The 56,265-nt window shown below is 72.0% G+C and carries 55 protein-coding genes and 1 riboswitch; of the genes, 33 read left to right on the forward strand and 22 right to left on the reverse strand.

The features are described 5' to 3' along the window. Positions 1-110: 110 nt before the first annotated feature. Positions 111-1,358, forward strand: coding sequence for a methyltransferase domain-containing protein (locus HF577_RS10950; protein WP_169395679.1), 1,248 nt, complete (start codon positions 111-113; stop codon positions 1,356-1,358). A 20-nt stretch (positions 1,359-1,378) separates the two neighbouring features. On the opposite strand, the gene HF577_RS10955 is transcribed toward HF577_RS10950, so the two are convergent. Beyond that, positions 1,379-3,496: a RecQ family ATP-dependent DNA helicase gene (locus tag HF577_RS10955; RefSeq protein ID WP_312859070.1), complete on the reverse strand. Its 2,118-nt coding sequence runs from the start codon at positions 3,494-3,496 to the stop codon at positions 1,379-1,381. 68 nt (positions 3,497-3,564) lie between these two features. Next, a complete protein-coding gene (locus HF577_RS10960; protein ID WP_169395681.1) occupies positions 3,565-4,620 on the reverse strand; it encodes an NAD(P)-dependent alcohol dehydrogenase in 1,056 nt (351 codons plus the stop codon). A gap of 109 nt (positions 4,621-4,729) precedes the next feature. Here HF577_RS10960 and HF577_RS10965 point away from each other — a divergent pair, with 109 nt between their 5' ends. The 4 genes from HF577_RS10965 (at position 4,730) to HF577_RS10980 (ending at position 9,400) form a co-directional block, all read left to right on the forward strand. Beyond that, positions 4,730-5,299, forward strand: a complete 570-nt coding sequence (locus tag HF577_RS10965) for a TetR family transcriptional regulator (RefSeq protein ID WP_169395682.1) — start codon at positions 4,730-4,732, stop codon at positions 5,297-5,299. Between the two features lie 68 nt (positions 5,300-5,367). Next, complete coding sequence (locus HF577_RS10970) at positions 5,368-6,243, forward strand: AAA family ATPase (protein WP_211174091.1); 876 nt, start codon at positions 5,368-5,370, stop codon at positions 6,241-6,243. Positions 6,244-6,263: 20 nt separating this feature from the next. Beyond that, a complete protein-coding gene (locus HF577_RS10975) occupies positions 6,264-7,697 on the forward strand; it encodes a vWA domain-containing protein (RefSeq protein WP_312859071.1) in 1,434 nt (477 codons plus the stop codon). Positions 7,698-7,834: 137 nt separating this feature from the next. After that, a complete protein-coding gene (locus HF577_RS10980; protein WP_169395684.1) occupies positions 7,835-9,400 on the forward strand; it encodes a M28 family metallopeptidase in 1,566 nt (521 codons plus the stop codon). A gap of 84 nt (positions 9,401-9,484) precedes the next feature. On the opposite strand, the gene HF577_RS10985 is transcribed toward HF577_RS10980, so the two are convergent. Then, on the reverse strand, positions 9,485-10,282 hold the full coding sequence (locus HF577_RS10985) for a maleylpyruvate isomerase family mycothiol-dependent enzyme (RefSeq protein ID WP_169395685.1): 798 nt from the start codon (positions 10,280-10,282) through the stop codon (positions 9,485-9,487). Between the two features lie 187 nt (positions 10,283-10,469). Between HF577_RS10985 and HF577_RS10990 the strand changes: the two genes are divergently transcribed. The 8 genes from HF577_RS10990 to HF577_RS11025 all read left to right on the forward strand — a co-directional run bounded on the left by HF577_RS10990 (position 10,470) and on the right by HF577_RS11025 (position 17,630). Next, on the forward strand, positions 10,470-11,390 hold the full coding sequence (locus HF577_RS10990; protein ID WP_312859074.1) for an ABC transporter substrate-binding protein: 921 nt from the start codon (positions 10,470-10,472) through the stop codon (positions 11,388-11,390). Beyond that, entirely contained in the window at positions 11,377-12,318 is a 942-nt protein-coding gene (locus tag HF577_RS10995; RefSeq protein ID WP_169395686.1) for an amino acid ABC transporter permease, read from the forward strand. The genes HF577_RS10990 and HF577_RS10995 overlap by 14 nt, the downstream gene beginning before the upstream one ends. After that, positions 12,311-13,090 (forward strand): amino acid ABC transporter ATP-binding protein, encoded by a 780-nt coding sequence (locus HF577_RS11000; RefSeq protein WP_169395687.1) that lies wholly within the window; start codon positions 12,311-12,313, stop codon positions 13,088-13,090. Before HF577_RS10995 ends, HF577_RS11000 begins: the two co-directional genes overlap by 8 nt. After that, entirely contained in the window at positions 13,087-14,847 is a 1,761-nt protein-coding gene (locus tag HF577_RS11005; protein ID WP_169395688.1) for an aminotransferase class V-fold PLP-dependent enzyme, read from the forward strand. Before HF577_RS11000 ends, HF577_RS11005 begins: the two co-directional genes overlap by 4 nt. Before the next feature lie 56 nt (positions 14,848-14,903). Beyond that, the gene (locus HF577_RS11010; protein WP_169395689.1) at positions 14,904-15,530 is read left to right on the forward strand and encodes an alpha-ketoglutarate-dependent dioxygenase AlkB; all 627 of its coding nucleotides are present in this window, start codon (positions 14,904-14,906) and stop codon (positions 15,528-15,530) included. Positions 15,531-15,642: 112 nt separating this feature from the next. After that, complete coding sequence (locus HF577_RS11015) at positions 15,643-16,005, forward strand: SPW repeat protein (protein ID WP_169395690.1); 363 nt, start codon at positions 15,643-15,645, stop codon at positions 16,003-16,005. Between the two features lie 103 nt (positions 16,006-16,108). After that, positions 16,109-16,675: a TetR/AcrR family transcriptional regulator gene (locus HF577_RS11020; protein WP_169395691.1), complete on the forward strand. Its 567-nt coding sequence runs from the start codon at positions 16,109-16,111 to the stop codon at positions 16,673-16,675. Positions 16,676-16,772: 97 nt separating this feature from the next. Then, entirely contained in the window at positions 16,773-17,630 is an 858-nt protein-coding gene (locus HF577_RS11025) for a phytanoyl-CoA dioxygenase family protein (RefSeq protein WP_211174092.1), read from the forward strand. 7 nt (positions 17,631-17,637) lie between these two features. Here the strand turns inward: HF577_RS11025 and add are convergent, their stop codons facing one another. After that, positions 17,638-18,639 carry an adenosine deaminase gene (gene add / locus HF577_RS11030; RefSeq protein ID WP_211174093.1) on the reverse strand — a complete coding sequence of 334 codons (1,002 nt, stop codon included), beginning with the start codon at positions 18,637-18,639 and terminating at the stop codon, positions 17,638-17,640. A 106-nt stretch (positions 18,640-18,745) separates the two neighbouring features. On the opposite strand from add, the gene HF577_RS11035 reads away from it, so the two are divergent. The 3 genes from HF577_RS11035 to HF577_RS11045 all read left to right on the forward strand — a co-directional run bounded on the left by HF577_RS11035 (position 18,746) and on the right by HF577_RS11045 (position 21,264). Further along, positions 18,746-19,375 carry a TetR/AcrR family transcriptional regulator gene (locus HF577_RS11035; protein ID WP_169395692.1) on the forward strand — a complete coding sequence of 210 codons (630 nt, stop codon included), beginning with the start codon at positions 18,746-18,748 and terminating at the stop codon, positions 19,373-19,375. Positions 19,376-19,458: 83 nt separating this feature from the next. Next, a complete protein-coding gene (gene nadD, locus HF577_RS11040; RefSeq protein WP_169395693.1) occupies positions 19,459-20,052 on the forward strand; it encodes a nicotinate-nucleotide adenylyltransferase in 594 nt (197 codons plus the stop codon). Between the two features lie 78 nt (positions 20,053-20,130). Further along, positions 20,131-21,264, forward strand: a complete 1,134-nt coding sequence (locus HF577_RS11045) for a nucleoside/nucleotide kinase family protein (protein ID WP_169395694.1) — start codon at positions 20,131-20,133, stop codon at positions 21,262-21,264. 23 nt (positions 21,265-21,287) lie between these two features. On the opposite strand, the gene HF577_RS11050 is transcribed toward HF577_RS11045, so the two are convergent. Together HF577_RS11050 and HF577_RS11055 are read right to left on the reverse strand one after the other, a co-directional pair. After that, the gene (locus HF577_RS11050) at positions 21,288-22,256 is read right to left on the reverse strand and encodes a methyltransferase (protein WP_169395730.1); all 969 of its coding nucleotides are present in this window, start codon (positions 22,254-22,256) and stop codon (positions 21,288-21,290) included. Positions 22,257-22,328: 72 nt separating this feature from the next. Next, positions 22,329-22,958, reverse strand: a complete 630-nt coding sequence (locus HF577_RS11055; RefSeq protein ID WP_169395695.1) for a TetR/AcrR family transcriptional regulator — start codon at positions 22,956-22,958, stop codon at positions 22,329-22,331. A 78-nt stretch (positions 22,959-23,036) separates the two neighbouring features. On the opposite strand from HF577_RS11055, the gene HF577_RS11060 reads away from it, so the two are divergent. From HF577_RS11060 to HF577_RS11070, 3 genes are all read left to right on the forward strand, one after another. Continuing rightward, complete coding sequence (locus HF577_RS11060) at positions 23,037-23,444, forward strand: RidA family protein (RefSeq protein WP_169395696.1); 408 nt, start codon at positions 23,037-23,039, stop codon at positions 23,442-23,444. Positions 23,445-23,826: 382 nt separating this feature from the next. Beyond that, complete coding sequence (locus HF577_RS11065; RefSeq protein WP_211174094.1) at positions 23,827-24,552, forward strand: hypothetical protein; 726 nt, start codon at positions 23,827-23,829, stop codon at positions 24,550-24,552. A 50-nt stretch (positions 24,553-24,602) separates the two neighbouring features. Further along, the gene (locus tag HF577_RS11070; RefSeq protein WP_169395697.1) at positions 24,603-24,896 is read left to right on the forward strand and encodes a hypothetical protein; all 294 of its coding nucleotides are present in this window, start codon (positions 24,603-24,605) and stop codon (positions 24,894-24,896) included. Between the two features lie 47 nt (positions 24,897-24,943). Here HF577_RS11070 and HF577_RS11075 read toward each other — a convergent pair whose 3' ends face one another. The 8 genes from HF577_RS11075 to HF577_RS11110 all read right to left on the reverse strand — a co-directional run bounded on the left by HF577_RS11075 (position 24,944) and on the right by HF577_RS11110 (position 34,471). Then, on the reverse strand, positions 24,944-25,843 hold the full coding sequence (locus HF577_RS11075; RefSeq protein WP_169395698.1) for an NAD-dependent epimerase/dehydratase family protein: 900 nt from the start codon (positions 25,841-25,843) through the stop codon (positions 24,944-24,946). 2 nt (positions 25,844-25,845) lie between these two features. Then, positions 25,846-27,135 carry a mandelate racemase/muconate lactonizing enzyme family protein gene (locus HF577_RS11080; RefSeq protein WP_312859072.1) on the reverse strand — a complete coding sequence of 430 codons (1,290 nt, stop codon included), beginning with the start codon at positions 27,133-27,135 and terminating at the stop codon, positions 25,846-25,848. A 2-nt stretch (positions 27,136-27,137) separates the two neighbouring features. Beyond that, positions 27,138-27,971, reverse strand: a complete 834-nt coding sequence (locus HF577_RS11085) for an RraA family protein (RefSeq protein ID WP_169395699.1) — start codon at positions 27,969-27,971, stop codon at positions 27,138-27,140. Positions 27,972-28,009: 38 nt separating this feature from the next. After that, a complete protein-coding gene (locus HF577_RS11090) occupies positions 28,010-28,798 on the reverse strand; it encodes an IclR family transcriptional regulator (protein WP_169395700.1) in 789 nt (262 codons plus the stop codon). Further along, entirely contained in the window at positions 28,795-30,801 is a 2,007-nt protein-coding gene (locus HF577_RS11095; RefSeq protein WP_169395701.1) for an ABC transporter permease, read from the reverse strand. Before HF577_RS11095 ends, HF577_RS11090 begins: the two co-directional genes overlap by 4 nt. Further along, the gene (locus tag HF577_RS11100) at positions 30,798-32,219 is read right to left on the reverse strand and encodes an extracellular solute-binding protein (RefSeq protein ID WP_169395702.1); all 1,422 of its coding nucleotides are present in this window, start codon (positions 32,217-32,219) and stop codon (positions 30,798-30,800) included. The genes HF577_RS11095 and HF577_RS11100 overlap by 4 nt, the downstream gene beginning before the upstream one ends. A gap of 271 nt (positions 32,220-32,490) precedes the next feature. Next, entirely contained in the window at positions 32,491-33,651 is a 1,161-nt protein-coding gene (locus tag HF577_RS11105) for a Gfo/Idh/MocA family protein (protein ID WP_169395703.1), read from the reverse strand. Positions 33,652-33,727: 76 nt separating this feature from the next. Then, positions 33,728-34,471: a FadR/GntR family transcriptional regulator gene (locus tag HF577_RS11110; protein ID WP_211174095.1), complete on the reverse strand. Its 744-nt coding sequence runs from the start codon at positions 34,469-34,471 to the stop codon at positions 33,728-33,730. 163 nt (positions 34,472-34,634) lie between these two features. Here HF577_RS11110 and HF577_RS11115 point away from each other — a divergent pair, with 163 nt between their 5' ends. The 3 genes from HF577_RS11115 to HF577_RS11125 all read left to right on the forward strand — a co-directional run bounded on the left by HF577_RS11115 (position 34,635) and on the right by HF577_RS11125 (position 37,887). After that, entirely contained in the window at positions 34,635-35,792 is a 1,158-nt protein-coding gene (locus tag HF577_RS11115; RefSeq protein WP_169395704.1) for a mandelate racemase/muconate lactonizing enzyme family protein, read from the forward strand. Between the two features lie 16 nt (positions 35,793-35,808). Continuing rightward, complete coding sequence (locus tag HF577_RS11120; protein WP_169395705.1) at positions 35,809-36,528, forward strand: RraA family protein; 720 nt, start codon at positions 35,809-35,811, stop codon at positions 36,526-36,528. 279 nt (positions 36,529-36,807) lie between these two features. Continuing rightward, positions 36,808-37,887, forward strand: coding sequence for a hypothetical protein (locus HF577_RS11125; protein ID WP_169395678.1), 1,080 nt, complete (start codon positions 36,808-36,810; stop codon positions 37,885-37,887). 20 nt (positions 37,888-37,907) lie between these two features. On the opposite strand, the gene HF577_RS11130 is transcribed toward HF577_RS11125, so the two are convergent. Then, on the reverse strand, positions 37,908-38,627 hold the full coding sequence (locus HF577_RS11130) for a TetR/AcrR family transcriptional regulator (RefSeq protein WP_169395706.1): 720 nt from the start codon (positions 38,625-38,627) through the stop codon (positions 37,908-37,910). 109 nt (positions 38,628-38,736) lie between these two features. Between HF577_RS11130 and HF577_RS11135 the strand changes: the two genes are divergently transcribed. Beyond that, positions 38,737-39,903, forward strand: coding sequence for an FAD-dependent oxidoreductase (locus HF577_RS11135; RefSeq protein ID WP_169395707.1), 1,167 nt, complete (start codon positions 38,737-38,739; stop codon positions 39,901-39,903). A gap of 13 nt (positions 39,904-39,916) precedes the next feature. Here HF577_RS11135 and HF577_RS11140 read toward each other — a convergent pair whose 3' ends face one another. The 3 genes from HF577_RS11140 to HF577_RS11150 are packed head-to-tail and all read right to left on the reverse strand — an operon-like array spanning position 39,917 to position 40,955. Beyond that, positions 39,917-40,348 (reverse strand): ATP-binding protein, encoded by a 432-nt coding sequence (locus HF577_RS11140; RefSeq protein WP_169395708.1) that lies wholly within the window; start codon positions 40,346-40,348, stop codon positions 39,917-39,919. 15 nt (positions 40,349-40,363) lie between these two features. After that, a complete protein-coding gene (locus HF577_RS11145) occupies positions 40,364-40,741 on the reverse strand; it encodes an STAS domain-containing protein (protein WP_169395709.1) in 378 nt (125 codons plus the stop codon). A gap of 25 nt (positions 40,742-40,766) precedes the next feature. Next, positions 40,767-40,955, reverse strand: a complete 189-nt coding sequence (locus tag HF577_RS11150; RefSeq protein ID WP_169395710.1) for a hypothetical protein — start codon at positions 40,953-40,955, stop codon at positions 40,767-40,769. Between the two features lie 172 nt (positions 40,956-41,127). Here HF577_RS11150 and rsfS point away from each other — a divergent pair, with 172 nt between their 5' ends. The 6 genes from rsfS to HF577_RS11180 all read left to right on the forward strand — a co-directional run bounded on the left by rsfS (position 41,128) and on the right by HF577_RS11180 (position 47,629). Then, a complete protein-coding gene (rsfS, locus tag HF577_RS11155) occupies positions 41,128-41,538 on the forward strand; it encodes a ribosome silencing factor (protein ID WP_169395711.1) in 411 nt (136 codons plus the stop codon). Next, positions 41,535-42,155, forward strand: a complete 621-nt coding sequence (locus HF577_RS11160; RefSeq protein ID WP_169395712.1) for a histidine phosphatase family protein — start codon at positions 41,535-41,537, stop codon at positions 42,153-42,155. The genes rsfS and HF577_RS11160 overlap by 4 nt, the downstream gene beginning before the upstream one ends. 19 nt (positions 42,156-42,174) lie before the next feature. Further along, entirely contained in the window at positions 42,175-42,915 is a 741-nt protein-coding gene (octT, locus tag HF577_RS11165; RefSeq protein ID WP_169395713.1) for a diglucosylglycerate octanoyltransferase, read from the forward strand. Between the two features lie 29 nt (positions 42,916-42,944). Next, on the forward strand, positions 42,945-43,793 hold the full coding sequence (locus tag HF577_RS11170; RefSeq protein ID WP_169395714.1) for a DegV family protein: 849 nt from the start codon (positions 42,945-42,947) through the stop codon (positions 43,791-43,793). A 489-nt stretch (positions 43,794-44,282) separates the two neighbouring features. Next, a complete protein-coding gene (locus HF577_RS11175) occupies positions 44,283-45,206 on the forward strand; it encodes a ComEA family DNA-binding protein (protein ID WP_312859073.1) in 924 nt (307 codons plus the stop codon). Further along, entirely contained in the window at positions 45,206-47,629 is a 2,424-nt protein-coding gene (locus tag HF577_RS11180) for a ComEC/Rec2 family competence protein (RefSeq protein ID WP_169395715.1), read from the forward strand. Before HF577_RS11175 ends, HF577_RS11180 begins: the two co-directional genes overlap by 1 nt. A gap of 305 nt (positions 47,630-47,934) precedes the next feature. On the opposite strand, the gene HF577_RS11185 is transcribed toward HF577_RS11180, so the two are convergent. Next, the gene (locus HF577_RS11185) at positions 47,935-48,555 is read right to left on the reverse strand and encodes a CGNR zinc finger domain-containing protein (RefSeq protein ID WP_169395716.1); all 621 of its coding nucleotides are present in this window, start codon (positions 48,553-48,555) and stop codon (positions 47,935-47,937) included. Between the two features lie 70 nt (positions 48,556-48,625). Here HF577_RS11185 and HF577_RS11190 point away from each other — a divergent pair, with 70 nt between their 5' ends. Further along, positions 48,626-49,888 (forward strand): MFS transporter, encoded by a 1,263-nt coding sequence (locus HF577_RS11190; RefSeq protein WP_169395717.1) that lies wholly within the window; start codon positions 48,626-48,628, stop codon positions 49,886-49,888. A gap of 68 nt (positions 49,889-49,956) precedes the next feature. Then, complete coding sequence (locus HF577_RS11195) at positions 49,957-50,316, forward strand: ABC transporter ATP-binding protein (protein ID WP_407692200.1); 360 nt, start codon at positions 49,957-49,959, stop codon at positions 50,314-50,316. A 22-nt stretch (positions 50,317-50,338) separates the two neighbouring features. On the opposite strand, the gene thrC is transcribed toward HF577_RS11195, so the two are convergent. Next, positions 50,339-51,622 (reverse strand): threonine synthase, encoded by a 1,284-nt coding sequence (thrC, locus tag HF577_RS11200; protein ID WP_169395718.1) that lies wholly within the window; start codon positions 51,620-51,622, stop codon positions 50,339-50,341. A 9-nt stretch (positions 51,623-51,631) separates the two neighbouring features. Further along, a riboswitch (SAM riboswitch) is annotated at positions 51,632-51,746 on the reverse strand. Positions 51,747-51,886: 140 nt separating this feature from the next. Here thrC and holA point away from each other — a divergent pair. After that, entirely contained in the window at positions 51,887-52,855 is a 969-nt protein-coding gene (gene holA / locus HF577_RS11205) for a DNA polymerase III subunit delta (RefSeq protein WP_169395719.1), read from the forward strand. A gap of 95 nt (positions 52,856-52,950) precedes the next feature. Here the strand turns inward: holA and rpsT are convergent, their stop codons facing one another. Next, positions 52,951-53,211 carry a 30S ribosomal protein S20 gene (gene rpsT / locus HF577_RS11210; RefSeq protein ID WP_169395720.1) on the reverse strand — a complete coding sequence of 87 codons (261 nt, stop codon included), beginning with the start codon at positions 53,209-53,211 and terminating at the stop codon, positions 52,951-52,953. Between the two features lie 160 nt (positions 53,212-53,371). Here rpsT and HF577_RS11215 point away from each other — a divergent pair, with 160 nt between their 5' ends. Beyond that, complete coding sequence (locus HF577_RS11215) at positions 53,372-54,124, forward strand: alpha/beta fold hydrolase (RefSeq protein WP_169395721.1); 753 nt, start codon at positions 53,372-53,374, stop codon at positions 54,122-54,124. 40 nt (positions 54,125-54,164) lie between these two features. On the opposite strand, the gene HF577_RS39675 is transcribed toward HF577_RS11215, so the two are convergent. Then, positions 54,165-55,964, reverse strand: a complete 1,800-nt coding sequence (locus HF577_RS39675; protein ID WP_169395722.1) for a GGDEF domain-containing protein — start codon at positions 55,962-55,964, stop codon at positions 54,165-54,167. Positions 55,965-56,265: the final 301 nt, after the last annotated feature.

Consider the following 56,265-nt stretch of genomic DNA (forward strand, 5'->3'; position numbering starts at 1 on the left):
CCCGTTCTGACCCCGCGAGTCGCCCGTTCTCCGTGCGCGAGTCGCCCCCGCGCGTGTGACGGGCTCGTTCCAGGTTGTCGCCGCCCGGTGCCGAGACGAGACTCGGTGTGGTGGTTGCCGCCGACCGAGCCCGCGCCCGGATGGTCGACGCCCTGCGTGACGCCGGGCGCATCCGTTCGCCTGCGGTCGAGGACGCGTTCCGGGCCGTGCCCCGCCACCTCTTCCTGCCCGGGCTCTCGATCGACGACGCCTACGCCGACGAGGCGGTCGCGGTCCAGTTCGCCGAGGGTGTGGCCACCAGCTCGGCGTCGCAGCCGTCGATGATGGCGATCATGCTGGAGCAGCTCGACCTGCGGCCGGGGCACCGGGTGCTCGAGATCGGGGCGGGCACCGGCTACAACGCGGCGCTGATGGCGCGGATCGTCGGCCCGACCGGCGCGGTGACGGCCGTCGACATCGACGAGGACCTCATCGCCGGCGCCGCCGTCCACCTGGCCGATGCCGGGGTGACGGGCGTGGGGCTGGTGGTGGGGGACGGCGCACTCGGGCACCCACCGCTCGCTCCCTACGACCGGATCGTGCTGACCGTCGGCAGCAGCGACATCCGTCCCGAGTGGGTGGCGCAGCTCGCGCCGGGTGGGCGCCTGCTGCTGCCACTCGCGGTGCGCGGCAGCCAGCTCTCCACGGCTCTCGACCTCGGCCCCGACGGGGTGCTGCGCAGTGACTCGGTGCGCAGCTGTGCCTTCATCCGGCTCCGCGGCCTCGGGGCGAGCACCGACGTCGCGGCCCGGCTGGACGGCTTCCGGCTCATGCTCCAGGTGGCCGAGGACGGGCCCGGACCGGACGCGGCCGAGGTGGCCGCGGCCCTCGCCTGCCCGGGCGGCCTGCTCCCGGTGCCGGTGCGGCTGGGATCTGCGGACGTGTGGGACGGGTTCGGGCTCTGGCTGGCCCTCACCGAGGTCGGAACGTGCCGCCTGCTGGCGTCCGACGCGGAGACGGGCCTGCCCGACGACCTGCTACCGCTGGGGCCCGGCCGGGGCACGATCGCGCTGGCCACGGTGCGGGGCGAGCAGCCGCCGGGTCTCGCGATGGTGGTGGCCGGACCGGATCGCGCCGAGGGGAGCAGAGCCAGCTCGGTGGGGGTGCGGGTGTACGGGGCGGCCGGCCCCGTGCTCGGTGTCCGGCTGCTCACCGCGCTCGAACGGTGGCTGACGGCGGGCCGGCCGGGTGCGGCGGAGTGGCAGATGGCGGCCGTGCCGGCGGGGGTGCTGCGCGAGCCGCTGCCCCCGGGGGTGGCCGTGGTCCGCAAGGAGCACTGCTGCCTGCTCCTGGACATGCCCGGACTGCCGACGAAGTGACGAGCTGAGCTGAGAAGCGCTCAGCCGGCCAGCGCCAGCGCGAACGGCAGCACCGCGGTGGCCCCGGCCTGTCGCAGCAGCCGTGCGGCCACCGTGGCCGTCCACCCGCTGTCGATCAGGTCGTCGACGAGGAGGATGGGCCCGCCGGGGGGTGCGAACGTGGGCGGCTCGAACGCTCCCCACACCGCCGCGAGGCGCTGAGCGCTGTTGTCGTGCGCGGCGGGGCGCGGCCCCGCAGGGACCAGCGTGCCCAGCAACGGCAGGCGGCCGATCTCGGCGATCCGGCGGGCCAGATGGTCGAGCTGGTGGGGCCGGGTGCGGGAACCGATGCCGACCACGCCGACCGGGCGCTCCTCCCAGCCCCAGCCGGCCAGCACCCGGACGCACGCGTCGAGCACGTCGGCCGGGATCGGGGCATCGGGACCCGCCACCAGCTCGCGCAGCCGGGTGCCCCACCCGATGTCGGACAACCGCCCGATCACCCGCCCGACATCGGCGAGCTCCCCGGCGGCGATCCGGCCGGACACCGGCACGCCCAGCTCGGCCATGCCGCTGGGCCACTGCTTGCGGGGCGGTACCTCGACCCCGGGGCGGGTGATCCGCTCCTCGGCCGCGGTGGTGACCCCGGCGTCGACGTCGGTGCTCCACACCTGCCCCGCACAGTTGTCGCACCGCCCGCACGGCTGGGCGTCGGGATCGTCGAGCTGGCGGCGCAGGAACACCAGCCGGCACTCGGCCGTGTCGAGGTAGTCGAGCATCGCCTGCTGCTCGGCGTGGCGGGCCTCGGCGATGCGGCGGTGGCGTTCCTCGTCGTAGACCCAGTCCTGCCCGGTGGCGACCCACCCGCCCTTGACGCGGCGGGCAGCACCGTCGCTGTCGAGCACCTTGAGCAGCATCTCCAGCCGGGTGCGGGAGAGGTCGACGCGCGTCTCGATCGCGGCGGTGGAGAGCGGTTCGGGGCCGAGCACCCGCAGCGTCTGGCGGACCAGCGGCTCCGGCGGGAACGCGAGCGAGGCGAAGTAGGCCCAGATGTCGCGGTCCTCCCGGCCGGGCAGCAACACCACCTCGGCCCGCTCGACGGCGCGCCCGGCGCGTCCGATCTGCTGGTAGTAGGCCACCGGCGAGGCGGGAGCGCCCAGGTGCACCACGAACCCGAGGTCGGGCTTGTCGAACCCCATGCCGAGCGCGCTGGTGGCGACCAGCGCCTTGACCCGGTTGGCCAGGAGGTCGGACTCGGCCGCCAGCCGCTCCGCCGGATCGGTCTTGCCCGTGTAGGACGACACCGGGACGCCGCGCTCGCGCAGGAACTCCGCGATCTCCTCGGCGGCGGCGATCGTGAGCGTGTAGATGATGCCGGCGCCGGGGAGGGCGTCGAGTTGTGCGGCGAGCCAGCCCAGCCGCTGGGCGGGCGTGGGCAGCCGCACGACGGACAGGCGCAGGCTCTCGCGGTCGAGCGAGCCGCGCAGGACCAGGGGCTCCCCCGAGGCGAGACCCAGCTGCTCGGTGACGTCGACGACGACGCGGTCGTTGGCCGTGGCGGTGGTGGCCAGCACCGGGATGCCGTCGGGCAGATCGGCGATGAGTGCCCGCAGGCGGCGGTAGTCGGGGCGGAAGTCGTGGCCCCAGTCGGACACGCAGTGCGCCTCGTCGACCACCAGCATCCCGGCGCTCGCGGTGAGCCGGGGCAGGACGCGGTCGCGGAAGTCGGGGTTGTTGAGCCGCTCGGGGCTCACCAGCAGGACGTCCACCTCGCCGGCGTCGACCGCGTCGTAGGTGCGCTCCCAGTCGGCGGTGTTGGCCGAGTTGACCGTGACGGCGTGGATGCCGGCGCGCGCGGCGGCGTCGATCTGGTTGCGCATCAGCGCCAGCAGCGGCGAGACGATGACGGTGGGCCCGGCGCCGTCGGCCCGCAGCAACGCGGTGGCCACGAAGTACACGGCGGACTTGCCCCACCCGGTGCGCTGCACCACCAACGCGCGCCTGCGCTGCGCGACCAACGCCTCGATGGCTCTCCACTGGTCGTCGCGCAGCCGGGCCGACGGACCGGCCAGGGTGGCCAGCACGGCCTCGGCACGGGCCCGGAGGCCCTGCGTCGCTGCTGCGGGCTCTGCCGTCGCTGCCTGGGGGGTTGTCGTCACGTGCCCCATGGTGGACGACAGCACCGACAGCCGGGCGGGCGGCCGCCGACGCTCCCCCGACCGAGACCTCAGTCGCGCGACGGCACGGGCGCCCAACCGGTCATGTCGAGCACGAAGCGGTAGCGCACGTCGTTCGCGCGCAGCCGCTTCAGGGCGATCTCGACTTGTTCGGCCGGCAGCACCTCGACGTCCGCGGTGATGCGGTGCTCGGCCGCGAAGTCCAGCAGCTCCCGCGTGGAACGGACACCGCCGCTACCGGCCGAGGCCAGCGACTTGCGCCCCACCAGCAGGCTCATGGCGTCCACGTGCCAGCCCTCGGCGGGGATGCCCAGCACGCACAGGGTGCCGTCCATCGCCAGTGCCCGCAGGTAGGGAGCGGGGTCGTGGGCGGCGGAGGCCGTGTCGAGGATGACGTCGTAGCGTCCGGCCACGGCGGCCATCGCCGCCTCGTCGCGGGACAGCACGACCTCGTCGACGCCCAGGGCGCGAGCGGCCTCCTCCTTGCCCGGCGAGGTGGTGAACACCGTCACCCGCGCGCCCAGCGCCGTGGCGAGCTTCACGGCCAGGTGGCCGAGGCCGCCGAGCCCGACGATCCCCACGTCCTTCCCCGGTCCGACGTCCCACCGGCGCAGCGGCTCCCACACCGTCACCCCCGCGCACATCAGGGGTGCGGCGCCTGCCGGGTCGAGCTCCGGCGGTAGGTGGTGGACGAACTCGTCCCGCACGACGTACTCGTTCGCGTAGGCGCCCTGGGTCGTTGTCCCGTCGACACGGTCGACGCCGCCGTAGGTGGTGGTGGGGAACGCCTCGCAGTAGTTCTCCTGACCGGCGCGGCAGGCGCGGCAGGTTCCGCACGAGTCCACGATGTTGCCCACGGCGACCGGGTCGCCGACCGCGAAGCGGGTGACCTCCGATCCGACCGCGCCGACCCGGCCGACGAACTCGTGGCCGGGGACGAGCGGCCGCGGGCCGGCGGCGTCGACGGCGTGGAGATCGCTGTGGCACACCCCGCAGTACGTCACCTCGACCGCGACGTCGTCGGGCCGCAGGTCGCGACGGGTGAACCGCCACGGCTGCAACGGCGTTCCCGGCTCCAGCGACGCGAACCCCTGTACCTGGCGCATGTGTGCGCTCCCTACTGAGAAACAAACTGGTTGGTTTGTTCGACCGTACGGCCATCGGCTCGCGCAAGCAACTAACTGGTTTGTCTGTTGGCTCGCTAGGCTGGGACCCATGCGAGACGGACAGGCCACCAGGCGGCGGCTGCTCGACGCGGCCACGGCGGAGTTCGCCGCGCACGGGATCGCCGGCGCCCGGGTGGACCGGATCGCCGCGGAAGCGCAGGCGAACAAGGCGCAGATGTACGCCTACTTCGGCAGCAAGGAGGGGCTCTTCGACGCCGTGATCGAGGAGCACCTCGACCTGCTCGTGGCCACCGTCCCCAGCAGCGGCGACGACCTGCCCGGGTACGCGGTGGGCCTCTACGACTTCTACCTCGAGCGGCCGGAGCTGGTGCGCCTCGCCACCTGGGCCCGGCTGGAGCGCACGCCCGTCGGGGCGCTGTTCACCTCACTGGACGAGGCCGAGACCGACAAGGTCGGCGCGGTCGTCGAGGGGCAGCAGGCAGGCTCCGTCACCGCCTCGATCGACGCGGCCGAGATCCACCGGCTCGTCGTCGCCCTGTCCGCCACCTGGGGGCCCGCGAGCCTCACCTACACCGCCGACAGGACCGAGGAGGAGGCCGTCCACCGGCAGCGCCGACACATCCTGGCCGAGACCGTACGGCGGGCCTTCGCGCCCTGATCCCCGCCCGCTGTCCGGCGCCGACCGGCCCTGGGCGAAGCGACGAGCTGCAAGGCAGGATGAGGTCGATGAGTGCTCCCCAGTCACCCCTGTTCGGCTCGGTCGCGGACGTGGCCGAGCGGCTGGCGAGCGTCGGTTACCTCGCCTCCACGGCCGTCGCCACCACCGTGTTCCTGGCCGACCGGCTGGGCAAGCCGCTGCTCGTGGAGGGTCCGGCGGGCGTGGGGAAGACCGAGCTGGCCAAGTCCGTGGCCGCGGCCACCGGCGCCGGGCTCGTGCGGCTGCAGTGCTACGAGGGCATCGACGAGGCCCGCGCGCTCTACGAGTGGAACCACGCCAAGCAGCTGCTGCGGATCACCGCGGGCCAGGGCCGCGAGTCCTGGGACGACACCCGGGACGACGTCTTCTCCGAGGAGTTCCTGCTCCCACGCCCGCTGCTCACCGCGATCCGGCGCACCGAGCCGACCGTGCTGCTCGTCGACGAGATGGACAAGGCCGACGTCGAGGTGGAGGGCCTGCTGCTGGAGGTGCTCTCAGACTTCCAGGTCACGGTCCCCGAGATGGGCACGATCACCGCGTCCCGGCGGCCGTTCGCGCTGCTCACCTCGAACTCCACGCGTGAGCTCTCCGAGGCCCTGAAGCGCCGGTGCCTCTTCCTGTACCTCGACTTCCCCGACGCCGACCTGGAGCGGCGGATCGTGCTCAGCCGCGTCCCGGAGCTCACCGAGTCGCTGGTGGACGCCCTCGTGCGCACCGTGCGCGTGCTGCGCGGGCTGGAGCTGCGCAAGGCCCCCTCGGTGGCGGAGACGATCGACTGGGGACGCACCCTGCTGGCGCTGGGGCTCGACACCCTCGACGACGACACCGTCCGCGCCACGCTCGGCGTGGTGCTCAAACACCGGTCCGACGCCGCGGCGGCCGCCGCGGAGCTGCGGTTGAACTGATCGGCGGTAATCATGGGGTGGTGGACACCGCGGTGAGCATCGGCTCGGAGCACGGCCTGCCCGGGCACCTCGTCGAGTTCGTCACCGCGCTGCGCCGCCACGGTGTGTCCGTCGGGCCGGGGGAGACCGTCGACGCCGCACGCGTGCTCGGGGCGCTCGACCTGATCCACCGCGAGCACGTCCGGGAAGGGCTCGCCGCCGCGCTGCTGCGCCGCTCCGGCCAGCGACAGGTGTTCGACACGCTCTTCGAGCTGTACTTCCCGGCGGCGCTGGGGGCGGGCTCCGCGGAGGTCGAGGTACCTCGCGTGGACGACGCCGCCGACGGGCCGGTGGACGTCGACGCGCTGCGGGACATCCTCGCCGACCTGCTGCGAGACGGCGACACCGCGGCGCTCGCCGAGCTGGCGCGTGCCGTGGTCGACGCGCTCGGGCGCTCGGGGGCGGCCGGCACCGGAGTGCGGGGGGCGGGCGGCCAGCCGAGCTGGTCGGCCTACCAGGCGCTGCGGGTGCTCTCGCCCGAGACGCTGCTGGCGCGGATCCTGGACGAGCTGAGGGCGGGCGGCGCCGAGGAGGACGCGTTCTCCGACGAGGTACGGCGCCGCGAGATCCGCGACCGCATCGCCGCGTTCCGGAAGATGATCACCGACGAGGTGCGGCGGCGGACCGCCGAGCAGCGCGGCCGTGACCAGGTGGCGAGGACGGCCGTGCCGAAGCAGGCCGAGCAGGTGGAGTTCCTCTCCGCCCACGCCGAGCAGCTCGCCCAGCTCCGCCGCACCGTGCACCCGCTCGCCCGCAGGCTCGCGTCCCGGCTGGCCGTGCGGCGCAGGCACGCCAGGCGCGGCACGCTCGACATGCGGCGGACGCTGCGCCGCTCGATGTCCACCGGGGGCGTGCCGATGCGCCCGGCCTACCGCAAGCGCCGTCCGGGACGCCCGGAGCTGGTGGTGCTCTGCGACGTCTCCGGTTCGGTGGCCGGGTTCAGCCACTTCACGTTGCTTCTGGTGCAGGCCCTGCGCGAGCAGTTCAGCAAGGTGCGGGTGTTCGCGTTCGTCGAGCGTGCCGACGAGGTGACCCACCTGTTCGACCCCGGGGCGGAGCTGTCCGGGGTGATGCAGCGGGTGCTGCGGGAGGCCGACCTCGTCGCGTTCGACGGCCACAGCGACTACGGCGGCTCCTTCGGCACCTTCGCCGAGCACTGGGGCGATGCGGTGACGTCGAAGACCTCGCTGCTGGTGCTCGGGGACGCGCGCACCAACTACCGCGACCCCAACCTCACCGTGCTCGGGCGGCTGGTGGGCCGGGCACGGCATGCGCACTGGCTCAACCCGGAGCCGCGCCGCCAGTGGGGCACCGGCGACTCCGCCGCTCTGCGCTACGCCGGCGTGCTGCCGATGCACGAGTGCCGCACGGCGGCGCAGCTCGCCGATGTGGTGGAGGGCCTGCTCCCCGTCTGACCCGATCGGGAGCTCTTGGTAGCACACGGGTACCAAGCGAATCCAGCACTTGACTCTGCGTGACAAAGATCGCATTCTCCTCCATCGGAGTGACCCCCACAAAAGGGGTCACCGTGACAAAACGTGGAGCGCCCTCTATGACCGCAGCCACGCGGCCCCGTCGATCACGGGTCGTCGCCGCATCCACAGCCGGGCTCGTCGCCCTCGTCGGCTCCGTGCTCACCGCCGGGCCGGCGTCCGCGGCGCCGGCCGGATGCGACAACCGCACCAACGACTCCGTGGAGAAGCTCCTGGAATGCGTCACGGTGGAGGGAGTGCGTGCTCACCTGCAGGCGTTCCAGGACATCGCCGACGCCCACGACGGCACTCGTGCCTCCGGCACCGACGGCTACGACGCGTCGGTGCAGTACGTGGCCGACCAGGCCCGGGAGGCGGGGCTGACCGTCACCACCCAGGACTTCGAGTTCCCGTTCTTCCAGCTCAACAGCGCCGCGTTCGCGCAGACCGCGCCCGCGGAGGCCACCTACGCTGTCGGCACCGACTTCGCTCCGATGACGTTCTCCGGCAGCGGTGACGTGACCGGCACCGTGGTGCCGGTGGACCTGCTGCTGCCATCGGTCGGTGGCTCGACGAGCGGCTGCGAGGCGGCCGACTTCGCCGGGTTCCCCGCCGGGGGGATCGCCCTGCTCCAGCGCGGGACGTGCGACTTCGGGGTGAAGGCCACCAACGCCGCGGCGGCGGGGGCCGCGGGTGCGGTGATCATGAACGAGGGCAACGCCCCGGACCGCACCGAGCTCCTCGAGGGCACGCTCGGGGCGCCGCTCGCCATCCCGGTGGTGGGCACGACGTTCGCTCTCGGTGAGTCGCTGCAGAACGCCACCGTGAGCCTGCAGGTCGACGCGATCAGCGAGAACCGCACCACCACCAACGTGTTCGCCGAGACCGCCAAGGGCGGCGGGGACACCGTGCTGATGGTCGGGGCACACCTCGACTCGGTGCCGGAGGGCCCGGGGATCAACGACAACGGCAGTGGCAGCGCCTCGATCCTCGAGGTCGCCACGCTCATGGGGAAGGCCAAGCCGACGGCCACCGTGCGGTTCGCCTGGTGGGGAGCCGAGGAGCTCGGACTGCTCGGGTCGGAGCACTACGTGGCGTCGCTGCCGGAGCCCGAGCGGGCCCGGATCGCGGGCTACCTGAACTTCGACATGGTGGGCTCGCCCAACTTCGTGCGCTTCGTCTACGACGGCGACAACTCCGACGCCGTGGGCGCAGGCCCCGGGCCGGCCGGATCGGCGGCGATCGAGGACGTGTTCGAGAAGTTCTTCGCCGACCGCGGCCTCGCCAGTGAGGGCACCGACTTCGACGGGCGCTCGGACTACGGGCCGTTCATCGCCGCCGGGATCCCCGCAGGCGGGCTGTTCACCGGAGCGGAGGGCGTGAAGACCCCGGAGCAGGCGGCCACCTACGGCGGCACGGCCGGGGCCGCGTACGACCCCTGCTACCACCAGGCCTGCGACACCATCGCCAACATCAACGACACCGCGCTGGAGGAGCACGCCGACGCCATCGCGTACTCGACCTTCACGCTGGCGTCCGACCCGGCGCTGATCACGGGCGCCGCGCCCGCGGCGCCGAGCGGACCGACCGGCGCGACCGCGGGTGGCGGCGGCCTGGCTCACGACCACGGAGGCCTCAGCTCCTGACGATCCCGCTCTGACGATCTCCCGCTGATACGTCGCCGGCACGCACCTGCGTGCCGGCGACGCGGCGTCTCGGGGGCATCGGTGTCAGTCGGTGCCGGTGCGCAGCGCGAACCGCTCGGCGACCGCCAGGTCGCCGGTGACGTCCAGGGCGCCGGCCGGACGGCGGCGGTAGAGGTAGAGCAGCAGGTCGGAGGCGGTCGCCCGGACCACGACGTCCGCCCCCGGGCCGTCGGCCCCGCCGGCCTGGTCTGCGCCCCCGCCGGCCAGCCGCTGCCAGCGAGCTGCGCCCTCGTGGTCCTCCGTGGCCTGCCACCGGAACCCGGTGTCCACCGCGACCAGCTGGAGCGTGCCGCCGACAGCTGCCGCGTCCTTCGTCCGGAACGGCGTGCTGACCTCCAGGAACTCCTCCACGGCATCGGTGGCGGCCGTGGCGTCGAGCGGGCTCTCCCGGCCGGTGGCCTGTTCGGCGTCCCACCGGTGGACCGCGGCCTCCTGCACCTGATGGCGCACCACGAACCCCGCGTCGCGCCGCGCGGCCCAGGTGTAGACCGGCTCCCCGGGCTCGGCGCCGCGCAGCGACTCGACGAGCCCGGCGACGCCGGCTCGCAGCCCCGGGACCAGGCCGGCGTCATCCGGGCGCACCGGGTCGGGCACCGTGGCCGGGTCCTGCACGCGACCGGCGACGATCGCCCCCCAGAAGTGCTGCACCTCGAGCAGGTGCCAGACCAGGTCGGCCACCGACCAGGCCGGACAGCTCGGCACCGGGGAGGCGAGGTGCCCCTCGGCGGCGTCGGCGAGGGCGAGCGTGTCGGCCTCGATGCGGCGGAACGGATCGAACTCGGTGGCGAGCCCGTAGGCGGCGCGCTGGCCGGTGATCTTCACGAGCGGGGACCGTAACCGGTGGGTCCGACACTCTCGGGTGGTTTCAACACGCTGTTGACCGGTTCAACAGGCAGTTGTACCGTCTGCCCCCATCGCGCCCGCTCCCCAGCCCGTGGAGGTACCCGTGTCCGTCCTGCAGCAGAACTCGACGGGCCGAAAGCGGCCCGGCCGCTGGCGACTCGCCGCGATCGCCGGACTCGCGACCATCGCCGTCGCCGCGTGCGGGGGTGGCTCGGGCGACGGCGCGGCCGCACCCGCGGCCGCGCCCGCCGGGGGCGGCGCCGTCCCCGACACGTCCTCGCTGCTGGCGGGGGTGCAGAAGGACGCACAGCTCGCCGCCACACTGCCGCCCACGATCGCGCAGGCCGGCAAGCTGACGATCGGCTCGAACCTCCAGTCGGCGCCCAACAACTTCTACGCGGCCGACGGCACCACCCCCATCGGTTACGAGGTCGACCTGGCGAAGGCCGTCGCGGCGAAGCTGGGGGTCACCGTCGCCTACCAGGACATGGCGTTCGGCTCCCTCATCACGAGCCTCCAGTCCGGCCGGGTGGACATGACGATGGCCGCGATGAACGACACCGCCGAGCGGCAGAAGCAGATCGACTTCGTGGACTACTTCACCTCGGGCATCACGATCATGGTCAAGAAGGGGAACCCGGACGGCATCACGGGCCCGGACACCCTGTGCGGCAAGGCCGTCGCGGTGGTGCAGGGCACGAGCCACCAGGAGTTCGCCACCGAGCAGAGCGCGACGTGCGTCCAGGCGGGCAAGGGACCGATCACGGTCACCGCCACCGACAGCGACACGCAGAACCAGAACCAGCTCCGCACCGGCCGCGTCGCGGCCATCCTCAACGATCTCCCCAGCGCGGTCTACATCTCGCGCACCGCGGGCGACGGGGAGTTCTTCGAGGTCGTCCCGGGCGAGCCGATCAACGGCGGCCCGTACGGGATCGGCGTGAACAAGACCAACACCCAGCTCACCGAGGCGGTCCGCGGCGCGCTGCAGTCGCTGGTCGCCGACGGCACCTACGCCACGATCCTCGACGCCTGGGGCGTCCAGCAGGGAGCCATCGCGCAGGTGGGCGTCAATGGCGGAAGCTGACGTGCAGGACGGCCGCGCGCTCGCGGTCGGCGGCGAGCTGCCGATCGTCCGGCTCCGGCACTGGGGGCGCTGGGTCAGCGGCGTCGTCGTCCTCGGTCTGCTCGCCCTGCTCGGGGTCGCGCTGGCCCAGGCCCAGGTCCAGTACGGGTCGGTGCCGGAGTTCCTCTGGTACCGCGTGATCCTGGTCGGCCTGCTGAACACCGTGGTGCTCGCGGTGGTCGCCCAGGGCTCGGCGATCGTGATCGGGGTCGTGATCGCCCTGATGCGCCGGTCGGTCAACCCCGTGGCCCGCTGGTTCGCCGCGGCCTACATCTGGCTCTTCCGCGGGCTTCCGGTGCTGCTGCAGATCCTGATCTGGTACAACCTGGCACTGGTCTTCACCTACATCTCGATCCCGCTGCCGTTCGGCGGCTACCTGCTGCACGAGCAGACCAACGTGCTGGTCACCGCGTTCGTGGCGGCGCTGCTCGGGCTGGCGCTGAACGAGAGTGCCTACATGGCCGAGATCGTCCGCGCCGGGCTCAACAGCGTGGATCAGGGCCAGGCCGAGGCGGCGAAGTCGATCGGGATGGGCCCGCTGCTGACGCTGCGCCGGGTGGTGCTGCCCCAGGCCATGCGGGTGATCATCCCGCCCACCGGCAACGACTTCATCAACATGCTCAAGGGCACCTCGATCGCGTCCGTCATCGGGGTCACCGAGCTGATCCACGCGGCCAACAACATCTCGTCGAACAACCTGCTGGTGATGGAGACGCTGCTGGCCGCCGCGATCTGGTACATGGTCGTGGTCACGGTCGCCGGCGTCGGCCAGCACTACCTGGAGCGAGCGTTCGACGCGGCCGACCGCACCGGCTCGGCGGGCGGTCCGTGGTCCCGCGCCGCCCGGGCCCTGCGCACCGCACCGACGGTGAGGAGCCGCGATGTCTGACGCCGGGCTCGAACAGCCGCTGCTGCGTGCCGTGGGCGTGCGCAAGCGGTTCGGCGACACGGAGGTGCTGCGCGGCATCGACCTGACGGTGTCCAAGGGGAAGGTGGTCTGCCTGCTCGGGCCGTCCGGCGCGGGCAAGAGCACCTTCCTGCGGTGCATCAACCACCTCGAGACGATCGACGGCGGGCAGGTCTGGGTGGACGGCGAGCCGATCGGCTTCCGGCTGCGTCACGGCAAGCTCTACGAGCTGCCCGAACGCGAGGTGGCCAAGCAGCGCAGGCACATCGGCATGGTGTTCCAGCGGTTCAACCTGTTCGCCCACCGCACCGTTCTCGAGAACGTGGCGGAAGGCCCCGTCCGGGTTCTCGGGGTGGCCACTGGCGACGCCCGGCGGGAGGCGCTCGCCCTGCTCGACCGGGTGGGCCTCGCGCACCGGGCGGACGCCTACCCCGGTCAGCTCTCGGGTGGGCAGCAGCAACGGGTGGCCATCGCGAGGTCGCTGGCGATGAGGCCCAAGCTGATGCTCTTCGACGAGCCCACCTCGGCGCTCGACCCGGAGCTGGTCGGAGAGGTGCTGGAGGTGATGCGGGCATTGGCCGCCGAGGACATGACGATGATCGTCGTGACCCACGAGATGGGCTTCGCCCGAGAGGTCGCCGACGAGGTGGTGTTCATGGTCGACGGAGCCGTGGTCGAGACCGGACCACCGAGCCAGGTGCTGGCCGCGCCGCGGCACGAGCGCACCCGCCAGTTCCTGGCCCGGGTCCTGTGACGGGGACGCGGCCGCCTGCCCGGCTCTCGCCCCGCTACCTCGCCCAGTTCGACGAGCCGCCCGGCTACCTCGACTTCGCGCGGTTCGGGCCCCCGTCGCACGCGGTGCTCGACACCACGGCGCACCTGCTGGAGCTGTCGACGAAGGCCGGCCCCACCACGGTGGACGAGCTGATGCGGCAGGAGGTGCGCGCGAAGGCGGCCGCGGCCCGGATGTGCGGCAGCGACACCGACCACGTCGTGCTGGTGCCCAACACCAGCACGGGCCTCTTCCAGGCGGCGTTCCACGCGCCGGGCGGCGAGGTGCTCGTGCCGGTGGCGGAGTTCCCGTCCAACACCTACCCGTGGGCGCGCGCCGAGCAGGTGGGTCGCGCGCGGGTGCGCCCGCTGTCCCCACCGGGTGGCCATGTCACCGCCGACGCGGTCGCGGCCGCCCTGACCGACGAGATCACCGTGGTCTCCGTGAGCGCGGTCGACTTCCGCACCGGGTACCTCGCGGATCTCGCCGCGATCCGGGACGTGGCGGGCGACCGGCTGCTCGTGGTCGACGGCATCCAGGGGTTCGGTGTGGTGGACGCGCCGTGGGAGGTGGCCGACGTGCTCGTGGTCGGCGGGCAGAAATGGCTGCGCGCCGGGTGGGGCACGGGCTTCGCCGTGCTGTCGGACCGCGCGCTGGAGCGGATGGACCAGGTGCTGTCGGGCTGGACGGGGGCCCGAGACCCGGGACTGTTCGACGACGAGATCCACCCGCCCGCCCACACCGCCGCGGCCTGGTCGATCAGCAACCTCAGCCCGGTCACGTCGGGCGCCTTCGCCGCGGCGCTCGAACTGGTGGAGGACGTCGGCGTGGCGACGGTCGAGGCCCGGATCCGGGAGCGCGTGGGGGAGCTGGAGGAGGCCCTGCTGTCGGTGGGCGCCCGGATCGTCTCCTCCACCGGGCGCCGGGCCGGGATCCTGGCCTTCGAGCTGCCCGGGCACCCGGCCGAGCAGGTCGGCGCCGCGTTGGCCGCGGAGGGGATCGCCGCGACCGTCCGCCCCGAACACGTCCGGCTGTCACCGCACGCCTCCACCCCCGCCTCGGCTGCCGAGCACGTCCGCGTGGCGCTGGCCCGGCTCACGCGGCTGGCGCCCCCGGGCTCCCGATCCCCGGCCGGCCCACCCGCCGAGGCGTCCCACGCCCTGCTCGCCGCGCTGGTGCCCGCGGTCTCCGGCCTGGCCACGATGCTCGGCCCGGGCACCGAGGTGGTGCTGCACGACCTGTCGCGGCTGCCCGACTCGATCATCGCGGTGGCCGGCGACCTGACCGGCCGCACCCCGGGCGGCCCGATCACCGACCTGTTGCTCGGGCTGGTGCGCCGCGGCACCACGCACGACCTCACCGACTACGAGACGCACGGACCGGACGGGCGGCCGATCCGGTCGTCCACGATGTTCCTGCGCGACGAGAACGGGGTCGCGGTGGGCTGCCTGTGCATCAACAGCGAACGTCCGGCCACCACCGGCGCCACGCGTGCGGGGGAACGGCGCGAGACGTTCCCGCCGGACGTCGACAGCCTGCAGCGGTTACTGGTGGACCACGCCATCGACCGCACCGGGGTGCCGGTGGAGCTGATGAAGAAGACCCACAAGGCGGCCGTGGTGCAGGAGCTCGACGAGGCCGGCTACTTCCTGATCAAGGACGCGGTCGACAGCCTCGCCGCCGAGCTGGCCGTCACCCGGTACACGATCTACAACTACCTCAACGAGGTCCGCCGGTAGCGCTTCCCGCGTGATCGAGATCGAACTGATGTTCGATTCGAGGTACCGTCCCCTGCGTGCCGCCCTTCGACCTCGCCTGGCAGCCGTCGCTGCTCGACGCCGCCGCTGACGGCGTCGAGATCGACGCTGCTTTCTCCGGCGTCCGACGCCGTGAGCTGGGGGAGGGGGCGTGGGTCGACCACGGGCCCGGGTGGTGCCGTGGTGCCGACGGGCTCTTCGCCCGGCTCCTCGACACCACGCCGTGGGCGGGCCGGGAGGTGCGGATGTACGACCGGATCGTGCCGGAGCCCCGCCTCACCCATCGCTGGCGCCTCGACCACGGCCCCGTCCCGCCCGCGGAGCTCGGCGAGATGGCGCGGGTGCTGAGCGAGCGCTACGGCGTCGCGTTCACGCAGGTGGGCGTCAACCTCTACCGGGACGGCGCCGACAGCGTCGCCTGGCACGGCGATCGCGTCGCCCGTGACCTTCCGGAGGCGATCGTCGCTCTGGTCTCGCTCGGTGCGGTCCGCCCCTTCCGGCTGCGTCCCACCGGCGGCGGCGCGTCGATCGGGTACCTCCCCGGGCCGGGCGACCTTCTCGTGATGGGCGGCTCCTGCCAGCGCACGTGGCAGCACTCCGTACCCAAGACGCGCCTGGTCGGGCCCCGCATCAGCATCCAGTTCCGGCACGCCTACCAGCGCTGACGCGGTGTGGCGGAGGTCGCACCGGGCGCCTCTCCACGAACTTGACCGGGCGGCCAGTCAGGCGCATCATCAACTCATTGGATCTCATCTCCACGAGGGAAGGGTGATCGCGATGACCGCAAGGTCATGGCACCGGTGGCAGGACTGGGCAGCGCTGGTGATCGGCGTGCTGACGCTCCTGTCGCCGATCGTGGTGAGCACCGACGCCACCGCGTTGTGGACGCTCATCGTGTTCGGTGTGCTGATCGCCGCCACGGCGCTCTGGTCGCTGGCGCAGCCGGGTTCGGTGGCCAGCGAGTACGTGCACGCGGTGCTCGGCGTGCTGTTGTTCATCTCGCCGTGGGTGCTGGGCTACAGCGACCTGGGCGGGGCGTCCTGGACGTCCTGGGTCGCCGGCGTGCTGACGGTCGCCGTGGGGCTCGCCGCCCTGCCGGCCGCCAACGCGGAGCACCGAGGGCTGGCCGGACAGCACTGAGCCGGTAACAGGAAGATCTACAGCACGGCCGTGGCCCGGTTGGCCACGGCCGTGCTGCGCGTCAGGATGGGCGGCGCAACGATGGACGGGTGGTGAGTGCGACATGACCGAGCCGGGTGCGCGCGACCGGATCCTGGCCGCGGCGGAGGAACTCTTCGCCGGCCACGGTTTCGACGCCACGCCCACGTCACGGATCGCGGAGCGGGCGGGCGTGCCGAAGGGCCTGGTGCACTACTACTTCAAGCGGAAGCCGGACCTGCTGACGGCGCTGGTCGAGCGGCTGCCCGAGGAGCACCTCGACCCGGCGAACGTGGTGGTGCCCGGCGACGTCGCGGCGAGCCTGCACCGCCTGGTCGATGTCCTCGACCGCACCCTGGACTCGTCGGCGATGCTCTCGCACCTGCTCTGGCGGGAGGCCGACACTCATCCCGCCGTGCTCGACGTCCTGCGTGCGCGCTTCGCCCGCCTGGTGGAGCAGATCCGCGCCGTCGTCGCGGCGGCTCGACCGAGCGGTTGCGCCGCCGCCGATGTGGACAGCGCCGCGCACCTGCTGGCCTCGGCCGTCAGCTACCGGCACTCGGTGGCCCGCCACGCGGAGGACGGCCAGGACACGATGCACCGCGAGCTGCGTTTCCTGGCCGACGCGCTGGCCGCGGGGGCCGGCGCGTAGCACGCTCCTGGGCTCCACCGTCACCCGAACGTAACGCGGACCCGCGCCGTCATCGTCCACACTGTGTGAACCGACCGGTTCATACAGAGGAGTCGACGTGACCGTTCCGGACCTGACCGCCTTCACCGACCTCGGCGTGTTCACCCCCGCCGATGGCTCCGACGCGGCGAAGGCCTGCTACGACCGCTGGGGCTTCGTGGTGCTGCGCGGCCTGCTGGACGACAGCGCAATCGACGCGATGGAGGCGGAGTGCGTGGCCGCCCAGCAGGGCGTGCTCGCCGGTGAGCTCGACGCGCGGCACGGCTCCCGCAAGTACCTCGACGACGAGAGCAAGGCCGAGCACGTCGTCAACTACGTGGAGCGCGTCGAGGAGCTCGCCCCGACGATCGATGCAGCGCTCGCCACCCCGACCCTCGTGGAGCTCGTGACGCGGATCCTCGGCCCGGACCACTGGCCGGCGCGAGGTGGCGTGGTCTACCAGGACGCCCGGCCGGGCCGGGACTCCGGCTACACCCGCATCGGCTGGCACGCGGACTGGCAGGCCGTCCCGCACCTCGACATCTGGCCGGGCACGGCGTTCACGATCCACATCGACGCCACCAGCCCGGCCAACGGGTTCCTCCGGGTGGTGCCCGGCAGCCACCTCTGGGCCACGGCGTCGCCGTTCGAGAACATCAACAACGTGGCCGTGCCCGAGGGCACGCCCGCCGCCCGCGGCTACACCGACACACCACCGCCCGCGCCCATGCCGTTGGGCTTCGAGAAGATCCGCGGGGAGATCCCGGTCTACGCCGAGCGCGGCGACGTGATCCTGCACGACGCGTACCTCTGGCACTCCGCCGCTCGCGCCACCGACGACCACACCGTGCGCCGCCACGTCCGCGGTGGCTGGCACGGCGGAGACACCTCGCTGCGCGACGCGGACACCGGGTTCGTGAAGAACGCGGCTCGCTGATCCGGCGTCACACCGGGGTCGTCAGCCACTCCTCGACGCGCTCCACACCGTCGGACACGAGCTCCGCCGGAGCGCCCGAGCCCACCAGTGACGAGTGCGCGAGCTGTGCCAGCCGCTCGTCGGACAGCCCCATCGTGTCGCGCGCCAGCTCGTACTCCGCGAGCAGCCCGGGGCCGAACAGGAGCGGGTCGTCGCCGTTGAGGGTGCAGCGGACACCCGCATCGAGCAGCCGGAGGAGCGGGTGCTCGTCGAAGGACGGCACGACGGCGAGCATGACGTTGGAGGTCGGGCACACGTCGAGCACGATCCCGTCGGTGGCGAGCCGCTCCACCAGCGCCGGGTCCTCGACCGCTCGGACGCCGTGGCAGATGCGCCGCGCGCCGAGCGCGTCGAGCGCGCCGTAGACGCTGGCCGGCCCCGCCAGCTCACCCGCGTGCGGCGCGGAGATCAGCCCGGCGTCGCGGGCGATCCCGAACGCCTCCGCGAACGGCTCCGGCCCGAACAGCGCCTCGTCGGCCGCCAGCCCGAACGACACGACGCCCGCGCCCGCGTACCGGGCGGCCAGCTTCGCCAGCTCCACGGCCTGGGCAGGGTCGAAGTCCCGTAGCGCCGAGACGATCCAGCCGCACCCGATCCCGCGGGCCGCCGCGGCGCGTTGCCCCTCGTCGAGGACGATCTCGAGCACGTCCTCGGACGTGCCGAGCTGCCCGGTGTAGCGCAGCGGGTAGAAGTGCGGTTCCACCCAGAGCGCGCCGTCGTCCGCGGCGTCGTCGACGACCTCGCGCACCACGCGCCGCAGGTGGTCCTCCGTGGTGATCAACGCCGACGCCGCGCGGTACTGCAGACCGAACTCGGCGAACGAGGTGTAGCCCCGCACCGGCGGGACCGGCACACCGGCCGCGGCGGCCAGATCAGCGAGCGTCGACGGGCGCATCGCGCCCTCGAGGTGCAGGTGCAGGTGGGCCTTCGGCAGCCGGGCGAGGTCACGGGCCATCGGACGGTTCTGCAACTCGTTCTCCCTGGTCTGCTGGGCGGGTCGAGGCCGAGATCCGCACCGTACTTCTCGACCGCGAGGTGCGCCGCTACCGAACGGCCTCCGGGTAGCGTGACGCGCCATGGCGGACGGTGGCGCGGAACCCGAGCGGGACCGGCTGCTGCGGCTGGCCGCCGACCACGTGCTCGAGCAGGGCATCGCCGAGATGACGCTGCGTGGGCTGGGCGCGGCGATCGGCACGAACAACCGCATGCTGCTCTACTACTTCGGCTCGAAGGAGAAGCTGATCGAGCAGGCGCTGCTGGAGGCGGCGCGGCGGTTCCCGGCCTTCGCCGGGGCGATGACCGCACTCGACGAGCCCGGGACGCCACTGGCCGAGCGCTTGTTGAACTGCTGGAGAGGCATCGCCGCCCCGGAGAACCTCCCGTTCCACCGGCTGTTCTTCGAGGTCTTCGGGCAGGCCGCCCACAACCCGGGCCGCTTCGACGAGTTCCTCGCCAGGGTCGGCCACGACTGGACCAACCAGGTGGCCGGCGCGTTGCGCGCCGAGGGGGTGCCGGCCGCGCCCGCGGCCCGGTTGGCCCGCGAGATCGTCGCGTTGTGGCGCGGGCTGCAGTTCGACCTGATCTCCACCGGTGACCACGAGGCGGTGACGGCGGCCTACGCGGTCACCGTCGCCGCGTTCGCGCAGCGCTGCCGGGCCGCGAGCGGGGAACGGGTCCCGGCCGAGGTGCGTCAGCCGGCGAGCTGAGCCGGGTTCTGCGGGGTCGTCGACGTCCGGCGCGCCCCGCCGACACTGCTCGGTGTTTCGGATTGCGCATTACTCTGCACAGGGTGAAGCGCAAGATCGGGGTGATGGGCGGGACGTTCGACCCCATCCACCACGGCCACCTCGTGGCCGCAAGCGAGGTCGCCGACCGCTTCGGTCTCGACGAGGTCGTGTTCGTGCCCACGGGGCAGCCGTGGCAGAAGTCCGAGCGCGAGGTGAGCGCGGCCGAGGACCGCTACCTGATGACGGTGGTGGCCACGGCGTCCAACCCCCGCTTCACCGTCAGCCGGGTCGACATCGACCGCGGCGGGGCCACCTACACCACCGACACGCTCACCGACCTGCACCGGCAGCGTCCCGGGTCGGAGCTCTACTTCATCACCGGCGCCGACGCGCTGGCCCAGATCCTGTCCTGGCAGAAGCTCGACGAGCTGTTCGACCTGGCCCACTTCGTCGGGGTCACCCGGCCCGGCTACGAGCTGGACGACCACCACCTGCCGGACGGCTCCGTCACGCTCGTCGAGGTGCCCGCGATGGCCATCTCGTCCACCGACTGCCGCCGCCGGGTCGCCGACGGCCGTCCCGTCTGGTACCTGGTGCCGGACGGGGTCGTGCAGTACATCTCGAAGCGCGGGCTGTACCAGGAGCCATCGTCCTGACCTGATGTGCCGTTCCATCAGGACCGAGCTGTAGTACCGGCGGAATTCGCTTGATCTGCCGCCGTACCGTCGGCAGTGATGAGCACGCACCAGATGCAGGTCCTCTGGGTCAGCGGCGCCCCCGGGACGGGGAAATCAACAGTTGGTTGGGGTCTGTTCAAGGAGATTGCGGCCCGCGGCGCAGACGTCGCCTATCTGGATATGGATCAGCTCGGCTTGATCGGTCCTCCACCGGGAGGTGGCGACGCAAGTCATCGAATCAAGATCGAGAACCTGCTCGTGCAGCTCTCAGTTCTCCGATCGGCAGGAGCTCGGCGGATCATCGTGTCCGGAGTGATCGATCCGGACGTTGGAATCGAACCCTATTTGGCTGGTCATCCACTGGGGAATATCGCGGATTTCCGCCTCGTGCGGCTGGTGTGTGAGAGAGATGAACTGAGGCGTCGCTTTCTTGGCCGGGGGTCGCCGGCCGGGCTTCTGGAGCAGCTGATGATCCTCGCTGAGCAGTTGGACCGAACGGACTTCGGGGCTTCGTTCGATACGACGGGCCAGCGGCCTGATGAGACGGTCGACGAGCTCTTGAACCAATTCGATGTCGAGACGGACGAGGCCCCTGTCCAGGAGATGAAACAGTCCGACATGGAGCCCGCATCCGGTGGATCCGTTCTCGTCGTCACGGGTGCGACCGCGACGGGGAAGTCGACGGCCTGCTGGCAGGTTCTTCACGACCTCTGGAAGGAAGGCGTCTCGGCGGCTTTTGTCGACATCGGCCAACTACGGTTCAGTCACCCGAACCCTCCGGTCGAGGTCACTGCGGCGCGTACAGCTGCGCTGTGGAATTCCTACAAGCGGGCCGGGGCGCAGGTGCTCATCGCTGTGGATCGCGATGCTTCGGTTGCGGCCAAGCTGATCACCTCGGACCCCGTAGTGTTCGTTGAATTGGTGGCTGATTCGGCAGCTTTGGCTGACAGAGTCGCGCGTAGGGCCGCGGGGGAGTCGCCCCTTCTGGCGGGTGATGAAATCCGGGGTATCGACGGAGAGCGGCAGGCAGAGATTCTGCAGTCGGCCGTGGGTGAAGCAGAGCGGCTCAGATCTGCTGGACGGGTCGTCGGCACCATTGTCATCGAGACGAGCGACCAGTTGCCGGCTCAGACTGCGGATGCAATCCGCGACGTGGCGGCACTGCATATACCTGAGCTTTCTCGATCGTAGATCGGGAGAGTCGGGCTCGCCCATCACGGGGGCGCGACTGCGAACTCCAGTGCCGTCCGCCCTTCCGCCACCGGTCCTGAGGCGTGGAGCGTGAGCCCGCAGTCGGCGGCCAGCCCGGCCAGCTCGTCGACCGTCCGCTCCCGGCCGCCGAAGCACATCAGCATGAACAGGTCCATCGCGGTGTCGGCGCCCTGCCCTCGCACCGGCTCGATCACCACCACGGTGCCGTCGGGCGCGGCGGCCCGGCGACACCCGGCCAGGATCTGGCGGGCGTGGTCGTCGTCCCAGTCGTGCAGGATGTCGGACAGAAGGTAGGCGTCGGCGCCGGTCGGCAAGGGGTCGAAGAAGCTGCCGGACACCGCCCCGGCCCGGTCATCGAGCCCGGTTGCGGCGAATCTGCCGATGGCAGCGGTAGCCGTCGGGGGTAGGTCCAGGGCCCGTCCGCGAACGTCGGGATGGGCGTTCAGGATCGCCGCGAGCACGGTCCCGTCCCCGCCGCCGACGTCGAGGATCTCAGGGAACCGGCTCCAGTCGAAGCGTTGGGCGATCTGTGTCGCCTGTACCCGGAACCGCCAGTTCATCTGGGCGTCGAACGAGCGCCGTAGTTCCGGGTGGGCGTCGAGGTCCGTCCAGAACTCGCGCCCGTATCGGTGCGGGTAGGCCGGAGCGCCTGTGGTGATCGTCCCGAGCAGTTCGACGAAGGCGAGTTCGGCGCGTCCACCGGCGCTGTTGATGTCGAGCAGGGGTTTGATCCCCTCCGGGGCGTCCTCGCTCAACTGGGCACCGAGGGTCGTGGCCCGGTAGCGGCTGGACTCCGGATCGAGGGCGAAGACACCGATCGCGACGAGGTGATCGAGCAAGCGTCGGAGCGCCGGCGCCGCGGTTCCGGTCTCGGAGGCGAGTTGCTCCGCCGTCGCGCCGCTCCCCGCGCGCTCCGCCAGGCTCAGCGTCGCGGCCACCCGGATGGACATGGGGGTGGCCAGATCGGCCATTCCCCGAATCGACGGTGCCGGCGCTGGGAGGTCCACCCGCTGAACCTATCCACGCCTCTCGAAGCGTCGCCGCTACGTCGGCCCCGGCCGCTCCGGTGGCAGCGTCCAGCCGTTCTCCACCGAGACCCGGCACCGGTCGGGGTCGTCTCCTCTGCTGACGAACAGTGCGGTCAGCAGGGGGACGCCGTTGGCGAGCGTGCCGTGCGGCAGGGGGCCGTTGGCGACCAGGGAGACCAGCCCGTGGGCGATGGCCCAGCTCTGGGTGGCCAGTTCGAGTGGCTCGGTGTCGGCGCGGAAGCGGTCGGCTCGCCTGGATCGGTCGACGGCGCGAACCAGATGCTCGAGGGTCGCGTCCGCGGCCGTGAGGTCTTCGAGGTCGAAGTTCGCGTCGAACATCACCCGGTACAGGTCCGGGTGGTCCAGGGCGTTGCCGAGGTAGGCGGCGACCAGCGCGGTCAGGTCCTGCACCGGGTCCGCGGACGTGGGCACCGTCGCGAACCTGGCCGCCAGGCGGGTGAAGCCCTCCTGCCGCAGGGCCTTCCACATGCCGTCCATGCCGCCGAAGTAGGTGTAGACGGCCATCGTCGAGACACCTGTCCCGGCCACCAGTGATCGCAGGGTGATGGGCTCGCGGGTCCGGAGCATGCGGGCGGCCCGTTCGACGAGCAGGGTGCGGACCGCGGGGTCCTTCGTCCTGGCCATGACGTCAAATTACATAACATCGCGCTGCTATGGTTACGGGGTCCGTGAACGACGGACTCTCACGACAAGGAGTCATGCATGGCCGTCACCCTGGTGAACCCCGACGGGTTGCCGCAGGTCGAGGCGTACCGGCAGGTGTCGGTCGCCACCGGTACGAAGCTGGTGTTCATCGCCGGCCAGGTCGCCTGGGACGCCGACGGGCGCACGGTCGGCGTGGGCGATCTCGCCGCTCAGGTCGAGCAGTGCTACCTCAACGTCGCCACCGCACTGGCCGGGGTCGGTGGCTCCTTCGACGACGTCGTGAAGCTGACCGTCTACGTCGCCGACTGGACCCCCGACAAGATGACTCTCTTCGGAGAGGGAGTCGCCCGGGCGGCTGCGAAGCTGGGAGTGACCCCGGTCCCGCCGGGCTCGCTGATCGGCGTCGCGGCGCTGGACGTACCCGATCATCTGGTGGAGGTCGAGGCCACCGCGGTCCTCGACTGAGCGCGGCGCGGCGCGGGCGCGGAACGAGCCGAAACGGGGCCGGCCGACCGGCCCGGCAACGGCGCCTGGTGAGAACGTTCGCCTCTCGGGCGCGCCGTCGATAAGGTACGCCTCTGTTCGGGTGACAATGAGCCGACTCTCCGTTGTCACGTGGCTGTTCCGCGGCAATTCTCCCGGGCTCAATAAGCACGATCAGACGCGTAACCTGACTGTCCGTACTTTATTCGTACGATAGTGGTACGCGCTTTCGACGGTGGCGTACGCGATAGATTTGCCGCCGGTCGGCGGGCTCCCCCGAAGAGGCCCTTCCGCAGTTGGCCTCGGCCGACGCGCTGACTCCGAGCGTCGGCACTGTTGCCGACCCGCGATGAGGAGAACACCTGTGCTGAAGAAGGCTGGAATCGTGGCGGTCGCCGCCACGGCCGGCATATCTGCGCTGACCCCATTGGCATTCGCGCTCGACCGCGACGACCGCGGCGACGGAGATGACAACACCTCGTTCGTCATCGAGGACAACAGCGTCGAGCGGAACCAGGTCAACCGCTGTGACTTCGAGCAGAACTCAGCCGCTACGGGGCTTCCCGGCCCGATCCTCTCCCAGAGCCAGCAGGGCAACTGTGTCAACGTTGGTGACGGGAGCTCCCTCGGTCCGCCGCCGCCTCCTCCTCCAGGGCCCGGCCCTGACTCCGAGGTCGTCTACAGCTCGATCCCGGACAACCTGCCCGGCCACGTGATCTCCATCAGCTACAACGCCACCGGCACCAGCGAGCTCGGCGACGAGGTCGGGCTCGCCGGAGGGCCCGACCGGGAGCTGGAGTCCCTGGAGGTCGTGCTGGACAGCTCGGCCTGCCAGGTCGGCAACTTCTACAGCAACAACTGTGTGACCACGCCCGGGGCCACGTTCGCCCACCCGATCACCATGAATGTCTACGCCGTGGACGATTCCGGTCCCACTCCGACGCCGGGCGCTCTGCTGGCCACCCGCACGGAAGTCAGCAGTATTCCGTACCGCCCGTCGGCCGACCCGGTGAGTTGCACGGGCGCCAATGCGGCCAATGGTTCGACCCGTCCGACAATGCCTGCTACAGCGGCATCTCGTTCAGGCTGAGGTTCGAATTCCCGGCCGGCACGCCGTTGCCCGACCGGGTCATCTGGACGGTGGCGTTCAACACGACGAACGCCGGACCCAACCCGATCGGTCCGGCCCCCTGTGTCGCCACGGTGGAAGGCTGCACCTACGACTCGTTGAACCTCGGAGCCGACACCTTCGCCGGAGCACCGTACGTCGGGGTCGACATCGACCCCAACGGCGCATTCCTCGACTCGAACCAGCCGGGTTTCTACTGTGACGGCGGTGCGGGCGGCACGGGCTTCCTCCGGCTCGACACGGACACCACATCGTGTTGGGACACCAACAAGCCGCTCGGCAAGATCACCGCGCTCGTGGAGTAGCGCCGGTGCGGCGGTGGACGGGGACGCGATGGTCTCCGTCCACCGCCTTACCGGGCGTTCCGCTCCCTGTCCGACAGCGCAGGATGCTCGTCCTCGGCGTCCCAGCCGAGTTCGGCGAGTGCCCTTCCGGTGTCCCAGAAGCCCGTGTTCCGGGGCAGCGGCCGGCGCAGCGGCGCGTCCGGGTACCACCGCCGGGCCAGCTCCTCCGACGGGACGTCGGTGCTGGTCCGGGCGGCCACGATGTTGTAGACGGCCGGCCCCGGCGTGCTGCGGTGCAGGGCGAGCAGGCAGGCCGCTGCCGCGGAGTCGAAGGACGTCCACCCCCACAGCTCCCGTGGGTCCCGGTCGTCCTCGGCCGGCCGGTGGGCGGCGGCGAAGTCTTTGCGGAGGGCGTGCAGCCGTAGCGCGGAGAATGTGACGGTCGGCCGGCGCCTGGCGAACGCCGCCATCTGCTGCTCGCCGATCCACTTCGACAGGCTGTAGGAGTCCTCGCAGTACGTGGGGTGCTCCTCGTCGATCGGGAAGTAGTCGTAGCGAGGGGTCGCGCTGAATATCCCGCCGATCGCGTTGACACTCGACGCGAGGCAGACCGCGCCCAGCCCGTGCTCCTCGGCCGCCACCAGCACGTGGTGCGTGCCGCCGACGTTGGTGTGGTGCACCACGGGCTCCGGGTACCGGGGGTGGATGAGCGCGCCCAGGTGGGCCACGGCGTCGGTCCCGGCGAGCGCGGCCCGGACCTCGTCGAACTGGGTGAGGTCCGCGGCCCGGCACTCGACGCTTGCAGCGAAGCCACTTTGCGGCAACGTCGTTGCGTCAAAGTGGCTTTGCTGCAACTCGCCGAGCGCCGCCGGCAGGTCGACGGCAACCACGTCGTGGCCGGCGAGCAGTGCGCGCGCGACGACTTTGCGCCCGAGCTTTCCACCCGCCCCGGTGACGGCGATCCGCATGCTCAGCTCCAGAGCCGGTCGTGGCTCGACTCGCCGTCCCAGTGCGTCGACTCGGAGAAGAACACCGGGTCCCGGGGGTCGAGATGTGTCATGAACAGCTCCTCGTTGATGTCGCCGAACCCGAGGCCGGGGGTCTCGGGCACGATGATGTGGCCGTCCTGGATGAGCGGCCGGGGCAGGTCGGTGACGAGGTCGCTCCAGAACGGCACGTCGGCGGCATGGTGCTCCAGCGCCAGGAAGTTCTCCGTGGCCGCCGCCAGATGCACGCAGGCCATGGTCGCGATCGGCGACGCCGCGAGGTGCAGCGCCATCGCGACACCGCGCTCCTGCGCGTAGTCGCCCAGCCGCTTGGTCTCGCTGATGCCGCCGGACGTGGCGGGGTCGGGGTGGATCACCCGGACCGCGCCCGCGTCGAGCAGCGGCTTGAACCCCTCGGTGAGGTAGATGTCCTCACCCGTGCACGTCGGCACGGCGACGGCCTCGGTGAGCTGGCGCCACTGGTCGGTGAACTGCCACGGGATGAGGTCCTCGATCCACGCCAGCGTGAACGGCTCCAGCGCGCGCCCGATCCGGATGCACGAGTCGAGCGCGATGTGTCCGAAGTGGTCCGCGGCGAGCGCCACGTCGTAGCCGACGACCGAACGCACGGTCTCCACGTAGCTCGCCAGGTGGTCCACGCCCTTCGCGGTGACCTGGATGCCGGAGAACGGGTGCATCACCGTCTTCGTCTCGCGGGCGCCGGGCGGGGCGATCAGGGTGCCGGGGATGTCCCACAGCAGGTCCACGCCCACGTCCATCTTGAGCATCGTGAACCCGCGCTGCTTGCGTTCCAGCAGCCGCTGTCCCATCTCGTGCGGGTCGGGCACGGACGGCGTGTCGGCGTAGCACCGGACCGAGTCCCGGAACTGCCCGCCCACCAGCGCGTACGCCGGCACGCCGTAGGCCTTGCCCGCCAGGTCCATCAACGCCATCTCGACGCCGGACACGCCCCCGCCCTGCCGGGCGTGGAAGCCGAACTGCTTGATCTTGCGGAAGACCTTGTCGACGTTGCACGGGTTCTCGCCGACGAGGCGGCTCTTGAGCATCAGCGCGTAGGTGGCGCTCGCCTGGTCGCGCACCTCGCCGTACCCCACGAGGCCCTGGTTCGTGTCGATCCGGATGATCGACGACCGGAACGGCACCCCGTGCAGGTTGGCCACCCGCAGGTCGGTGATGCGCAGGGCGCTCGGCCGCGACGCGGTGCTGATGTGCTCCTCGGTGATCACGGACGGCTCGTTGCTGGTGGTGGTCACCGTCAGCGCTCCTCTCCGGCGCGGGCCGCGCGCCACTGCTGGAAGTCGGCCTCGATCTCCTCGCTCCACGTCGGGACGTCGATCTGGGCGCTCGTCCAGCGGCGCTCCGACAGGCGCTGCTTGCCGAACACGTCCCGGACGCGGGTGTCCTCGCTGGCCGCGGCCACGGCGGCGGCGAGGTGCGCGGGGATCACCGCAACGCCCGTCGGCGTCCCGAGCACGACGTCCCCGGGCAGCACCGTGGCGCCGCCGATGCGGATCGGGATGTTGATCCCGGCGAGGGTGACGCCGCGGATCGGTGTCGGGTCGACGGCCCGGTGGAAGATGTTGACCCCGCCCCCGAGCTGCTGCAGGCCCTGCAGGTCGCGGATGCCGCCGTCGATCACGGCGCCGACGCCGGTGCGGGTGGCCACGGCGGTGCCGAGGTTGTCGCCCACCACCGTGCCCTCGACGATCTTGCCGAAGATGTCGACGACCATGATGTCGCCGTTCTCGAGGGTCTCGATCACCCAGGAGTTCTGCCGGTCGGCCTCCAGGTGTCCCTCCCGTCTGCCGGCCTCCACCACCACCGCGTCGAGGTCGGGCCGGTGTGGCAGGAACTGTGCCGTGACGGCCCGCCCGACGATCACGGTGCCGGGGTGCGTCTCCTGCCACTCGCCGGCGAACTGCCGCACGTAGCCGGCCTGGAACAGGAACCCCCACGCCTCCTCGGTGGTGGCGAGGCGCAGGCTCGCCAGCACCTCGTCGGGGACGCGGGGCCGGCCGGAGCCGAAGCGCTCGCCCGTCCAGGCTGCGGTGAGCTCCTCGAGGTCGTCCTTGCCGGGTTGGATGCGCACGTCCGGTTCGCCTTCTCTCTCTCGTCGGGTAGTACGGGTCAGATCAGGCCGGCCACCTTCCGGGCGGTGGCCTGCAGCAGCGGGACGTAGCCGAGCAGCTCCTCGCGGTCCAGCATGAACGTCACCGACGAGACGCTGATGCCGCCGCGGGGCCGGCCGCTGCGGTCCAGCACCACGGCGCCGATGCACCGCACCGTGAGCTCGTTCTCCTCGTCGTCGAGGGCGAAACCGCGCTCGCGCACGTCGGCGAGCTCCGCGTGCAGCGCGCCCACCTCGGTGATCGTGGCGGGGGTGCGCGACGCCATCCCCGCCGTCGTGACGATGGCCTCCACCTCGCCGGGCGGCAGGTGCGCGAGGATCGCCTTGCCGATCGCCGTGCTGTGCAGTGGCAGCTGGTTGCCCACCCGCGAGCGCATCTCGTAGGGCTTGTCGTTGTCGACCTTGTGCAGGTAGACGGCGTGGTCACCGACCCGGACGGCCAGATGGACCGTGTTGCCGCCCGCGCCTCGCTGCAGCTCCTGCAGCGTCGGGCCGACCCCGGTCGACAGCATCCGGACGACCCGCGCCCCGAGGCCGCCGAGGCGGCTGCCGATCCCGTAGCGCCCGTCGCCGCAGTTCTGGGCGAACCCCTGCGCGCCGAGCGTGGCGAGCACCCGGTACGCGGTGGAGCGGGGGACGCCCGCCCGCTCCGCCACGTCCATCAGCCGGTGCGGCCCGTCCTCGACGGCCAGCGCCTCCAGGATCCGCATCGCCTTCTCCACCGACGTCCCCACGGGGCTGGAGCGTCCCCGCCGGGACGCCGCCGCCCCGTCCGAGCCTGGGGTCATCCCTTGACCGCCCCGGCAGTGAGGCCCTCCGTGAGGAACCGCTGCCCGAAGGCGTACATGAGGACGACCGGGATGCTGATCAGCAACGATGCCGCAGCGAGCTGACCCTGCGGCACGACGTCACCGAAGATCATCGACTGCATCCCGACGGGCAGCGTCTTGTAGCCGTCCTTCGTGATGAACACGAAGGCGAAGAGGAACTCGTTCCACGCGTTGGTCAGGGTGAAGAGCGCGACGGCCAGCAGGCCGGGCTTGGCCAGCGGCAGCACGATCCGGTAGAAGGCCTGGAACCGGGTGCACCCGTCGGTGAGCGCGGCCTCCTCCAGATCGGCCGGGATCGACTTGAAGTAGCCCACCAGCAGCCACGTCGCGAAGGGCAGCGTGAACGTCGGGTAGGTGATGACGAGCGACCACAGGGAGTCGTTCAGCCCGATCCCGCTCATCAGCTGGTACAGCGGGATGAACAGCAGCGCGCCCGGCATCACGTACGTCAGCAGGATCGTCACGGTGAAGCTCTCCGAGCCGCGGAACTTCAGCCGGGCGAGCGCGTAGCCCGACAGCGCGGCGCAGATCAGCGCGATCACCGTGGAGGCCACCGACACCAGGATCGTGTTGAGGTACCAGGTGCCGAACGGCTGGCTGGTGAACAGGTCCGTGAACTGCTCCATGCTCCACGGCGTCGGCCACAGGTCGCTGGTCCGCATCGTGATCTGGGTGTCGGACTTGAACGCCGTGACGACGATCCAGTAGAGCGGGCCGAGCACGAAGAGCAGCAGCCCGATGAGTGCGACGCCGGACCCGACGCCGTTGACCGTCCGTGCGGCCCTCTCCCTGCCGCGCGCGGCGAATGTGGAGATGGCGCGCCCGACGCCCGCGGCGAGCACCACGCAGACCCCGAGCACCAGTGCGGCCTTCCAGATGATCTGCGGCGACGCCCAGGCCAGTGCGGCCGTGGCGACGGCGACGGCCACCCAGGGCAGAGCCTTGCGCTGCGCGGGGGTGAGCCGGCTGCGGCCGAGGTCCCCGGCGCCGGGGGCGTCGCTGCGCCGCATCATCCGCACGAGGATGACGACGAGGATGCCGATGATCGGCACCATCACCAGCGTCACCGCGGCGCCCGCTCCGAACTGCAGCTGCTGGATCGCCTTTGAGTACGCCACCATCACGTATGGCGCGGTGGCGTCGCCCGGACCGCCCTGGGTCATGAGCCAGATCAGGTCGAAGTTGTTGAACGTCCAGATGGACGACAGCAGGACCGTGACGATCATGACGTAGCGCAGCCCGGGCAGCGTGACGTGCACGAACCGCTGCCACGGCGACGCGCCGTCCACCATCGCGGCCTCGTGCAGGCCGTGGTCGATCGCCTTGAGCCCGGCCAGGAACGTCACCGTGAAGAACGGGATGCCCTTCCAGACGTTCACCAGGATCACCGAGGGCATGGCGAGCGAGGCGTCGGAGAGCCAGCCTGCCGGCCACGCGTCGACGAGGTGCAGCGACGCCAGCACCGGGCCGATCCCGGAGTCGGTGAGCAGGGTGTTGACGCTGCCGAAGATCGGGTCGAACAGCGACCGCCAGCTGAAGGCCGTGACGACGGTGGGCACCACCCACGGCAGCAGCAGCACCCCCGCGACGATCGCCTTCCCCCGCCGCATGTGGTGCAGCATCAGCGCGGCGATCAGGCCGAGGACCACCTTGAAGATCTCGGCGTACGCCGTGAAGACGAACGAGTTCACCACGCCGGTGTGGAAGAGCTCGTCGCCGATCAGGGCCGTGTAGTTGTCGGCGCCGACGAAGACCGTCTCCGCCCCGTGCCGCTCGGTGGTGCTGGTGATCGCCGAGCTGACGATCGGGAACAGGATCAGCGCGGCGACCAGGATGACCGTGGGAGCCATGAACACCGCGGCGAGCCGCCAGTCCCGGCCGAGCAGGCGCTGAACGGAGGTGAGCGACGCCCGGGTGACGGCCGGCGCGACCGGAGCCGGCCGGGGACGCAGGATCGTCACTGCCGCAGGCCCTGCTGCTCGAAGATCTGCACCATCCGGTCGTGCGCGGTGGCCACCGCCTCAGCGGGCGGCGTGCCCTGGACGACCGACTGCATCATGTCGGTCAGCAGGTAGGCGGCCACGCTGGCCTGCTGCCCGGAGCTGGGCGTCTGCGGGAACGCGTAGCCGGTCGACGTGGTCAGCGGCAGCGGCTGCTGCGTGATCTTGCGCAGGGCGGAGAACGCGGGGTCGCCGCTGGTGTAGTACGGGTCGGAGTCCCACACCTTGTCCCACGCCGGGTTGACCAGGCCGGGGGCCTCCTTCGCCACGCCGAGCAGGGGAGTGCCGCTCGCGAGGTACTTCGCCACCTGCTTCGCGAGATCGGGGTTCTTCGCTCCCTTGAACACGACGAACGCCTGCGACTGGCCGAAGGTGATCGGACGGTCGCTCGCGGGCCCGATTCCGTCGATGAACGGGTGGGTATTGGCGTAGACCGGGTTCTGCTTCGTCTTCGAGTCGGCGTAGACGCTGTACTGGTTGCGGGTGAACCCGATGATTCCGGCGAGCCAGTTCTCGTTGTTGCTGGAGTCGGTCCAGCTCTCGATGCCGGGCGGGAGCATCGGCTTGTACTTCGGATTCGTGTAGATGTCGCCCATGAACGTGACCGCAGCCACGGTCTCCGGCGAGTTGAACTCCACCTTCAGCCCGTCGTTGGACGAGATCGCACCACCATAGGTATTGATGACGTTCTCGATGAACCCGTTGGCGTCACCGGAGCGGTTCACCGTCTGCCCCCACCCGAAACGTCGTTGCGCGGGATCGGAGATCTCGAGTGCGATGTCCCGCAGTTCTTCCCAGGTATAGGCGTCCTTCAGCTCGATACCCTTTCCCTGGAGCCAGTCCTTGCGGAAGAACGAGCCGACCCCGATGAAGTGGTAGGGGATCGCATACCACCGGCCGTCGAAGACGCAGTAGTTCTTGGTCTCGGCAGCGGGCTCGCCGAACTGGGCCCTCAGTTCCTCCACCACGTCGGTGACGTCGGTGAGGTCGCCGAGGTTGTGGAACTGTGCGATGAACCGCGAGTCGGTGAAGAACGCCAGGTCACGGGCGTTTCCGGCCTTCACCTCGGCGTCGGTCTTGGCCACCATGTCGCCGGAGTCGGCCTGGACGAGGGAGTTCTCGATCGTGGTGCCGGTGGCGCCGGCGAAGGCCTGGATCGAGCGGTCGAGCGCGGCGTTCGCCGACTCCGAGTAGAGCTTCTGCGAGAGCATCCCCATCGAACTGCCGCGCAGGCCGGACGCCGCATCGATGACGCCCTGCGGGACGTCCACCTGCACCTGCGGGGCGGCAGCCTGACTCCCGCACGCGCTGAGGCTGAGAATTCCGAGCGCGCTCGTCCCGAGAAACTTCCGCCTGGACCATTCCGACCGCTGAGTCATGACCACTCCTCCTGCGTCCTGTTCGAGAGGACGCGTGCCGACGGGGCGACAGTGCAACCGACGGGGGCCGGGAGGTTGTCCACCTCCCCGGTCGTGCGAGGAACGAGCCCGGTACGGCGGCTCGATGCGCCTTTTCGAGAATCCGAATTCGGGGCGCGGCGCAGCGATCACCGGCCCCCTTGCCGGAGAGAGCGCTGTGTTGTGCTACTCGGGTTTCGTGTAGCGGAACGCGGTATCACGTAATGCGACGCGGGTCACCCTAAAAGGGCAATCACGGTCTGTCAACGGGCGAGATCGCAGTTCTTGTCGAACGTTCCCCGGGGAGGCCGTCGAACAGCCCGGACCCGCCCCGTGGCCGCCACAGCGGGACGCCGCCCCCGCCGGGCGGGGCGTCGTCGAGCGCCATGACGGTGTCCTGCTCGGCCGAGTCCAGCGCGCGCAGGACGATCAGCATGTTCGCCACGCTCTGCCGGACCGTGCCCACCACCGGCTCACCGTGCCGGACGGCGTCGGAGAAGTTGCAGAGCTCGGCGTGGTAGCCGTTGTCGATCCCGCGGAACACGTCGGTCTGCGTCGATCCGTCCGCGCGGGTCAGCGTGACCTGCCGCTCCGACTCCGGGCCCGACAGCACGAGCACGCCCTCGGTCCCGTACAGCCGCAGGTCCTCGGTCTCCTTCGGGACGGCGATCTCGGAGTACGTGGCCGTGTAGTTGCCGATGGCGCCGCAGGCGAAGACCAGGTTGAGCGTCAGGTCCGACGGCGCCTCGATCGTGCTGTTGGCCCACTGGGCGGCCCCGTGGACCCGGACGGCATCGCCGCAGAGCATCCGGATCTGGGCGATGTCGTGGACGCCGGCATCGAGGTGGACGCCGCCGCGGTACTGCGGCCGGTGCCGCCACGGCGTGCCGGCGAAGACGCCCTCCCACGGCACCAGCCGCCTGGCGCGGCGCCACGCCATCAGGTGCAGCTTGCCGATCGCGCCGTCGTCCAGCAGGGCGCGCGCATGGCGGATGTCGTCGCGGTAGAAGTAGTTCTCCCCGATCAGGACCGTGCGCTGCGGATACCGCTCCTCCAGTGCGAGGAACGCCCGCGCCTGGTCCTCGTCGGTGCCGGCCGGCTTCTCGCACAGCACGTCCTTGCCGGCCGCGAGCGAGTCCTGCGCCACCTCGTACAGGGAGGGGATCGGCACCGAGATCAGCACCGCGTCCACGTCGTCGCGGGCCAGCAGCCGGTGGTGGTCGGTGGTGAAGCCGGCCATGTCGACGCCGCTGTAGGACGAGAAGCGCTCGCCCTGGGCGACGGAGTGGTCGGCGAACGCCGTGACGACGTACCGGTCCGCGAGCCGGCGCAGCGCCGGCCAGTGGAGCTTCTCGACGGCCAGCCCGGTGCCGATCAGCCCGAGCCGGATCGGCCCTTTCTCGCTCAGTCCCAACTCGCACCGTCCTTCCGTCCCGACGCCGGGACATCGAAGGGGGCTCGCCGCGGCTCTGCGGCCGAGCCGTCGTGCCCTACCGCTTCGCCCTCCGGGTCCTCGTCCTCTGCTGCTTCTCGGTGAGGATCCGGATGGTCTGCTGCAGGTGTGACCGCATCGCTTCGCGCGCGGCGGCGGGGTCCCTCGCCTCGAGCGCCGCGTAGATCCGGGCGTGGTCGTCGGTGGCGCGGTGCAGGCCGCCGGGCTCCGCGTTCGTCACCCGCCGGCTGGCGGTGCCCAGCCACCGTGCGGAGTACATGATCCGGTCGAGGATCCGGTTGTTCGCCGCCCGGCAGATCGCCATGTGGAACTCGTGGTCGACCTCGAGGTAGTCGTCCGGCTCCTCCTCGAGGCTCGCCATCCTGGCCAGCTCCGCCCGCAGCTCGGCCAGCGTCTCCTCGGTGATCGTGGCCGCGGCCATGGCCGCCAGCTCCGGTTCGAGGAGCAGCCGCATCTGGTGCAGCTCGTTCAGCAGGCCGACGACGTGCTCCTCCGGCAGCCACTCGGCCAGCAACGGGTTGAGGTAGTCCCATTCGGTCGCGGGCCGCACGACGACGCGCCTGCCCTGGGCGACGTCGAGGATGTCGAGCGACGCGAGGATCTTGATCGTCTCGCGGGCGACCGCGCGGGAGACGCCGAACTCCTGCGAGATGTCGAGCTCCGACGGGGTGCGCTCGTCCGCGAACTCCCCGTCGGCGATCCGGCGGGTCAGGTGGGCGGCCACCTGCACCGGGAGCGTGCGGACCTTGACAACGTCCGCCAGCTCTTGTCTCCTTGCCATGTCTGCAGCTTATCGGACAAGTCGCTGGATTCGTACCGCTACCAGGCCTGATATCCGAGTTCCGGGGAGGGGTTCCGCCCGGCCTCCCCGGGGCACCTGCCCGCCCACAGCACGCCGTGGGCACCACCGTGTCCGGCGGATGGCTGCTCCCGGGAGGGGAAGCATGAGGATCGTCAACGTCACGACAGCCGTGGTCGCCTATCACGGCCAGGCCACGCTGGTGCGGATCGACACCGACGAGGGCATCAGCGGGTTCGGCGAGGCGAATCCCGACGCCGGAGCGGGGGCTGTCGTCGGGATGATCGGCGACCTGGCGCACCTGCTGATCGGGGAGGACCCGCGCAACGTCGAGCGGTGCTGGGAGAAGCTCCGGCGGCGGAAGGTCTTCGCCGGCCCGCAGGGTGGCGTGTTCGTGATCGCCCTGAGTGGGATCGAGCTGGCGCTGTGGGACATCGCAGGCAAGGCCGCGGGGCAGCCCGTCTACCGGATGCTCGGCGGCAAGTTCCGCGACCGGATCCGCCTCTACGCCGACTGCGGCGACGGCGACGACCCGGCCGGCTCGGTGTCGGGCTGCGTCGACCGGGCCCAGCGGATGGTCGAGGAGGGCTTCTCCGCGATCAAGTTCGACATCGACGACCTGCAACATCGCGCGAAGTTCGACGAGTTCAACCACACGGTCAACGCCGCCGAGCTGCGCACGATGGTGGAGCGGGTGGCGGCGGTCCGGGAGGCGATCGGCCCCGACATCGACCTGGCCATCGACCTGCACGCCCGCTACGACGTGCCGAGCGCCTGCCGGATCGCCTGGGAGCTGGAGGCGTTCAACCTGATGTGGTTGGAGGAGCCGGTCCCCGCCGAGAACGTCGACGCGCTCGTCCGGGTGCGCGCCCAGACCCGCACGCCGATCTGCGCGGGCGAGAACCTCTACCTCCGGTGGGGCTTCCGTGAGCTGCTCGAACGCGGGGCGGTCGACGTGATCGAGCCCGACGTCCCGAAGTGCGGAGGCCTGGCCGAGGCCAAGAAGATCGCCAACCTCGCCGAGATGCACTACGTGCCGTTCGCGCCGCACCTCGTCTCCACGCCGCTCGGCACGATGGCCACGGCGCACCAGTGCGCCGCGATCCCGAACTTCTTCGTGCAGGAGTGGCATGCGCTCGAGGAGCGCGAGGTGTGGGACAGCTACGTCACGGCGCCCGACGGCAGCGGCTCGATCGTCAAGGACGGGTACATCACCCTCCCCGACACCCCCGGCATCGGCGTCGAGCTCGACATGGACGGCGTGCGTGCGCACGCCGTGCCCGGCTACGGGATCTTCGAGTAGGAGGGGAACGCAGAACATGACGAACGGACACGGAGCCGCACGTCCCGACCCGGCTTGGGTGGCGCAGACCGCGAAGCGGTTGGAGGCGCTGTACTCGGCGGTGGTCTACGACATCATGGACGAGATGGGCCTGCCCCATCAGTGCCTCGACCTGGCGATCACGCCGCTCGACCACGCGATGCAGGTGGCCGGCCCCGCCTACACCGTGGCGGCCGGCCCCGACATGCGGGAGCGCGCGGAGATGCCCCCCAACACGAAGCTGGCCGACTTCGGGGTCTTCACGCAGATGTACGACGGCTGCGTCGTCGTCGTTGCCGCGGCGGGGGAGCGTCAGAGCGGCATCTGGGGCGAGCTGATGAGCAACGCCAGCCGCGCCCGCGGAGCCACGGGCGTCGTCATCGACGGCGGCATCCGCGACGGGCGGCTGGTGCGTGAGATCGACGGGCTGTCGGTCTTCGTGCGGTACACGTCGCCGATCGAGTCGCTGCGCCGCTCCCGGATCCACGACATCGAGGTCCCGATCGCGATGACCGGCACGACCAGCAGCCAGGTCCGCGTCGACCCCGGCGACTGGATCTTCGGGGACGAGGACGGTGTGCTGGTGATCCCGAAGGACGCGCTGGACGAGGTGCTGGCGAAGTCCGAGGAGGCCAAGGACGTCGAGGACAAGGTCCGCGAGGAGGTCCAGGCGGGCGTCCCGGTGATCGACGTCTACAACAAGTACGGGCGGCTCTGACGCCGTCATCCTTCGGGTGATGTCCCCGCAACTCTCCGTGGAGAGTGATCGATCCCGCGTCCAATTTCACCGGGAATACTCCACCCCATCAGATGCGTAACCTGACCAACTGTATTTCCCTCATTCGATCGGCCCGGAGATTTTGTTGACCGGGGAATGCGCGCTAGATTGACCCCGGTCAGCAGGCTCCCCTCTCGAGACCCTCACTGTGGTCCGGCAGCTGACGCGTCGGCTCGGAGCGTCGGCATTTCACGCCGACCCACAATGAGGAGAACTGCTGTGCTGAAGAAGGCTGGAATCGTGGTGGCCACCGCCGCGGCCGGCGTACTCGCGCTCGCCCCCCTGGCGTTCGCGACCGGCACGGACGACCGTGGTGACGGCACGTCGATCTCCGTGGAGGACCGCAGCGTCGAGCGGAACCAGGTCAATCAGTGCTCCTTCGAGCAGGACGCGACCGCCACCGGGCTCCTCGGCCCGATCCTGTCGCTGCCGAGCCAGAGCCAGCAGGGGAACTGCGTCAACGTCGGTGACGGGAGCACCTACCGTCCCCCGCCGCCCCCCGGTCCTGGTCCCGGTCCCGGTCCTGGTGGCGAGTCGGAGATCGTGTACAGCTCGATTCCGGACGACCTGCCCGTGCAGGTGCCGTCTCTCGGTTTCCAGGCGACCGGCACCAGCGAGTTCGGCGACCACGTGGGGCTCGAGTCCGGGGCCGGCTCCGTACTGGAGTCCGTGGAGGTCGTGCTCGTCAGCTGGGCCTGCGAGAGCGGAAACTGGGTCAGCGACAACTGTGTGACCACGCCGGGGGCCACCTTCGACCACCCGATCACCGTCAACGTCTATGCGGTGGAAAACTCCGGGGCCGTCCCGGCACCTGGACCCTTGCTGGCGAGCCGGACGGAGGTGAGCAGCATTCCGTACCGCCCGTCGGCCGACCCGGTGAACTGCATCGGCGCCAACGCGGGCCAGTGGTTCGACCCGTCGGACAGCACCTGTCACGACGGGTTCGTGCACCGGGTCACGATCGACTTCACCGGCACCACCGTGCTGCCCGCGGAGGTCATCTGGACGGTGGCGTTCAACACCACGACCTTCGGTCCGAACCCGATCGGCCCGCAGCCGTGCTTCACGTCCCCGGACAACTGCGACTACAACTGGTTGAACGTGGGAGCGGAGACCTTCCCCGGAGCACCGTTCGCAGGCACCGACATCAATCCTGACGCCGCATTCCTCGACTCGGACTACGCGCCCACCTACTGCGACGGCGGTGCGGGCGGCACCGGATTCCTCCGGTACGACTCGGCTCCCGGGTGCTGGTCGGGCAACATTCCTCTCGGCGAGATCACGGCCCGGACGGGATAGAGCGATGTCCCGAGACGTCGTCAGGCCGGGCGGCCGATCGCGGCCGCCAGCCCGTCGAGCACCATCGTCAGGCGACGCTCGAACACCACGTCCGGATCGGGGTGGTCCTCGGCTTCGAGGATCAGCCGCTTCAGGTAGGGGAGCGCTCCCCCCTGCAGCAACTGCGTGATGAACGGTCCGACCTGGCGCTGGTAGCCCGCGAAGTCCAGGCCGGTGTGCCGCTGCGCTTCGACCTCGCCCAGTTCCTGCACGACGAAGCCCCGGGTGAACTGCAGGGCGGTGGCCAGCACGTCCATCATCGCGTCGATGTCGAGACCGAGGCCGTCCACGCAGGCCAGGCCGGTTTCGCGGAACCGCTGGGCGTTGGGCCCGAGGGTCGGCCGGTGCCCGAACCGGGCGATCCACGGGTGGGCGTGGTGCAGCCGGCGCATCTCGTGGGCCAGCCGGGCGATGTCGGCCCGCCAGCTCCCGGACGGGATCCCGGTCAGGTCCAGCTCGCCCAGCACCGCGTCGTACATCAGCTCGGTCAGGTCGTCCTTGCTGCCGACGTGCCGGTAGAGCGACATCGGGCTGTGGTCCATCCGCGCCGCGACCTTGCGCATCGAGACCGCGTCGACCCCCTCCTCGTCAGCCAGGGCGATCGCGACCGCGGTGATGGCCGTGTGGTCGAGGGTGCGCGCCGGCCCCCGCCCCTGGCTGGAGAGACGTGCCCAGATGACGGGCGGCGGTTCGTCGGTCACGGCAGTGCTCCTCGCGTGGGTTGCGGGCATCCTACGGGACGTTTACGGTGTACATGACTGGTCGCATACGCCGTATACGTCTCACTGCCGACACATTCGAGGTATCGACATGCCCTCCTCGTCCGCCCTGTCCATCGCCGTCGTGGGCGGCGGCCTCAGCGGGCTGGTGCTGGCCCGCATCCTGCAGCAGCACGACATCGCCAGCACCGTCTACGAACTCGACGCCACCGCCGACGCCCGGAGGCAGGGTGGCCTGCTCGACCTGCACGTCGAGTCCGGCCAATCGGCCCTGCGCGAAGCGGGACTGTACGAGCAGTTCCGCCGGCTGACCCGGCCGCAGGCGGAGGCGATGCGGGTGATGGACAAGGCGGGCACCGTCTTCATCGACCAGGTCCCCGGCGACGGGTCGGGCGAGGGCGGACGACCCGAGATCGACCGAACGGAACTGCGCGCCCTGCTGCTGGAGTCGCTCCACCCGGGACGGGTCGTCTGGGACCACAAGCTCAGCCGGGCCCGCCGCCTGGACGACGGACGGTTCGAGCTCGCCTTCGCCAACGGCGCGCGCCGGACCGCCGATCTGCTGGTCGGGGCCGACGGCGCCTGGTCGCGAGTCCGACCCCTCCTCTCGAGCGCCTCCCCGGAGTACGTCGGGATCAGCTCCGTCGAGTTCCACGTCACCGATGCCCCGACCACGGTGCCCGCCTCCGCCGCCCTGGCCGGCACGGGGAGCTTGTTCGCCCTGTCGGACAACAAGAACCTCGGCGGGCACGGAGGCCGCGACCTGCACCTGGGAGCCATGCTGCGGACCGCCGAGGACTGGATCGAGACACGCGGCGTCGACTGGTCGGACGTGGCCGCCGTCCGCACCGCCCTGCTGGCGGAGTTCGCCGACTGGACCCCGGCGTTGACCGACCTGATCCGCCACTGCGACGACGAGATCACGGCTCGCCGGATCTACGCCCTGCCCGCCGGCCACTCGTGGCCGCGCATCCCGGGTGTGACCCTGGTCGGCGACGCCGCCCACCTGATGTCGCCGTTCGCCGGCGAGGGCGCGAACGCCGCGATGCTCGACGCCCGTGAGCTCGCGCTGGCGCTGATCGAGCACGGTGACGACGTCGAGGGTGCGCTCCACCAGTACGAGACGGCGATGTTCCCGCGCGCCGCGGTCGCCGCCCGGAAGTCCGCCCGCGGGCTCGACCTGTGCTTCGCCGACGACTCCCCCCGGGGACTGGTCGAGTTCTTCGGCAGGAAGGGCGCCCCCCTCACCTCGCACTGACGGCGGGACGCGGTCAGGGCTCGTAGGTCAGCGGGGGCACCTTCGCGCTGGTCATCATCATCGTGATGCCGTCGTGCTCGCGGCTCACGCCCACGTCGTCCATGCACGAGTGGATCATCAGTAGACCCTGGCCGCGGAAGCCGGCGGGCTCCGGCCGCCACAGCTTGCCCCCGGCCACCGCGACGAGGACGCGCCGTCCGCCGTCCGGCTCGGCGTACTGCCGGGCGGCCACCCGCACCTCGGCGCCGATCTCCGACGGGTGGATCTGCTCGATGGCGTTGGTGACCGCCTCGTTGACGGCCATCACCACGTCGTCGATCTCCTGCTCCGGCCAGCGCAGCGTGGTCAGCCACCGCCGGAACCGCTGACGCACGACCGAGAGCGACACGGGATCCGCCATGAGGACCATGGAGATCACCGCGTCGAGATCTTCGGGGTACGCCATCGACGTCTCTACCGGTCAGGCCGTGAGGGCCTCGTCGAGGGAGCCGAACAACGCGAGCACCTCGTCCAGCCCCATCGTCCGGATGGGACGGATCACCGAGCGCGTCTCGTCGACGACCACCCGGAGCGGGGTGCGCATCGTGCGGCCCTCGTCGTGCAGGGCGACCAGCAGCCCCATGCCCGAGGAGGACAGGAAGTCGACGCCCGAGAGGTCGAGGACCACCGGTCGTCCCGCGGCCTGGTGCAGGGCCTCGCTCCCCGCCTCCATCAGACGGCTGCCCGTGCTCAGATCCACCTCGCCGTGCACGATGAGGACGAGACACCCGTCCCGGTCGTCCCGGTTCAGGGTCATCAGTTGCTCGGCCGGCGGCATTCCGCCCAGGAAGCCGTTCATGCTAGCGCAGCGTACAGATGGCCGGTCAGGTGTCGCTCCCGCGTGGTACCGCGACAGAGGGAGCACGCAGCTGAGCGTCACGTAGGACGCGCCGCGCCAACGCGACGACGTCCTTGAGGCCGCGGCGGTCGAGCAGGCGCGCCACATCCTGGGCGGCGGCCCGAGCGACCTCGTCCTCCGCGGTCGGTTCCTGTGTCGTCGATTCCTGCGTCATCGGCCCCCCGGCTGCCTTGTCGCACATGCGCCTGATCTTCGCCCTTACCCCGGATGCGCCCGACGGCAAACCTTCGGGCGGCGCCCTGTGGTGGCCGAGTCCAGCGGTCCCGGCAGGGGCTGGGACAATAGCCGTGACGAGGTGGGCCCAGGTCCACCGGGAGAGGGGAACGGTGACGGCGACCGACGAGGCGCTCGACATGGCCCGCGTGGCGGTGGCCGCAGCAGCAGACAAGAAGGCCCAGGACATCGTCGTGCTCGACGTGTCCGACCAGCTGGTGATCACCGACTGTTTCGTGATCGCCTCCGCGCCCAACGAGCGCCAGGTGCAGGCCATCGTCGACGAGGTCGAGGAGAAGCTGCGCCTGCACGGAGCGAAGCCCACCCGGCGTGAAGGCACGAGGGAAGGCCGCTGGGTGCTGCTGGACTTCGTCGACGTCGTGGTGCACGTCCAGCACACCGAGGAGCGCGGGTTCTACGGGCTGGACCGGCTCTGGAAGGACTGTCCGCGGATCGCGTTCCCGGAAGCCGAGGTCGTGCCCGACGGGGCGGGGTCCGTCGGCGGCGGGGACGCGGCCGGGTGAGCCTGCGGAGGCTGGTGCTGCTCCGCCACGGCCAGACCGACTACAACGTCGCAGGCCGGATGCAGGGCCACATCGACTCGATGCTCACCGATACCGGGCTCGCCCAGGCCGCGGCCGTCGCGCCCGAGATCGCGCGGGTCGCCCCCGACCGGCTCATCAGCTCGGATCTGCGGCGCGCGGTCGACACCGCCGACATCGTCGGTGCCGCCTGCGGCCTGCCCGTGAAGCTCGACCCCCGGCTGCGCGAGACACATCTGGGGGAGTGGCAGGGCCGCTCGGTGCCGGAGATCGACGAGGCCTGGCCCGGTGCGATAGCCGCGTGGCGCTCCGATCCCGCGTGGCGGCCCCCGGGCGGTGAGTCCCGCGTCGACGTGGTGCGGCGCGCCGGCCCCGTGATCGACGAGCTGGACGAGGAGTTCGCGTCGGTCCCGGAAGCCACCGTGCTGCTGGTCGCACACGGTGGCCTGATCGCGGGTCTGGTCAGCGGGCTCCTCGCGCTGCCGACGTCGTCCTGGCCGTCCATCGGCGGTATCGGCAACTGCCGGTGGGCCACGCTGGCCCGCCGTGCCGACCACCCGCGCTGGCGGCTGTCGGGCTACAACGTCGGCACGTCGTGATCCACACCGACGGCCCGGAGTGACGGCGGACGCCCCCGTCCTGCTGGTACTCGGCGACTCGCTCGCCTTCCACGGCCCGCACCGGGCCGAACCCGCCGACGACCCGAGGCTCTGGCCCAATGTCGCCGCCGCCGCGCTCGGCGGGCGCGCGGAGCTCGTCGCCGGGATCGGGTGGACGGCCCGGCACGCCTGGCACGCCCTCACCCACGATCCGCGGGTGTGGACGGTCATGCCCACCGTCGACGCGCTGGTGCTCGGGGTCGGCGGGATGGACAGCCTCCCGTCGCCACTGCCCACGGCGTTGCGCGAGCTGATCCCGGTGCTGCGCCCCACCGGGCTGCGCCGGGTGGTGCGGACCGGGTACCGGAAGGCGCAGCCCGCGCTCGCGCGCGCGTTCGCCGCGACGGTGCCGGGAGGTGGTCCGGTCGCGCTCCCGCCCCGGCTGACCGTGCAGTACCTGGAGCGCTGCCGCCAGGCCGTGCTCACCATCCGGCCCGGGATCCCCGTACTCGCGATGCTGCCTGCCGTGCACCGCGCCGCCGCCTACGGATCGGTGCACGCCGGGCGGGCCGCAGCCGAGCACGCCACCCGCCGCTGGGCCCACGAGTGCGGCGCCACGGTGCTCGACCTGCGGGCCCTCGTCGCCGACCACGTGCTCGGCGGCCACGGCAACCCCGACGGCATGCACTGGGGATGGCAGGCGCACGCGGAGGTCGGCGCGGCCTGCGCCGGCGTGCTGCGGCCCGTGTTGCCACGCTGACGGACATCCGTGCCATAAGGTGCGTCGTCGTGACCGTCGCCGTTGTCACCGACTCCACCGCCTACCTTCCCTCCGGGGTCGCGGAGGAGCGCGGGATCGGCGTGGTACCGCTGGAGGTCCGCCTGGGCTCCCGCGTCGGGCTCGAGGGACTGGACATCGACACCGCCGAGCTGTGCGCCGCGCTCGCCGACCGCCACCTCGACGTCCAGACCTCCCGGCCCACCCCGGCCGCCTTCGCGGCGTGCTACAGCGGCGCCCTCGCCGCCGGTGCCGACAGCGTCGTCTCCGTGCACCTGTCCCGGGAGCTCTCCGGCACGTGGGACGCGGCCCGGATGGCGGCCGAGCAGGTCGGCCCCCACCGCATCCGGATCGTCGACTCCCGGGCGGCCGCGATGGGCCTCGGGTACGCGGTGCTGGCCGCGGCCGACGCCTCCGACGCCGGGGCCGACGCCGCCGCTGTCGAGGAGGCCGCCACCGACGTGGCCGGCCGGTGCCGCGTCTTCTTCTCCGTCGACACCCTGGACCGCCTCCGCCACGGCGGCCGGATCGGGGCCGCCGCGGCGCTGGTCGGCACCGCACTCGCCGTCAAACCGTTGCTGCACGTCGTGCAGGGCCGCATCGTGCCGCTGGAGAAGGTGCGCACCACAGCACGTGCGGCGCAGCGGCTGGTGGAACTCGCGGTGCGGGCCGCGGGAGACGGGCCGGTCGACCTGGCCGTCCACCACCTCGGGGCAGCCGCCCGGGCGGAGGAGGTCGCCACCCTGCTGCGGGAACGCCTGCCCGCGGCGACCCGGCTGCTCGTGTCGGAGGTCGGAGCCGTGATCGGCGCACACGTCGGGCTCGGGCTGCTCGGCGTCGTGGTGGTGCCGAAGCGCTGACGCGCTTCCTCGCGGCGGGTGGTCGCGCGAGCCGTGCCTGGTGGCCCTGGGGAGGGCGGTGAGGTGCGTCTCGGGCCGGGTGGTCGCGGCGAGCCGTGCGTGTTGGCCCTGGCGAGGGCGGTCAGGTGCGGTTCGGGGCGATCATGGTGGCCTGGGCTGGCGCCGTCACGAGTGAGGTGGCTGGGGTGTCCGACGGGTGATCGCCGCGAGACGTGCGTGGTGCCCTGGTGGGGGCGATCAGATGCATCTGGTGGTGGGTGATCGCTGCGAGATGTGCGTGGTGGCCCTGGTGAGGGCGGTCCGGTGCGGTTCATGGCGATCATGGTCGTGGGGCTGGGCGCCGCCCCCCGGTGTCCAGTGTGGTCGGGAGGGGTGACGGTTCGGGGAGTGCAGGGGCGGTGGGGCGCGAGTTGTCCCCATCGCCCCTCGGCCGTCCACAGGTTCCGAAGTCGTCGGGGCGGGAGCCTGTACCGGACCTAGCGTCGAGGCGTGGCTCGCCCCGACCCCTCATCCGCGCCCGGACGGCTCACCGCCGTGCTCGGTGTCCCGCCGGGGATGCCTCCGCGCGGGCCCGGCCCCGACTCGACGCCGGCGGCGGGGTCGGTGCCGGTCGGCGACCAGCCGACGGGGCCGCTCCCGCGGGTCGTGCTCGGCGGGGGCGATGCTCCGCGGCCAGGGCGACTGTCGCGGCTGCTGCCTGCCGCCTGGCGTGACGCCCGGGTCGACCCCGGCCGCCCCGGGGCCACCGTGCTGGCGCTGGTCGCGGCCGCCGCCGCTGTCGTCGCCGCCATCGGGGTCTGGGTGGAGCGGCCGCGGGCCGAACCCGTCGGTGCACTGCCCGAGGTGGCAGTGGTCGCCGAGCCGGCTGCCACTGCGGCCGCGGAGACGGCCACCGTCCCCGTCCCGGCTCCCGCAGCGCCGACGACCGGATCCACCACGGTCCCGGCCGAGCCGCTCGTGGTCAGCGTCTCGGGAAGGGTGGTGCGTCCGGGGCTGGTGGAGGTACCGGCAGGGTCCCGGGTCGCCGACGTGCTGGCGGCCGCGGGTGGCCCCGTCCCCGGCACCGATCTCGCCGGGCTCAACCTCGCGCGCCGGGTTGTCGACGGCGAGCAGGTCGCGGTCGGCGTGCCACCGGCCCCCGATGCGTTGCCCGGCGCGGCGGGTGGAGCGGGTGGCCCGGCGACTCCTGGGTCCGGCCCGGCGGCGCCCGGCAGGCCACCGGGGAAGCTCGACCTCAACTCGGCCACCCCTGAGCAGCTCGACGCCCTGCCGGGAGTCGGGCCCGTCACCGCTCAGCGGATCCTGGAGTGGCGCACGCGGCACGGCCGGTTCGCCCGCGTCGAGCAGCTGCGCGAGATCGAGGGCATCGGTGAGCGCCGGTTCGGGCAGCTGCGTGAGCTGGTCACGGTCTGATGCGCGCCCACGATCCCGCCGAACCCCCGCGTCCCCCGGATCTGCGCCTGGTGCCCGCCGCGCTGGCGGCGTGGGCTGTCGTGCTGCTCGGCATCGGGCTCGGCCCCGTCGCCGGAGTGTGTGCCGCAGTGATCAGCACGGCCGGGATCATCGCGGCCGCATTGGTGCTCGCCAGGAGCGCGCGTCGCGCTGCAGGGACACCGGCGCGGGCGACGTCCAGCGCGCGGCACGGGCCCGCCGTCCTCGCCGCCGCGGGCTGCGCCGCCGCTGCCTCGGTGGTGGTCACCGCCAACACGCTGCTCCTCGTGCAACACCCGTTGCGCGAGCCCGCCGAGCGGGGGGCGGCCGCCACGGTGCGGGTGGTGCTGCGCGACGACCCCCGGCCCATCCGCGACGCGGCCTACGGCTCCCGTCCCGCTGCGGCGGGCCAGGTGCTGGTCCCGGCGGTGCTCACCGACGTGCAGGTCGGCGATGGGCGGTGGAGCGCGGGTGGCCGCGTGCTGCTGATCGCGCCCGCGGAGGGGTGGACCGGGCTGTTGCCCGGTCAGGAGGCCACCGCGGAGGGCCTGCTCGCCCCGGCCGGGCGCCGTGACCTCACCGTCGCAGTACTACGGGTTCGCGGGCCGCCGCAGGAGGTCACGGCCGCGTCCTGGTGGCAGGACGCGGCGGGCGGGCTGCGCGCGGGCCTGCGCGAGGCTGCCGGGGTGCTGCCGCCCGCGTCGGCCGGACTCCTGCCCGGGCTGGCGGTCGGTGACACCGGAGGGCTCACCTCGGAGGTCGACGCCGACTTCCGGGCGGCCGGGCTCACCCACCTCCTCGCGGTGTCGGGGGCCAACCTCGCCATCGTCGGGGGCGCCGTGCTCGCCCTCCTGCGGCTGCTGCGGGCCGACCCCCGGCTCGCGGCGGCGCTGAGCGCCGCGGCGGTGGCCGGGTTCGTGGTGCTCGCGCGGCCGTCGCCGAGCGTGGTGCGGGCCGCCGTGATGGGTGCGGTGGTGCTGCTGGCGCTGGCGCTCGGGCGCGGGCGGTCGGCGATGCCGGCGCTCGCCGCGGCCGTACTGGTGCTCCTGACCGCCGACCCGGCACTGGCGGTCGACCCTGGGTTCGCGCTGTCCGTGCTGGCCACCGCGGCCCTGGTGCTCCTCGCTCCCGGTTGGACCGACGCGCTGCGCCGCCGGGGCGTGCCCGCCTGGGCCGCGGAGGCGCTCACCGTCCCGGCCGCGGCGTTCCTCGTCACGGCACCGCTGGTGGCCGGGCTGAGCGGGGAGGTGAGCCCGATCGCGGTGCTCGCCAACCTGCTCGCGGTGCCCGCGGTCGCCCCGGCCACCGTCCTCGGGGTGCTCGCGGCGGTGCTCTCCCCGCTCGGGCCGCTGCCGGCGCAGGCCTGCGCCTGGCTGGCCGGGCCGGCAGTGGGGTGGCTCGTCCTGGTCGCTGACCGGGCGGCGGCCGTGCCGGGGGCCGTGCTGCCGTGGCCGGACGGGGTCGGGGGCGCCGTGCTGCTCGGCGTGCTGGTGCTCGTGCTGCTCGTGCTCGGACGGTCACCACGGTCACGGGCGGTGCTGCTCGCCGTGCTGCTCGGGCTCGCGCTGGTGCTCGTGCCCACCCGGATCGCCCCGCCCGGGTGGCCGCCCGCCGGGTGGCACCTGGTGATGTGCGACGTCGGGCAGGGCGACGCCGTGGTGCTGGCCACCGGCCGCCCCGGCTGGGTCGTGCTGGTCGATGCCGGTCCCGACGACGGCCCGGTCGACGTGTGCCTCGACCGGCTGGGCGTGCAGGGGATCGCCATGGTCGTGCTGAGCCACCTGCACGCCGACCACATCGGTGGCCTGGCGGGCGCCCTGCGCGGGCGGCCGGTGGGGGCGGTCGCGGTCGGCCCGGTCCACGAGCCGCGCTGGGCGCTGCAGATGGTCGCCCGGCGCGCCGCGGAGGCCGGTGCCCCACTCGTGGCGCTCACGGCCGGTCGGCGCCTCCAGTGGCCCGGGCTCACCCTGGACGTGCTCGCCCCCCGCCACCCCGAGCCCGGCATCGACCCGGACGACGGCACCGCGGTCAACGACGGCTCGCTCGTGCTGCGGGCCGCCACCCCGGCGGTCAGCGCGTTGCTCACCGGCGACGTCGAGCTCGCGGCCCAGGCCGACCTGCTGGCCTCGGGCGCCCACCTGCGTGCCGACGTGCTCAAGATGCCGCACCACGGCTCCCGCTACACCTCGGTCGCGTTCCTCAACGCGGTGGCGCCGCGCGCGGTGCTGGTCAGCGTGGGTGCCGGTAACCGCTATCGGCATCCCGATCCTGGTCTCCTCGGCGGTCTCGAGCGGGCGGGCGCCACGGTGGACCGCACCGACCTCGCGGGCGACGTCGCTGTGGTCGGCAGCCCTGCCGATCTCGAGCTCGTCTCCCGCGGCTCACCGCTTCCGGCTCCGCGATGAGGACGACCGTTCGGGTCGGCTGGGCGTCGAGCAGGCCGGCCGGCATGAACACAGCGCCCGATCGTCGCGGCACGATCCGAATCCGGTCCCCGCGGGACCACGCGTACGGCCGCTCCGAGCACGTGATGCACGTGATGCACGTGATGCACGTGATGCCCGTGCGAGCCTCCTCCGTGCTGCCATCGTCTGCGGAGGTGCAGCCCTCGAAGGGCATAACGATCTACGGCTGGAGTACTGGGTGACGACGATCATTCGACGGGGTCGCGCCCTCCCGCTCGTCGATCGGCTCCCACGAGAGGGCTGGGTCAGTGCGCCGCACGGGTGCGTCGCGCGGCGACGTAGCGCCGGATCTTCTCGGCGGTGCCGCAGTCCTCCATGCTGCACCAGCGGCGGCGACGGTTCTTGCTCTCGTCGTGGTAGAGGAAGCGACAGCCTCCGCATCCCTTGATCCGGTCCAGCTCGCCCGAGGTGAGCAGTTGGACCGCCGCGTGCACCACCGGCCGCAGCGGCCGGGTGAGCGTGTGGTCGTCCTGCCAGGTCCACGCGAACGTGCCTTCACGCTCCAGTCGCGCGTGGCGGAGCGCGTCTGTTTCGTCGTCACGCAGCCGGGCCAGGGCGGCCGGGCTCGGGCTTTCGCCGGCGGCCAGTGGTCGGAACACCTCGTCGAGGTTGTCGCGCGTGCGCAGCGCTCGGGCGAAGGCGGCCCGAGCGCCACCGGGATCGTCGCGAGCCGCGCGGCGTAACGCTGCCGCCTCCGCCTCGCTGAGGGCGTCCGCGTAGACGCCCCAGGTGATCAGCTCGGAGTAGCCGGTGAGCACGTCATCGTCGGGAGGTCCGAGGGGTGGGCCACTGCGGGTGTTGACGAAGTCCAGGGCGAGGTTGCCGCCCACCAGGCGCATCCGCGTGACGTCCTCAACTGTTCCCATCGAAATCCATTTTACCAGTTGCGCCACCTTGGAGGCGATCGCTAACGTGTTTCCGACGTAAGCCAATTAGATGGCAACATGGGAGGTCCGGATGGAGGACAGGCGGGCGGCGGGAGCGCTTGTCGGCTTGGCCGGCGGCACGTTCCTCTACACCACGGCCGAGGCACTGCCCGTCGGGCTGCTGCTGCCCATGGCGGCGGACCTGGCGGTCTCGCCGTCGCAGGTGGGTATGCTCGTCACGGCCTACGGCGCGGTGGTGATGGTCGCCTCGGTCCCGCTGACTGCGCTGGTGCGAAGGGTCCCGCGCCGGGTTCTGCTGTCGGGGCTACTGGTCGGGTTCGTCGTCAGCACCGCGGTCACGGCGCTCGTCAGCACGTTCGCGCTCATGCTCGCCGCCCGGCTGGCGATCGCGGCGACCCACGCCTTGTTCTGGGCGGTGGTGGTGCCCGCGGCGGCCGAGCTGTTCCCACCCGCGCTACGAGGGCGTGTGATCGCGGTGGTGTTCTCCGGCGGCACCGTTGCGCTGGTCCTGGGTGTGCCGGCGGGCACCTGGCTGGGTGAGCGCGCGGGTTGGCGGGTGTCGTTCCTGGCGGTGGCCGGGCTCGGCGCGATCGTGCTCGTCCTGGTTGCCTCGTTGCTGCCCTCGACGCGGCCCGACCAGGGACATGCCGCCCGGGGCGCGATGCCCGACGCGCGCCGCTTCTGGCTGCTGGTCGCCGTTGCCGTCCTGGCCACCGCCGGAGCCATCGCCGCCTACACCTATGTCGCCCTCTTCGTCACCGAGGTCAGCGGCTTTGCGGACTCGTCGGTCGGCGCAATCCTGCTGGCCCGCGGCGTCGCCAGCGTGCTCGGGATCCTCGCCCTCGGCGCGGTGGTCGACCGCGGCCCGTGGCGCGCCCTGGCTGCGAGCGTCGCGCTGCAGTCGGCGGCACTGTTCGGGCTGTACGCACTTGGCCACCACCCGGTGGCGGCGGTCGGCCTGCTCGCCGTGGCGGGACTGGCGTTCGCCGCGTTCACCGCGTCGCTCGGTGGGCTCGTGCTGCAGATAGCGCCCGGGCGCTCCGACCTCGCCGCCGCCACCGTCTCCGCCGCCGTCAACGTCGGTATCACCGGCGGCGCGCTGGCCGGCAGCCTCGCGGTGCCGAGCCACGGCGTCCAGAGCACGGTCCTGATCGGCGCCCTGATCGGTGTCGTGGCTCTGGCGCTGACTCTCGCCGAACGACTCATCCCGCAGGCAGGACGGCGGGGCGGAAACCCGACGATCTTGCCGTCTCGAGTGGGCTCACCGGGCGCGACGCCGTCCACCGGGACCACGACGATGCCATCCGGCTGACGGGGGGTCCAGATGACGGCCGCCCCGATGGCCAACGTCAACGGGGCGGCATCGCCAGATCCATCGCGTTGAACCCCGACCTCCTGATCGCCGACGAGCCGACCAGCTCCCTCGACGTCTCCGTGCAGGCCCGGATCCTCGACCTGTTCCGGGACCTGCAGGCACAGCTGAGGTTCGCCTGCCTGTTCATCTCGCACGACCTGGCCGTGATCGGCGCGCTCGCGGCCCGGGTCGGCGTCATGCACCGCGGGCGGATCGTCGAGCAGGGGAGCACCGCCCAGGTGCTGCAGGCGCCTCGCCACCGCTACACCCAGCGGCTCCTCGCCTCGGCGCCCGTGGCCGACCCGACCGAACAGCAGCGCAGGCGCGCGATCTGGCACACGATCCGGGACGCGCAACCCGAGGTTGCCGCCCCCAGCGCCTCGTGACCGCGCCGGGGGCCGCCCCGGCTCAGAGCCCGCGCGCCGCCAGCGCCTCGCGCACGGCCTTGCTGGTGGAGGGCACCGTGGCCGAGGGACCGATCTGGCCGGCGACCGCGTCGAGGGTCTTGAGGCCGTCGCCGGTGATCAGCAGCACGGTCTCGGCGTCCGGGTCGAGCTTGCCCGACTCCACGAGCTTCTTCGCGGTGGCCACCGTGACCCCGCCCGCGGTCTCGGCGAAGACACCCTCGGTGCGGGCGAGCAGCCGGATGCCGTCGACCACCTCCGCGTCGCTGACGTGGGCCACCGCACCGCCGGTGCGGCGCACCGCGTCGAGGACGTAGGGGCCGTCGGCCGGGTTGCCGATCGCGAGCGAGCGGGCGATCGTGTCCGGGCGCACCGGCTGTACGACGTCGTGTCCGTCCTCGAAGGCCTTGGCCACGGGGGAGCAGCCGGTGGCCTGCGCCCCGAACACGCGGTAGGGCGTGGGCTCCACCAGACCCAGTTTGCCGAGCTCGGTGAACCCCTTGTCCACCTTGGTCAGCTGCGACCCCGACGCCACGGGCACCACGATCTGCTCCGGCAGCCGCCAGCCGAGCTGCTCGGCGACCTCGTAGCCCAGGGTCTTGGAACCCTCGGCGTAGTACGGCCGCACGTTGACGTTGACGAACGCCCAGTCCTCGTGCTCGGCGGCGAGCTCGGTGGCCAGCCGGTTGACGTCGTCGTAGTTGCCGTCGACGGCGAGCAGGGTCCCGTCGTAGACGGCGGTGGTGAGCACCTTCGCCTGCTCGAGCGACGACGGGATGAGCACGACCGAGTCCCACCCGGCGCGGGCCGCGGCGGCGGCGACGGCGTTGGCGAGGTTGCCCGTGGACGGGCAGGCGAGCACCGAGAACCCGAGCTCACGCGCGGCGGCGAGCGCCACGGCGACCACGCGGTCCTTGAACGAGTGGGTCGGGTTGCCGGTGTCGTCCTTCACCCAGAGGTTGCGCAGTCCCAGCGCGGCGCCCAGCCGGTCTGCCTTGATCAGGCGGGTGAGACCGGGCTCGGTGTTGGGGTGCTCCTGCACGGTGGACGGCACGGGCAGCAGCTGCCGGTAACGCCAGATCGACTTGGGGCCAGCCTCGATGGACTCGCGGGTGACCGTGCCGAAGTCGTAGGCGACCTCGAGCGGGCCGAAGCACTGGGGGCAGGCGAACTCGGCCGCGAGCGGAATCTGGTGGCCACACTCACGACAGGACAGGGCGCGCGCGGGCCCGAGGTCGTAGGCGGCGGTGGATCCGCCGTCGGGACGCGTGGAGGCAGTCAGGGTCATCGAAAGATCTCCTCATCTTCCCCGCACCATGCGGGTCGGAATTGGCACCGTGATCGAGCGCGGATGCGCATCGCCGGTTGCCGGGGCTTCGCCGGGCCGTTCCCTCTGCCCCTCTGGATGAGCCATGTGAAGTTGTTCCGCGGCTGGTCGAGCAGCCGTCAGATGTCAGCCACGTTACGTCACGATCCACTGCGGACCCAAGTCCTGTCCGGATTCTGGGAGCCGGGTCACGCGATGTCGGTGGCGTGCGCAAGCATGGACGGCATGTCCGCGCCCCGTCCGCCCGCGCCGTTGCGCCTCATCCTCGGCGAGGAGGAGCTGCTGGTGGAGCGGGCGGTCGAGCAGGTCGTCGCGGAGGTACGGGCGGGTGAGCCCGGCGCCGAGCTGCGGCGCTACCGGGCCGCCGACCTCACCCCGGTCGATCTGGCCGACAACCTGAGCCCGTCACTGTTCGCCGAGGGCCGGGTCATCGTCCTGCAGTCCGCCCACGAGGTGGGCAAGGAGCTCGCCACGGCGATCGTCGAGCAGTCGGCCGATCCGGCCGATGGCATCGTCCTGGTCGTGCTCCACGCGGGGGGCGCCCGCAACAAGGCGCTGGCCGACGCGCTGCGCAAGGGTGGCGCCGTCGTCACCACGTGTAACCGGATCACCCGCTCCGAGGAGCGCTCCGACTTCGTGCGCTCCGAGGTGCGACGCGCCGGTGGGCGGATCGCCCCCGCCGCGGTGGGCGTCCTGATCGAGGCGGTCGGGTCCGACCTGCGGGAGCTCGCTGCCGCGGCGGGCCAGCTCGTGGCCGACACCGGCGGCACCGTCGACGAGCAGGCGGTGCGCCGCTACCACCGGGGCCGCGCGGAGGCGTCCGGTTTCGCGGTGGCCGACAAGGTGATGGCCGGCGACCGGGCGGGGGCGCTGGAGGCGTTGCGCTGGGCGCTCGTGCTGGGGGTGGCGCCCGTGCTCGTGGCCGACGCGCTGGCCGACGGGGTGCGCACCCTGGCCAGGGTGGGTGCGGCCGGCCGGGGCGACCCCAACCGGCTCGCGGGCACGCTGGGCATGCCGCCGTGGAAGGTGCGCAAGGCTCAGGCCCAGGTACGGGCGTGGCAGCCCGAGTCGCTCGCGGTCGCGTTCGACGCGGCGGCCGAGGTGAACGCCGACGTCAAGGGGGCGGCGGCCGACGCGGGGTACGCGCTGGAACGCGCGGTGCTGCGGATCTGCGCGGCGCGCGAGTCACGCTGAGCGCCACCGGAGGGCCGGCGCTGTGGCGGATGACACAGCACAACGGCGCCGCCCTCGGGAGGGCAGCGCCGTTGTGAGCTGGAGGTGGCGCCTCGTCAGAGCGCGTCGACGCGCTTGGACAGCGACGACTTGCGGTTGGCGGCCTGGTTCTTGTGGATGACGCCCTTGCTGGCCGCCTTGTCGAGCGCACGGGCTGCGGCCCGCTGCAGCTCGGTGGCCTTCTCGGTGTCGCCGGCCTCCGCAGCCTCGCGGAAACGCCGCACGGCGGTGCGAACGGCGGACTTGACCGACTTGTTGCGCTGGCGGCGCTTCTCGTTGGTCTTGACCCGCTTGATCTGGGACTTGATGTTGGCCACGCGAATGCCTCGAGTTCTTCTTCGCCTTGTTCCGGTCCGCACCGGCGGCGGGGGATCCTGCGTTCACGCCGGGCGCTCAGCGGTCCATGTTACAGCCCGGCGGGGGCCGCCGGAAATCGGCCCGGCCGGGCAGCTCCCGCGGTCGGCCTAGGGTGATCGCATGACGGTGGTTCTGGTGCACGGCAATCCGGAGACCGATGCGTTGTGGGACCCGCTGAGCGAGCGGCTGTCCGCGCTCGGCCACGCCGACCAGGTGCGGCTCTCGCCGCCGGGGTTCGGTGCCCCGGTGCCGCCGGGCTGGACCGCGACGGTCGGGGAGTACCGCGACTGGCTGGTGGCCGAGCTGGAGGCCATCGGGCGCCCGGTCGACCTGGTGGGTCACGACTGGGGCGGCGGGCACGTGCTCAACGTCGCGATGACCCGGCCCGACCTGCTGCGCAGCTGGTGCTCCGATGTCGTGGGGATCTTCGATCCGGACTACGTGTGGCACGACCTGGCGCAGGACTGGCAGACCCCCGGGGTGGGTGAGGCGGCGATCGAGGAGCGGCTGGACACCCCGGTGGAGAAGGTGGTGGCGAACCTGGCCGAGCGCGGCATGGCTGTTGAGGTCGCCGAGCGCATCGCGCCTGCTTTCGACGCGACGATGGGGGAGTGCATCCTCGCGCTGTACCGCTCGGCGGCGCAGCCGGTGCTGGCGGAGCTCGGGGCCGGGCTGGAGGCTGCGGCGGCCCGCCCGGGGCTCTCGGTGGTGGCCACCGAGGATCATTTCGTGGGCACGGTCGAGCAGCGCCACCGTGCCGCGGTGCGGGCGGGTGCTCGTGAGGAGGTGCTCGACGGGCTCGGGCACTGGTGGATGACCCAGGATCCCGATCGGGGCGCGGCGGTGCTGGCCCGGTTCCTGGACTCCCTGTGACCCCGGCTCCGTGACATCGGCGAGCCGCCGGTGACGGCAGCTACTCGGGCGGAACGGTGGACGCGCTCGACGGCACTGTGGACATGACGCGGCTGGCGTGAACGGTGCCGGTGACCACGGTGTTGCCACCGGAGTGCTTGGCCCGGTACATGGCGGCGTCCGCGGCGGCGAGCGCCACCTCGGGCTCGCCGTCGAGCGGGGCGCGGACCACTCCGACCGACATGGTGACGCCGGCGGCGACATCGGCGGGCAGTGCGGCCACGGCGTCGGTGGCCCGCTGCAGCGCCGCCCGCGCCTCGGGCAGCGGCGTGGCCGGCATGACCACGACGAACTCGTCGCCGCCGTAGCGGGCCACGAGGTCCTGGGAACGCAGGATGGTGCGCAGGCACATGGCGACCTCGCGCAGCACGGCGTCGCCCGCGGCGTGGGAGCGGGCGTCGTTGACGTCCTTGAACCGGTCGAGGTCGATCAGGGCGACGGCACACGGCTGGAGCGCCGGTGTGGTGGTGGCCTCGACGAGCCGCATGTCCAGCGCCCGCCGGTTCGGCAGCCCGGTGAGCGGGTCCTGCAGGGCCTGGGCCGCTACCGCGCCGTGCTCGCGGGCCAACCGGTGGTGCTCGGAGTGGCTGCGCAGCGCGGTGAGGCGCGCCTCGCGAAGGGCCCACAGCTCGGCCTCCAGCGCCTCGGCGTAGCTCGCGAGCGCGTCGGAGCGCCGCGGTGCACCGTGGGCGAGCTCGTCCATCCTCGCGAACTCCCGGTGCAGCGCGAGAGCGAGCACGGCGTCCGGGGTGGACTTGCGCAGCTCGTGGTGCAGCGGGGCGAGTGCCGCCGCCGCGTCGCCCGGACCGCCCGCTGCGAGCAGGCAACGTGCCGTGGCGATGGCGAGCATGATGCGGTCCTCGGTGAAGTTGGTCATCGGCTCGAGCGCGACGAGCATCTCCAGGTGCTCGGGCGCCGGCTGCTTCAAGGAGTACGCCGCTCCGATGATCGAGCACTCCTCGATGGCCTCGGTCCCGCCTTCGGGCAGGCCGTGCGCGGCGGCCCAGAGCCGGGCGGCGGTCTGCGCGGTCTGCGCGGCGCCGACGAAGCGGGTGGCGGCGGCCGCATCGCGCCCGCCACGCTCGAGGCGCAGCGCCCACGACAGCTGCAGCCGGACGCGGTTGAGCTGGAGCACGAGACGGTCCATCAACGACGCACCGCCCTCGGACACGGTGATCGCCCGCTGTGACACCTCGTCGGCCAGCTCGTGCGAGCCGAGCTTGAGCAGCACGAGGACCAGCCCGTTGAGACTCCGTGAGAGCAGCCGCGACCATTCCGCAGGGTCCTCGTGGGGGCCCGGGGCGGTGAGCTCCGTGAGGATGGCGTGGGCGACTGCGGTGTCGGTGAGCGCGTTCTCCCCCTGGTGGAAGACGGCGGTGCGGTGCGCGCGGAGCGTGGCGGCCTCGCCGAGCCTGCGCGGGTCGTCATCGAGCTCGGCGAGCTCGGTGTACTCCAGGAGCAGAGCCTCGACCTCCGCCTCGACCGTCTCCGCGTCGGGGTGGCCAGGGGCGGTACGGACCGGGTCGAGGATGCGCAGCAGGATGCACATCCGGAGCAGCTCGGACACGAGTGGCGACGGGCGGTGCTTGCGGGCGTGCGCGAGCAGCTCGTCCAGCCCGATCCGGGCGGCCACCGCGCCCGCCGAGGTGCCCCGCTGCTGCCAGCGGAACTTGTCGGTGGCCCGGACCAGGATCTGCTGGTCGGTCAGCCGGCATGCGTCCTGTGCGCAGCGGCAGCTCGCCTCGCCCCTCACGAGTACGCACTCGCTCGGGACGGCGAGGGCCGATGAGCGCGGAGTCACGGGTCGCCCCCTGCGAAGGCCATCGGGCAGCTCGGATCGGTCGCCGGGGCTGGGGTCCCGACGGGGGGACCGCGGAGCTCCGTCTCGGCCCTGAGTCTCCACGATTTGGTCATGGTGACACGAGATGCGCTCCGGCGGGAGGCCGGTTTCGGCGATCTGTCCGGCCCGCTGACGGTGATCGCCAGGTCGCGCCGCCCGGGCCGGCGCGCTGCGGAGCCGTAGTGCTGTGTGCAGCCCGTCCCCACAGCAGTACGGCTCCATGGTGCGTGCGCGGGGGCCGGGTGACCGGCGGCTCCGCGCT

This window comes from Pseudonocardia xinjiangensis, assembly GCF_012911925.1.
Lineage (GTDB): Bacteria > Actinomycetota > Actinomycetes > Mycobacteriales > Pseudonocardiaceae > Pseudonocardia > Pseudonocardia xinjiangensis.

Coding starts and splice junctions, on each gene's coding strand:
- HF577_RS10960 (WP_169395681.1), bottom strand. CDS start 4,620: ATGCGCCAGGTACAGGGGTTCGCGTCGCTGGAGCCGGGAACGCCGTTG.
- HF577_RS10965 (WP_169395682.1), top strand. CDS start 4,730: ATGCGAGACGGACAGGCCACCAGGCGGCGGCTGCTCGACGCGGCCACG.
- HF577_RS10970 (WP_211174091.1), top strand. CDS start 5,368: ATGAGTGCTCCCCAGTCACCCCTGTTCGGCTCGGTCGCGGACGTGGCC.
- HF577_RS10980 (WP_169395684.1), top strand. CDS start 7,835: ATGACCGCAGCCACGCGGCCCCGTCGATCACGGGTCGTCGCCGCATCC.
- HF577_RS10995 (WP_169395686.1), top strand. CDS start 11,377: ATGGCGGAAGCTGACGTGCAGGACGGCCGCGCGCTCGCGGTCGGCGGC.
- HF577_RS11000 (WP_169395687.1), top strand. CDS start 12,311: ATGTCTGACGCCGGGCTCGAACAGCCGCTGCTGCGTGCCGTGGGCGTG.
- HF577_RS11015 (WP_169395690.1), top strand. CDS start 15,643: ATGACCGCAAGGTCATGGCACCGGTGGCAGGACTGGGCAGCGCTGGTG.
- HF577_RS11020 (WP_169395691.1), top strand. CDS start 16,109: ATGACCGAGCCGGGTGCGCGCGACCGGATCCTGGCCGCGGCGGAGGAA.
- HF577_RS11035 (WP_169395692.1), top strand. CDS start 18,746: ATGGCGGACGGTGGCGCGGAACCCGAGCGGGACCGGCTGCTGCGGCTG.
- HF577_RS11045 (WP_169395694.1), top strand. CDS start 20,131: ATGAGCACGCACCAGATGCAGGTCCTCTGGGTCAGCGGCGCCCCCGGG.
- HF577_RS11050 (WP_169395730.1), bottom strand. CDS start 22,256: ATGGCCGATCTGGCCACCCCCATGTCCATCCGGGTGGCCGCGACGCTG.
- HF577_RS11055 (WP_169395695.1), bottom strand. CDS start 22,958: ATGGCCAGGACGAAGGACCCCGCGGTCCGCACCCTGCTCGTCGAACGG.
- HF577_RS11060 (WP_169395696.1), top strand. CDS start 23,037: ATGGCCGTCACCCTGGTGAACCCCGACGGGTTGCCGCAGGTCGAGGCG.
- HF577_RS11075 (WP_169395698.1), bottom strand. CDS start 25,843: ATGCGGATCGCCGTCACCGGGGCGGGTGGAAAGCTCGGGCGCAAAGTC.
- HF577_RS11090 (WP_169395700.1), bottom strand. CDS start 28,798: ATGACCCCAGGCTCGGACGGGGCGGCGGCGTCCCGGCGGGGACGCTCC.
- HF577_RS11100 (WP_169395702.1), bottom strand. CDS start 32,219: ATGACTCAGCGGTCGGAATGGTCCAGGCGGAAGTTTCTCGGGACGAGC.
- HF577_RS11110 (WP_211174095.1), bottom strand. CDS start 34,471: ATGGCAAGGAGACAAGAGCTGGCGGACGTTGTCAAGGTCCGCACGCTC.
- HF577_RS11115 (WP_169395704.1), top strand. CDS start 34,635: ATGAGGATCGTCAACGTCACGACAGCCGTGGTCGCCTATCACGGCCAG.
- HF577_RS11120 (WP_169395705.1), top strand. CDS start 35,809: ATGACGAACGGACACGGAGCCGCACGTCCCGACCCGGCTTGGGTGGCG.
- HF577_RS11135 (WP_169395707.1), top strand. CDS start 38,737: ATGCCCTCCTCGTCCGCCCTGTCCATCGCCGTCGTGGGCGGCGGCCTC.
- HF577_RS11140 (WP_169395708.1), bottom strand. CDS start 40,348: ATGGCGTACCCCGAAGATCTCGACGCGGTGATCTCCATGGTCCTCATG.
- HF577_RS11145 (WP_169395709.1), bottom strand. CDS start 40,741: ATGAACGGCTTCCTGGGCGGAATGCCGCCGGCCGAGCAACTGATGACC.
- HF577_RS11150 (WP_169395710.1), bottom strand. CDS start 40,955: ATGACGCAGGAATCGACGACACAGGAACCGACCGCGGAGGACGAGGTC.
- HF577_RS11180 (WP_169395715.1), top strand. CDS start 45,206: ATGCGCGCCCACGATCCCGCCGAACCCCCGCGTCCCCCGGATCTGCGC.
- HF577_RS11185 (WP_169395716.1), bottom strand. CDS start 48,555: ATGGGAACAGTTGAGGACGTCACGCGGATGCGCCTGGTGGGCGGCAAC.
- HF577_RS11190 (WP_169395717.1), top strand. CDS start 48,626: ATGGCAACATGGGAGGTCCGGATGGAGGACAGGCGGGCGGCGGGAGCG.
- thrC (WP_169395718.1), bottom strand. CDS start 51,622: ATGACCCTGACTGCCTCCACGCGTCCCGACGGCGGATCCACCGCCGCC.
- holA (WP_169395719.1), top strand. CDS start 51,887: ATGTCCGCGCCCCGTCCGCCCGCGCCGTTGCGCCTCATCCTCGGCGAG.
- HF577_RS11215 (WP_169395721.1), top strand. CDS start 53,372: ATGACGGTGGTTCTGGTGCACGGCAATCCGGAGACCGATGCGTTGTGG.